The following is a 56,763-nucleotide window of genomic DNA, read 5'->3' on the forward strand; positions in this document are numbered from 1 at the left end:
TGCCTGTATCTTGCGGTTTGTTTCCTGTTCCAGTTCCAAATCAAGGTCCTTACACTGCTGTTCCATTTCGGCTGAAAGGGCTGCTTTGGTTCTGTCGGCATCTTGCATGATGCGCTGCGCTGTGATTTCGATTTCAGATAACTTTTGAAGTATCTGCTCCATATTCACCCTCCTTTTCTATGTTTTTTTGGAACTTTATCATATAATACACCTTTTGTTAAAAAAAAACCATAAAAAATTGCACAATAAAGGGTAAAAGACTTACTGTTAAATAGTTGATTTTTGATACTGTGAAAAGAACCTACAGGTATCGCTGTATAAAAACAGGAATTATGCTTGCCCGATATGAAGGAAACGTGTATGATAATAAACATATTCAACAGGACGGAGAAATAATTTATGAGATTAAGAAATATACCAGGAGCCAAAGATGCCATCACAGAAAGCCCTTATGTAGTACAGAATCCGGCAGAATGTAAGGGGAAATGGGAGCAGGTGTTTACACAGGAGCAGCCGATTCATATTGAAGTAGGAATGGGCAAGGGCCGTTTCCTTATGGATATGGCAAAACTTCATCCGGAAATCAATTATATTGGAATCGAGATGTACGACAGCGTGCTGCTCCGCGCACTTCAGAAGAGGGAAAAGCTCGAAGAAGCGGGAGAGAAGCTTGAGAATCTGAAATTTATGTGTGTGGATGCGAGACTGCTTCCGGAAATCTTTGAAAAAGGCGAGATTCAGCGTATTTATCTGAATTTCTCGGATCCATGGCCAAAGGCACGCCATGCAAAGAGAAGACTGACCTCACGTGAATTTCTTGCACGTTACAGCCAGATCCTTCCGGACGGGGCAGTTGTAGAGTTCAAGACAGACAATAAGGGCTTATTTGAATTTTCACTGGAGGAAGTAAATGAGAGTGAAGGCTGGGAGCTGCTTGCGCATACCTTTGACCTGCATCATCAGGAAGACATGATGGAAGGCAATGTCATGACGGAATATGAGGAGAAATTTTCTTCTATGGGAAACCCGATTTGTAAGCTGATCGCAGTTCTTCACGAATGATCGGTTTGTTATTGGGACATTGAAGTATATATATAACAGGAAAGCGCGAAACGTGTGGCGGACGGGAAGATATAGCTCCTGCCTGCTGCACGTTTTTTTGAATTTAACATATAATATAGGAAGATTTGCATTTCGGGATGGATTTCTATGGGACAAAAAAGATGCAACTGCCGCATACATGCTCTTATGACACAGTTCTTTTATGAACACAGGTGTCTGGATGGCTGCTTCCGCAAAGTCCGCAAAAGTGCGGATGAATTATGCAAAATACTGGATTGCATGTCGTCGCCAAAACCGAAAGATAAGGAAAAAAAGAAAGAAAAATAAAAAAACATAAAAAATTATAAAATTTTTCTTGACTTTTTGCCGGGGCTTTCATATAATAGTTTTTGCGTCAGGGAAATCCTGAACGAACAATTTCATAAACATGCGCTTTTAGCTCAGTTGGTAGAGCACCTGACTCTTAATCAGGGTGTCCAGGGTTCGAACCCCTGAAGGCGCATTAAGGACACTGTTTTTGCGGACATTGCGATTGCCGCGGGGACGGTGTTTTTTCTTTATTTATGCGGGTTTCAGGGGTGTAAGGCGAACAGGCACGGAGCACCGTTTTTCATGTCTTTTCGTTCTACCCGCGCCCTGTTTTTTGTCCATTTCCTAGACACATATCCAAGTGTGAAATATTGTTTTCTGCTGCAATGATTTCATGGGCGAAATGCTCATATTTTTTTGTTGTCTCGATGCTTTCATGTCCCATTAAGATACTCAGGTCATATACATCCGTCTTTCCGGTTTGGCGCACATGGTCGATACAGTAATTTGTTGCAAAGTTGCTTACAGATCTGCAGCATGATTTGGAGATACAAGGATTGACATAAACTTCAATTCGTTATACTATAATAATAACCAAGAAAGTGATGATACAAGCTAACACAATGAAACCCCATGGAGGACCAGTCCATGGGGTTTCGTTTTGGCTAGCTGTCTTTACGATTCCGATCTAACCATTTGCATATGTAGTAACCAGCTACACTTGCCGCAATCGAAATCAAAAAAGTTGCCGCGGAGCGGCTTCCATATTTTCTTCTCGCGATAAAATTTTGATTTCCAGATGGGTGTCTGTACTGGAATTGCCACAAGATTGTGGAGATGTACAATATCCATGTAAGGCAAAACGGAAATGCTGAATCCGTTTTCGATAAGGACTGTAATAACTTCTATTTCTTCGGCGGAGCACACCGGCTGGATGGTGATTCCCTCTGCGGCAAAAACCTGCTCCTGCACTTTGCGGAAACCGCTGGTTTTGAGAGGGTTCGGGTGAGAAAGTAAAGGTGTTCAGGACAAAGGAGCAAAAAGTATGTATGAAGAAATGATGGCATTATTGATTATTGCCTGTATTATTGTGTGGACGGCCGTTTTAATAAAATATTTGCATGAAAACAAGAAATACAAAAATTCAAGTTACGGAAAACAAAGTAGTAAAAGTTTCTGGAAGACAATTTTAAATCAGGGGACAAGAGGTGAATACCGAACTTCATTGGTTATTGATGATGCACCATTAAAAAACAAGATGATTTTCAATTGTTACATAGCGAACAGAAGCGGTGATAAAACGGAAATTGATATGATCATGTTGTGCAACAAAGGAATTTATGTTATAGAAAACAAAAACTATTCCGGATGGATTTTTGGAGATGAAAAGAGTAAGAATTGGTGTGAAACTTTGAAAGGGAAAAAATATTTCTTCTATAATCCGATAAAACAAAACAAAAGTCATATAAAAAATCTGGAAAAGATGCTGAAGGTTGGAGATGAGAAATATATTTCGCTTATTACATTTAATGCAAATGCTAATTTGAAAAAAGTTTCTGCGGAAAGTCAGAATGTGTATGTGATTGGCTATAATAAATTAAAGCAATTTATGAAAGATCAGCTGGATAAATCAGATGCATTAACGGATGAACAGATAGAAGAGATATATCAGAAACTTTTGCCGGGTACACAACTCAGTGATGCGGAGAAGCAGGAACATATTGAACGCATAAGGAAAACATATAAAAAGTGATACAAAAAGAAGGAGGGCCGGGCCTGTCGTGCCCGGCGAGTATGAAAAAGAAAAATCTATGTAAAAAAGCATTCGCTTTATTTGTTTATTACTATACCGGGAATCTGTGATGAATTTGTGATGAGAGATTGAAGAAAACGTGATAGATTTCTAAAGAACTTCTAAAGTAAAAATAACGTATTTCGAAAAATCTGTCCGGTGGAGGAAATTTGCCGTTGTAAAAGTTCTGTTACTCATTTATAATGAGAAGAAGATTCTAAGTTACCGCGAACAGAGTGCGCGGTAATGATTCTAAAGAGATTTTATAGGGAAAAAACAGGAGGAAAGCCTTGAAAAAAGAATTAGTTATTGTCATTGATTTTGGCGGTCAGTACAATCAGCTTGTTGCAAGACGTGTCAGAGAATGCAATGTATACTGCGAAATCTATTCTTACAAGACCGATCTTGCAAAGATCAAAGAGATGAATCCTAAGGGAATCATCCTTACCGGCGGTCCGAACAGCTGTTATGAGGCAGATTCACCGACATACCAGAAAGAATTATTTGAGCTTGGTATTCCGGTACTTGGACTTTGCTACGGCGCACAGCTTATGATGCACGTCCTTGGCGGCAAAGTTGAAAAAGCAGAGGTCAGTGAGTATGGTAAGACAGAACTTCTCGTTGATAAGACAGATTCCAAAATTTTCGAAAATGTATCCGATAAGACAATCGTATGGATGAGCCATACAGACTACATTTCCAAACCGGCACCGGGATTCGAGATTGCTGCACATACAGCAGACTGTCCGGTAGCTGTTGCTGAAAATGCAGATCAGAAGCTGTATGCGATCCAGTATCATCCGGAAGTACTTCACACAGTAGAAGGTAAGACGATGCTGTCCAACTTTGTACTTGGCGTATGTGGATGTGCAGGCGACTGGAAAATGGACGCATTCGTTGAGAATACTATCAAAGAAATTCGTGAAAAAGTCGGCGATGGCAAGGTGCTTCTTGCACTGTCCGGTGGAGTTGATTCCTCCGTTGCAGCAGGACTTCTTTCCAGAGCAATCGGTAAACAGCTTACATGTGTCTTTGTAGATCATGGCCTTCTTCGTAAAGACGAAGGTGATGAAGTAGAAGGTGTATTCGGACCGAACGGTCAGTTTGATCTGAATTTTATCCGTGTAAATGCACAGCAGAGATATTATGACAAACTTGCCGGAGTTACAGAGCCGGAAGCAAAACGTAAGATCATCGGCGAAGAATTTATCCGTATTTTTGAAGAAGAAGCAAAGAAGATCGGTGCAGTAGATTTCCTTGCACAGGGAACTATTTATCCGGACGTTGTAGAGAGTGGCCTTGGCGGTGAATCCGCAGTGATCAAATCCCACCACAACGTAGGCGGGCTTCCGGATTTCGTAGATTTCAAAGAAATCATCGAGCCGTTGCGTGACCTCTTCAAAGATGAGGTTCGTAAAGCCGGACTGGAACTCGGAATTCCGGAAAGACTGGTATTCCGTCAGCCATTCCCGGGACCGGGACTTGGTATCCGTATCATCGGAGAAGTTACCGAAGAAAAAGTAAGGATCGTGCAGGATGCAGATTACATCTACCGTGAAGAAGTCGACAAGGCAGCCGCCGACTACAAGAAAGAGCACGGAGAGGCTCCATCCTGGATGCCGAACCAGTACTTCGCAGCACTTACCAATATGCGAAGCGTAGGCGTTATGGGCGATTTCAGAACATACGATTATGCAGTTGCGCTTCGTGCAGTTAAGACCATCGACTTCATGACTGCAGAGTCCGCGGAGATTCCGTATGAGGTACTCAACAGAGTAATGAATCGTGTGATCAATGAGGTTAAAGGAGTTAACCGCGTATTCTACGATCTGACCAGTAAGCCACCGGGAACGATTGAGTTTGAATAGTTGGAGCAGAGCTTCAAAGCCTTTATTTTCAAGGGTTTTGAGGCTCTTTTCTTTTAGAATTGCATTTTGATTGCATTTTTTTATTCAACTGCTCTGTGATAGATTGCTGTATGCTGATTGCTGGTGTAATCGGCAACACTGGTTGTTGCCGGAGTATAAGTGAGAACGCCAGTTAATTTTTTGGCAACTTCCACGTTGGTGTTGGGATATAAATGTCCATAGGTTCCTAACGTGGTCTGTATCTTTTCATGCCCCAGACGTTCTTTAATCAATAAAGGATTTTCTCCCATACTGATGAGCAGGGAAGCATGGGAATGTCTGAGTGCATGAATTTTGATACGGTGTACGCCTGCCAATCCAGCAAGTTTTTCTAATGCCCGTGGGAGGGTGTGCTTACTGGTGGGAATCCCATTATAGCTTAGTACAAGGTCACAGTCCTTTAAAACCTTTTGCTGTACTTCCTGCCATGCTTTTAATTCTTTAATGGTATCTGTGTCAATATAGATAGTGCGAATACTGGCTTGTGTCTTTGGTTCCACAAATTTGTATTCGTCTATTGTTTTATAGTACAGCGTTTTCGTTATACTTAAAAGTCCGGTTTCAAAGTTGATATCCGACCATTGCAGGGCTGCGGCTTCTCCGATTCTCATTCCAGTCATAAACAGGAGCCAGTATGAAATGAAAAGGTAATGTTCGTAATAATCGCCCTTGTAGAGTAGGGAAATTACCTTTTGAAATTCATCCAGTGTCCAAAAATCCACTTTTGTTTTCTTGCTCTTGATGTTTCCTATCATTCGTGACGGATTTTTCTTTGCAAGACCGAGAACAACTGCTCTGTCAAAGGCAATGGAGAGCATACCCTGTACAATACGGATATAGTTTGGACTAAATTCTTTTGCGAGTTCAAGCTGCCAGTTTTGGACGTTAATGGGTTCTATCTCATCCACCGTCATTTTGTAAAAGTATGAAAAATGTTTCTGAATGGTAGAACGGCGGTTCAGATAGGTACTTTCCTTTACCTGTGTTTTATACCAAGGTAGGTAAGTCTCTTCAATGAACTGCTGAAAGGATAGCTGCTGTTTCTTTTCTGTCAATTCCTCTGTGGATGTAAGCATAAGCTTTGAATATGCTTCTCTGGCTTCCTTTTTTGTCTTGAATCCGCTTTTGTATTTCTGAATCTGTTTTCCGGTAATCGGGTGGAAACCTAAGTTTGCTCTAAAATAATAAGTTCCGTTTTCTGCTTTCTTAATAGGGTCTTTTGCCATGATTTCACTCCTTACATAAATGTGCAAGAAGTACAATCAGTTTGATTTATCAGTAAAAGTAATCCCTAACAATTCTTCCACAGCTTCTCTGGGAACCCTGTCCAGTTTGCGTGACTGATAGTAGGTATGCCCTTTTGAAATCATAAGTTTTTTTGCTTCTCTTATGATGTCTGCTGCGAATGAAGTCCCATAACCCAGTTCTATTAAGTCTTTTTTTGTTACTGTAATCATATTCCTCCTTTCCATAGACCAGATATGGAACCCTCAATATCTGTCTATATTATATCAGATTTTGTGGCAAAAGTAATATTAAGATTGTATTTCCTGCGAATAGTTATTTGATTTTGAATGAAAAATTCTAATTCAAAATAGTATATAAGCAAGCCGAGCAGCTTTCGCTAAAGCTCATGGGAATCTCACCCCTGCATGGTTCTCATCCAGCCGTACCCTTTGCCAGCGGTGCTACATCATCACACGGACTAAGGCTGTACGGAAGTATCATTATCACAATAGAAAGGTCATGGCGGCAGCTCTGCGGTAAGCTGCTTATGGAACGCTGGCAGGAATCGCTATCCGGTTTCATCCCTCCTTTGGTGGGTCACGGCGTGCCAGCCCAACGGCTCTCTTTCTATCGAAACGTATTCGGCTGCTTTATGCTGCGTTGATTAGACGCTTTCTTTTTCAAGGAACAATCCGGCTTTGTCAGCCTGTTAAAATGCACTGGTGATAATGCACTTTAATAGGCTGGCAAGCTCTGTCTGGGAAGCATGGGCTTGTCCATGCTTCCACAGGAGAGCGTTATTTTTACTTTGGTTCCCTGATTTCAAAAGATAAAATCTTTGCAATCAGACGTGTTTCCATCCGGCGGCGTAGGGTTTCATCTACAACCATGAGAGTATTGCCATATTCGTCTTTCATGGGACGCATGGAACGGCTGGCAATAAAACCGCTGTAATGGCGTACAATCTGGTTGACTGCTTCAATATCACCGTCCGCAGCCCTTACAATTACAGGAAACGGAATCATAGGGTGCTTTGCTGTCATGCTTCTTCCTCCATAAATTTTTTGATAAATTCCAGTCCGGCGTGTCTTCTTCTCTGGATGGTAGAACGGTTGACTTCCAGAATTTTTGAAATTTCCGTATCGTCAAATCCGAGGAAATAATATCTCAGGATAACGTCACGTTTCTTTCCATCCAGATTTTCTAATGCTTCTGCTAATAGGCTGTTTTCAATGCGGACAGTAAATCCATCCATTTCAAAAGTATGGAAATGGGAGGGATAGGTGTCTTCGGAAGAAAACAGATTGACGGTGTAATCGTCCATATCACAGAACAGGGTTTCCCGTTTACACTGTCTGGACAACGCTTTGAGATAGTCTTTGCGTTCATCCTCCATAGCGACTTTACAGATATAATCAAACTGGTTCTCTATGGTTGTCTGAAATTCAGATGGCTTCATCATTGCTCACCCCCTTTCCAGCCTTGAAAGGGAGCGAGTTGATAGGAATTTCTGCTTCTTTCCCCCTTTTCGCTCTTAGTCCCGACAGGACAGGGGGTGCAGTTGCGTTTTGAGAAGAAAAATTTAAAAACTTTTTCTTCCAACTAAAAAAGCACGCAAACAGACGATATTTCTGCTTGTGTGCTTCGATAGTTCTTACTATGTATTGTGAAAAACCATATTGCAGGTCAGACTTTTCTAGCGTAGGTGGATGGCTTTTTTTAACGGTTTACCGAATGTAGATATATTTAAGAAAATATTTTGCATAGCGGCTTCCTCCTGTAAGCCGCCGGAGCCTAAAAAAAGCTGACTTTAATACAACCTCCATGTGTTCTGGAAAAAAGAAAGACGGCGGCTTTTATTAAACCGTCGTCTGGAAAGGCTTATGTGATTTTGACGCAAGAAAAGTGTACTGCCAAATAACGGTTTTTTTTATTTCCGTTTCAGCAGCATAGTTTTATCTTTGGTACACATAATAGGAACTGTACAACTGTACAATACGTTTTTCTATACCTGTCACTATTATAACAGGAACAGTAAAATGTACAGAGGTGGTGTATTATGCGTAAAAAAGAAGATAAATATGATTTCAGGGCTTTGGGGCTTGCCATAAAAGAAGCCCGTAAAAAACAGGGTTTGACCCGTGAACAGGTGGGAGCAATGATTGAGATTGACCCACGTTATTTAACCAATATTGAGAACAAAGGGCAGCATCCCAGCTTACAGGTGCTTTACGACCTTGTATCTCTGCTGAATGTATCAGTGGATGAGTTTTTCTTGCCTGCCAGCAGTCAGGTGAAAAGTACCAAACGCAGGCAGTTAGAAAACAAAATAGACAATTTCACAGACGCTGACCTTGTTATTATGGAAAGCGTCGCAGATGGTATTGTCAAATCTAAGGAAGTGGGGGAAATGTAAATCCTCCACTTTTGTTTATAATTGCAGTGATATTAGAATTGATACTCTGCAATATTTTTGAAATCATTGTTCAACACATAATATACCTTATTTTTAGCAACGGAATATACAAAAGAAACTCTGGTTGCCCAAAGTCCTTCCTGACGTACTGACCTAAGTACATCAAAGGCGTTGGAAATAGAGAAGTTTTCTCCATATCCTTGCAGTAAATCCTTTGCCTTTTCATATCTGTTATCCCCAGATAAAACATATGGATTAGTCAATTCTGGTTTTAGAATGGAGTAATTTGTTATTAAGGAATATTTTTCTTTTTCCAAACGATACCCAATCCCCGGTTCAATAATGAGAACACGCCCAGTTCTATCCGAAAACATAGCCTGCATAGTAGTGTCAGGAGCATAAGTAATTTTCTTTTTTTTCACTATTTCCAATGAATCGTCAAAAGAGAGATTGCCTTTTATAAAGTTTTCTGTCAAATCAGCTATTGTATAGCATGATTCATTACCGCAAAATTGTGCATTGTCATTTCCATGTACATACAACAATGTGCCAACATTCCCATTTCTATTGATTCCATGAAAAGAGTGGTACTTATTATCGGACATTTTTATCCCTATAAAAAAACGGTCCTTTTCGGCAATTACAGTATGTTCCCATTCAGAAAGGTCAATATCAAAATTGAACCCAACAATGGTTTCTTTTCCATTATACACAAATCTTGTACACATATTTGTATTTCCTTTCGTAAACTAATTTGAATATCATAAAAACTAATTACATTAGTAATTTTAAATATTATAAGACTGTTTGTCAATACAAGAGTTCATTTTTTCTAACCAAATTATTGACTTCATTAATTTGATTACTTAAAATGAAGTAAATGATGTGTAGAAAGAGGAAAATGAATATGCGAGTTACAAAAGCCGAAGTTATAAAAACTGCTTCTGATATGGCTGATAGAAATGGACTTCATAATGTTTCTTTGAAAGCTATTGCTGAAAATTTAGGGATTCGTACCCCCTCCTTATATAATCATATAGGAAGTTTGGATGAACTTCTTAGGGAGATAGCACATAGTGGTATGCGTACTATGAATGAAAAAATGATTCGTGCAGTAATCGGTAAGACAGGGGATTCAGCATTAAAATTAGTGGCAGTTGAATATCTTAATTATATGATTGAACATCCCGGTGTTTATGAAATAATTCAATGGGCTAGTTGGAATGGAACAGAGGAAACAGCAATCATTTTTAATGATTATCTATCTTTACTTAAAACACTTATTTGCTCATGTGGCTTTAATCCAGATAAGACCACTGAAATTTTGAACATGGTAACAGGTATGCTTCATGGTTATACAACTTTACAATTAAGATATGCTTTTTCTAATCCTGATAAAGTAAGAAAAGAATTATCCGAAGCAATTGACACACTACTATTGGGAGCTAATCAAAAATATAAAGACTAATGATAAATTTTAAAAAGAAATACTTTATAAGAGAAACGTGCAAATCTCAAATGAGAAATGCACGTTTTTCTATAACTATTTCACAATCTTCCAGTTTTCCCCGTTCTTTTCCAGCACAAGGTCAAACTGCGATACCTGTGTTGTCATGGTCTGGTTATCCAGATATTTCACTGCAAGGGAAGCTGTCACCTGATTTCCGTTTCGATTGTAAACTGGATTCACCAGTTCCGAGAAAATGTATTCTTTCCCCCCAGGTTTCAGCACGCCCTCATTCACATAATAGGTCAGCTCCTTTGCGGTTGCCGTAGGGTACAGCTTGAAAAAGGTAGTGAGAAATTCGTTGATTTCCTCTGTGGTGATGGAATCCACCGTACCGTCACTTTGTACCGCTTTGGGAGTGTAACCGGATTTTACGGGAACACTGGTAATGGTTGGATTCTGGATAATCGTCAGGTTTCCAGAGCCGTCCACATAGACGGTCACCTGATAAGCGGAACGGACAGTTTTAACGGATTCTCCCTCTGTGATATGCTGTTCCACCGTATAGGTCACTTGATAATGCTGCTCCTTTTCTTCTGTGATTTCCCATATCTGAAAATCAGTCAGGGCAGACGATACGGGGATGTCCTTTCGGACAGTATCTACATTCAGGGCTTGCAGTTCTCCGGTGAGATACCCTTTTAAAGCATTTGTCCGGTTATCAATGGAAGCGGCAGACTGTTCCCATGAATAGTAGACTTCTGCGAAATTCTCCACAAAGTTTTCTATCTTGTGGGTGTCGAGGATGGTTTCTTCAATTACTTTGGTTTCATGGACAGTATGAATGTCTATCGCCGTGAAATTCTTATAGACGGCAAACAGGAAGCTCACTGCCAGCAGCACCCACAGGGCAATCACAGTTTTTTTGTGGGTATTGACTTTGTAAACTTTCAGTTTCTTTTCTTTCTGCTTTTTCTGGTTATCCTCTTTTCTAATCTGAATCATATCGGTTCATCCTTTCTTATTGTTTGATTCGTCCGGCTCCGGCAAAGTGCTGTTGCCAGTAGGAACCTGTCAGGTCTGCATAACCAATGGGATTTCCGGCATGGTACATCCGGTTATTTCCCACATACAGTCCCACATGGGTGATGTAGGTTCCGGCGTTGTAGGTGGAGTGGAAAAAGACCAAATCCCCTGCTTTTGCTTCGGACAGGGGGATGTGCTGCGTTACATTGTACTGTTCCTGTGCTGTCCGTGGCAGGGCGATTCCTGCCTTGCCATAGCACCACTGCACCAGTCCCGAACAGTCAAAGGAAGTGGAGGGAGAATCACCCCCGTACACATACGTCCATCCCTCATACTTTAAGGCTTCCTCCATGATAGCCTGCACCGTTTCATCATCAAACTGTGCCACGGTCAGGTATTGCGATACCAAGAGGACATAGAACATATTTCCGTAGGAATACCGCCAGCCTCCGTTTTTCTCTACCGCAACAGGGTTGGTGTAGGTGACTTTCTTTCCGCCGGATTTGTCCCTTGCGAAGCTCTCTGCCAGTTCAAAGGTGTATTTTTTTCCGTGTCCTGCCACATAGTCTAGGAAACCGCCGCCGTAATTATAGGATTGAATCACGCTGTTTAAGTCACAGCCCTTTGTTTCTGCCGCTGCGAGCAGTTCCGAGAAATATTTACAGCCCTGTTTGATGGATTCCTCTGTACTAAGGGAGTTCGGGGGAAGCCCCAGAGATTCCGAGGACTGCATAACGTCTTCCAGCGTGCCGCCGGATTCCACCTGAATGATGGCGAGCAGCACATTTAAGTATTCCTCTATGCCATATTCCTTTGCATACTTTTCCAGCATAGGTTTATGGGCGAGGACTTCCTGTGATACGCTCACGCCCCCATAGATAAGGTTTCCGCCGCTTCCGCCGTCTTCCTCATCCGAGAAGACAATCACCACCAAAAGGAGCAGGGAGAACATCATCACGAACACGCCGGAACAGGCAAAGAAAAGGTGTCTTAACTTCATGGTTTCTCCCCTTTCTTTTGTTTGGCAGCCGTTTTTACCGTTTTTGTCCACTCCTTTCTGGCTGTGGTACGCCGGATGGTAAAGTTCGATTCTTTTACCACAGGGGCAGCCCGTTTTACTTCCGGTATCACAGGAGCCGTATCGTTTTGGACAGGTCTTGCCGGACGGGGAGCAGCAAGGGTGATGGTTGGAGTTGTCTTTTGTCTTTCCTCTGGTTTGTCTGGGGAAATCGGAGGGAGTATCTGGCGTTCTGTCCTTACAGGCGGTGTTTGTTCATGGTGGATGGAAGCTGCTTTTACCACCGGAACCGAAGCCCGTTCCGCCACAGTTCCCCCATAAGAAACCTGTCCCCGTTCCCTGATGGATGGGGAAGCTGGCTGTATGGCTGGTTTTCCTGCATGAGTGGTATCTGCATGATGTCGAAAATCCTCTGGCTGTTTTGCAGTAACAGGGCGTTCATGGACAGGAGCTGCCCCTTTGGGTGCTTCGGAAGCTCTTTGTTGCGGTTGTTTTGCCTGTTCCAGTTCCGCCCTGCGTTCTGCAATGGTCTGTCTGCGGCTTTCTGCCTGTGCGTTTCGCTGTTCGGCTCTGGCAGTTCGGGTCTGGGTCACGTTGGAAGTAAAATCCCGTACTCCCTCTGATACCTGTGTTTTCCCGTGGTAAAGGGCGTACTTTGCATTGACGGGCAAATCCTTTGCCTGTTCCCGAAGCTGTCCGGCAGTATCGGCTATCTTATCTTTGGTATCTGCCGCCGCACCTACCGCAGAACCAGCCCGTTTCCATACGGATTCCTTTTCCAGTGCTGCCTGTCCGTCTGGTCTGCTGTGGTCTGTCTGTGTCCGTTTGGAAGAGCCGGAGTGGGAAGCATTTCTCTGGTCTGAGCCAGCCTGTTTTCCTGCGTGGTATGCAGCCGTTCTAGCCCCAAGAGCCGCCACGGAACGTCCTAACTTATGCTGTAAACGGTGCATATGGGCGTACATGAGCATACGGGGTCTTCGCATGATACGGCTTCCCATACTTTGAGAATCGCCGCTCTGTAAGGAGAACATCCCCATTAAATCTCCCAGCTTGAAATAGATTCCGGCAAAAGTCACTATCTGCAAGAACGCCGTCAGGAAGAACGGATATTCCCCAGACAGGTTGTAGAGCATGGTGGAAATGCTGAACGCTACCGTGATAATCAGAGTGATTCCGGCTCTGGTAAGGATGGTGTTGAACAGTTTCGTAATGGCACGCTTTGACATTCCCTCAAAAGAGGGAACCATGCTAAGGAGGAAGCTCACAGGCAGGAACATGGCATAGATGATAAAAAGCACCTGTGAAAAAATCATTATCCCCGTGAGCAGGAATACAAAAACGGAGATACCGATATTGAACATAAACAGGAAGAAGACGGTTCCCAAGCGGTTGATGGTCTTTGTGATGGTAAGGTTGGTATTTTCCCTGTCTTCGATTTCCACCACCACGATTTCTTCCCTGTCCTGCCCGTTGTTTTCGTTTGGGCTGGTTGAGAGCAGGCGTTCCACACGGTCAGCCCCAATACTTTCCATATCCGAGTTGCCGTATTGCAGCAGGAGCCACGGCTGCTTGACCTGAATGGAAAACAGGCTGTCCCGTATCAAATCCACGCTGTCTTTTCCTTGACTTTCCGAGTTCGGCAGCACAATCTTTGTACCAAGGGTCAGGCTGGCATTGCTGATGTCTGCGGAAAATTCATTGATTTTCCCGATATAATCAGGGGCATAGGCGATAAAGGCAGCGGACAGCACGAACACCACCACGAAATTGACAACGGCATGGATGGCTTTTGTGGTTTCCCGTTTGATAAGCCCTGTGTAGGCAACGTAAAGCCCCACCACCAGAATGAGAATCAGCAGGAACCCGATATAAAATCCCTCCGAGGACAAGCCGCCTGTGGTAACGCCTGCAAGGGTCTGCATATTTTTCCCAATGGAATCCGCCGTAGAGGAAATGAAGTCCAGCGAGTAGGCTTCCTGAATCAGATACCCCGTGGCGTTGGAAAGGTACAGGCTGATTGTCCAGATAAAATTTGTGATGGCATACAGCCCGTACATCACCTGTTTTCCGATACCGTCCAGCCAGTTCCACGGGAGCCAGTCCCATCCGCTGTCCACATAAAAATCAAGCTGGTAGTTGTCCAGAGGATATTTGCTGTATTCGTTGGCAGCGTCCACCGTATCATCCACCAGTCCGGCAGCATGGGCGGCTGTGCCGAAGACTGCAAGCAGCAGGAGGATGAGCAGGAGTGCCAGAAGTACCCTGCCAATCACTTTTCCTGCTATTTTCCAAGATAACCCCTTTTTGGCTGAATAGGGAACAGGGAGTTGCTGCCCGTTGGAAGTTCTATGTATCACCATCATTCCACCTCTTTTCTTACGGGCGGTCTGGTATCAAAGGCATGGAACAGGTCTTCAAAGATAGGATGGAACTGTATGACTCCCACACGCCCGTATAAATCACTGATAAGGCACTGTCCGTTTTCCAAGTCACGGAGCCGCTTCTGGTTGTTTTCATCTTCGGAATCCACCCCGAAAAAGGCAAGGGTCTTCTTGATTTCGTTGATGTCTGTGGAACGGAACGCAAATTTCAAGCCCAGATTGTTTTTCAGCTTTTCATCCAGCAAATCGTCCGTGTTCTGGGTGACAAAGTAAACGCCTGCGTTCATGGCACGTCCGGCACGAACCAGCTTCATGGAGAGTGTCTTGCCCTGTGCCACCTGTAAGAAGCTCCATGCTTCATCCAAATCCACAATCTTAAACACGCTGCGGTCGGTATGGATGAAGTCGAGGGCAAAGGTGCTGATTACAATGAGCATTGCCACGGAAAGTAGCTCCATTGTGGTGTATTCTTCAAACGAGGTTTCCTTATCCGGCAGCACCAAATCCGCCACTTGAATGATGTTGAGTTGCTTTTCAAGGCTGATGGACTGTGTGACATCCCCATCCGAAAAGAGCAGGTGTGCAAAGTCATAGTCCGTAAAGGATTCGATATGGTCGGCTATGCTGGTGCTGATGGTGGTTCCCTCCGCCCGAAGTTCTTCAATCACCTTGAAAAGCCCCCGTTCCTCACTGTTTGTTACCGCACGGATGGCTTTCCGAAGAACAGGGAACTTCTCTCCGTCACGGCTGGAAATGCCTGTTAAAAAAGTCAGGATGTCGATTGCCAGTGATTCGGAATCCTTTGGGTTCTCCATAATCACATACGGGTCAAGTAAGCCCCTGTTCTGTTCCTCCGAAGTCAGGTTTACGATATTGATTTCATGGGCGATTTCCGGCAGGGTTTCTTTCCACCGTCCCCGTTCTGCTTTCGGGTCAACAATGAGAGCCTGTGCCCCAAATAATACGGAATAATAGACAATCATGTTGTTGCTGAATGATTTTCCACCGCCGAGGGAGCCGACAAAAGCGGCAGCAAGGGCGTTAGTGACGGAGCCTTTTACTCCTTGACTGGCAAGGGCAGGCTTTAAGTACACGTTTCTTCCCGTATCAAGGCTGTACCCGATATAAATGCCCTCCGGTTCCCCCAACATCTGGGTTGCCCCGAAGCCAAGACCAGCGAGGAAGTCGCTGGTGACATACTGGATGTAATCGTTCAGATACCGCTTGCTGGCAGGGAGAAATTCCCCATGCAGCCCCAGCATATCTCCAAAGGGGCGAACCAGCTTCACGTTCAAATCGTCATAAAAATCTTTCACCTCATTGCAGCGGCGTTTCAGTTCTTCCAAGTCGGGAGCCGTCACACGCACCACATAGGACAGCTTATACATAGATTCCTTGCTCTGGTCTAAGGTGGATTCCAGCTCATTTACGCTGTCTAAAGCGTCCACCACGTTTGTACTGGTTTCACTGTCATTCTGCCATGCGTGGTTGTCCAAATCTTTCAGCTCTTTTTTCTTGTTCCGCACCGTGGAGAGGGCTTTCCGGTTTGTCACAATCTCCACATTCATAGAGGTATCAATGGGAAAAGTAAATTGCTGCTGCTGATAGTAAAAGATTTCCGAGGATGGGAAGTCCAGTTCCCCTACAATGCTGTTGATAGTAAAGTAGGCGGCATAAACTGTCCCGTCTTCCTGTTCGATTTTCAGATACCGCTGGTTTTCCTCTATCAGACAACGGGTGGGTTTGATGAGGTCATAGTATTTCACCAGCGTTTCCTCCTGAAACCGTTTCTTCGGAAGATAATACTCATAATCTTCGTAGGCGGTTCCGGTCTGCCCGTATAAATGCTCAATCAGATAGCCAAAATCGTCCTTGTTAAGCCGCCGGACTTTGAAGCGGCGTGAGATTTTACTTTCCAGCAGCTTTTCCATCTTCTGAAACCGCCAGATTTCTTCATTGCTCATGGAAACAAAATCTCCCATGAGTTTGTGGTTGACTTCATGGAGAAAATCGGAAACGGCGGTCTTTGCTTCCCTGCGAAACTGCTTCATGGTGACTTCCTGCTCATTGACAAGCAGCTTGAAGCCGATAAAAAAGCGGTAGTCCACCTGATTTTCCCCTATCATGGAAATCAGGGCTTCGGTCTGTGCGTCAATCTTTGCACAGGCAATATCTTTTAACTTGCCTGTTACTTCCTGTTTGGAGCGTTCCTGTGCTGCCCGTATGCTGGATTCGGTGCTGATTTGCAGGGCGTGAATCTTCCCGTCCCTGTTCTGGGCGATAAGCTGCCGGAACGAATCGTGTACCTGATATTTCTGTTCAGGGCTTAAAAAGGAATAGTTGTAGGGAAGCAGCTCATAGTAAGCGAAGCACTCCCCGTCATGGTTGAACACAAGGTTATTTTCGATATATTTAATCGGATATGCCATAAATATCACTCCTTACTGCCGTGATGGGCTGTGCTGGATATTCCTTTTCCAGCTTCACGGGCTTTCCTGCATAGGTCAGTTTCGGGCGTACCAGATATGCCAGTACGGATTTCAGGAAGCCGTAAGGCTTCTTCCCGTCAAAGGTCTTCTGGCACATGAACCAAGTGAGGGCAAAAGGTACGCCGAAATATTTTAAAAATGCCCCGTCAATGAATGAAAGGGGAGGGAGGTTCCCCAAGAGCATAACTGCAAACACCGATACCACGAACCACGCCATCTGTGTGAACGTGATGGGGAATGGCAGCTTAAAATCATTGATGGAATAGAGTACCTTTTCCACCGACCAGATACTGGTATAGCTTCGTATTTTCTTCATGTTGTCCGTCCTTTCTAAAAGATGGGGACAGCAAAAGAGCCGCCCCTGAATAAAAAATCCGCCTGTATTTCCTGAAAGAGATACAGACGGGTCTACCGTAAGATTTCATATACGCCGTGGTTCGTGACAACAAAGGTTCCCTCCAATTCCATGTCACGCCCATAGGCTGCATAGTCGATATAGTTTTGTAAGTGTGCCGGAAGTTCTCCAAGCTGTCCGCTTTCTTCCAGATAGTAGCGAGCCACATCCGCCATATCGTCACAGCCGGAATGGCAGATAATATCGTCTTCATGCTCACAGAGTTCTTCGATACTGCCAAAGTAGGATTGCAGCTCTGATAGTTCCTCCTGAATGTACTCCGGTAAGTCCTCCACCATTTCACACAGGCGGTTGACTTCCTCAATGGGGGTATATTCGTCAATCTCAAAGGGTAGTTCATAGTCATGGATGGCGTATTCCTCATATTCATCATTCAAACTGATACGTTCCTTGACTTCCTCAAAATCCACAGGCGGCGTGAACCATGCCCCTACCAGTTCGCCCTCATTGTATTTTCCTAAGTTGGCAATGTAAATCCGCATTTCTTCCAAGTTCCTCCACCTCCTTTTAGCGGTAATAAAAGATACCATTGTCCGTAAACAGATAGTTTTCGCTGGTTTCCAGCTCCCGACCAATGGAAGCGTAGTCGATATGGTTCAACAGGTCTGGATGTACTTCTCCAAATATCTGTACCTCCTGCACCAGATAACGGGCGAGGGATTCCCCGTCCTGAACCGGATAGCAGCGTATCTGGTCTTTGTGGTCGATAAATTCCGTAAAGCTGGAAAACCACCGCTTTTGTACCACATCCATTTCATAATAGAGGGGCGTTCCCTGCATTTCCTGTACCATCCGGCAAAGGGCGTTGATTTCCCAGAGCCTTGTGTTGCCCTCCAACGGAAACGGCAGCTCATAGTCTTCAATTTCGATTTCTTCCTCACTCTGAACGCCAAGACGTTCCTTGACTTCCTCAAAATCCACGGGACAGGAAAACCATGCCCCAGGGTACTCCTCAAAATCCTCATGGTAAAACCGTGTGGTGTTCAGGATGTAGATTCTCATTTTCTCAATTAGTATCACGTCCTTTCTTAGAACAAAAATGGCAACTAACTTTGTTTGTCAGTTGCCATTTTTCTAATAAAATATTCGCTTTAATTCTTCATCACTATTGATTTTTTTAATTACCCAAGGTTGTAAAAAATAATTGATTTGTGGGTCTAACATACTTACTAAATGAGTTTGTCCGGCAGGGGTTAATATTTGTAAATGTTGAAGTTCTATTACTAATCCATTGTTCATGGGTAATGGCAGGGTGTGAGTTGGTTCACGTAAAAACTCCCGAATGATTGTCACCTGTTCTGGTGTCATATTTTTCAAATATTTAATCTGAGCAGTTCCTAATCTCTTTGAAGCATACTTGTCATAAAAGAAATGAAAAATTTTAGATAGTAATAAAACTATTAGTAAGGCTGTGGAAATCACAAAAACAATGCCTATTGTAAAACCATATTTTTCTCGAAAATTTATAATATAAAACTTTTGGGCTAACTTTTGAGGCAATAATAATAATGTACCACTGGCAATAGATAAAGCTCCTAAAATGTTCGGTGGTAATTTCAAAAAATCAATAAAATCCTTCATACATTTCCTCCGCTTTCAATTACTATATAAAGAAATTATACCACCATTCTTAGTTTATCTCAATTATCATACACTATCATATTACATCTTCTTTCTTTTGGGGAGTTACGCTCCCCAAGCCCCTAGTGGACTTCCGCCATGAAGCAATCAGAGCTTGCTCCATAACGGAAGTGTAAAATGGGTTTTTCTATGCACCGATAATCTTATTGAACAGTTCCAGTAAGATGTCCTTTACACCGTCCGCATTGAAGACCAGCCCAACCGCTACAAGGGAAACTACCAGAAAACCGATAAGTTTGGAAAATTCCCTCTTAAATCCGAGGTACAGTCCAATTACCACGATTGCCAGCAGCACAAGGGACTGGGCGTTGGATAAAAACCAGTTGTAAAGATTCTGTCCGAAATTCATAAAAGCTCCTTTCTTTCCTGTAAGAGTTCTTAGGTTCCAAAATTGCCGCCGTTAAAGCACCACCTCTTTTGCAGCGGCGGCTTGCTGCTTCAGGATTTTTTCGTGCTTCTCCGTCAGCTTTGCATGGGTGATGATGTCATGGACAATCTGGGTGTGGTTCATCTTATCCAGACGGAGAGCCAGCTTTAATGTGGGTGCTACCTGATGGGAGAGCCAGTGCAGGGTGCGTTCAAAGGAATAGGGTTCCGGTTTGGTTGTCAGTTTCAGGCTTCCCCTGTGTTCCCCAATGAACCACGCCCATTCCTCACTGATACGCCAGTCAGAACGGGGTTTCGTATCGTCCTTGTCCACGAACCGGACATAGCGGTTGATGATTTGAAAGGCTGTCCGTTCTGGATTGTCATGTTCTAACAGGTCACGGATGGCGTAAAAGGCACGCTCATTTTTCAGCCGGATTTCAAAGCGGTTCTTTACCTCTGCGTCCGCAATGGGAATATCATGCTTTTTGTACTGCTCATAGTCCTTTTCGTAAATGCAGAAGTACACCTCACTTTGGAGGGAGCCGATATACAGGGTGTTCCCCATACATTCTTTTTCCTCACGCCGTACCAGTTCGCCGCTGCGGTAGCTTTTGAAGCTGCGGAAGACCGAGATACATTCCTCATTCCGGCACTTCTCTGTCAGATGGGGAATGTTCAGGATTCCCGTTTTGTCATTGATGGCGAGGTCAAGCCGCTTCATCACGCCGTCCTCCATGAGAACATCCATGAAAAACTCATACCAGCTCCGTTCCTGTGCCAGCAGATAGCTTTCAAACTGGCGGCAGCCACGCCCTTTCAGTTCCAGCAGCACCCCTTTTTCCAGTTCCGGTGATACCAGAACGAAAATATCCCCCAGATAGTAATGCTCTGTGTAAGAGTAGAAACCGTAGTCTTCATGGATAAAGTAGGGGAGCTTTAGCCGCAGCACGTCTTCCACGATATGCTTCACATCCGTAGTGGGAAAGCGAATCCGCACATAGTCAAAGAGCATTTCAAGGGGAGCGTCTGGGTTGAATCGTTCCAGAGCTTCCGTGATGGCTTCCTGTAATACTTCGGACGGGTGAGCCTTGCCTGTTTCAATGTCGCTCAGGTACGGACGGGTGATTCCGGCAGCTAGGGCAAGTTTCTGTTGTGAGATACCGTAACTTTCCCGTTTTTCTTTGATGTCCCGTACCCATGTTTCTTCATTCAGTGAAAATCCCTCCTGTCTAAAAAAGCGTATGTCAACTTTCAGAGCCTTGTTGACACACGCCGGATATGGGAAAATCCCTTGTGTACCATGGGATTCTGCCCTGTTGTTTGGTTGTTGCCTGTCGATTTGTACCCCTCTGTTAGATACGAGGGGTTTATGCTGGCGTGCCTTGCGGCACACCAGCCACAGCAGGTCAGTCCGCTTCTGCGGCTTTCGCTTCGCACGCCGCCTGCACTCCCTGCCTGCTGTCTGTCAGTTTTTTTATTTCTTTGAGGAAATCGTGTCCTTTTTGTACAAGGGGCGTGTAAAACTCCGAGATAACGCTAGTTCCCACATCCACATAGCCACGCCCCTTTATCTGCTTTAGGAAGAAGTCCTTTGTGGTTTCCCCGAACATCATCCCATAGCCCATTTCCGACATCCGCCCCAGAGCCACACGGAAATTGAACTGGTCACGGATTCCGTCCCCCAGATACTTTGCGTCCGGACGCTGGCAGGCGAGAATCAGGAAGAAGCCAGCCTGCCGCCCAAGCATAACGATTTGTTTTAACTTGTTGAGGACAGCGGCGTTTTCTTTTGTGCCGAGCATTTCCATAAATGCCACATATTCATCAAAGATAAGGAAATTTGCCGGAAGCCCCAAGTAAGCGTAGTTTTCCCCTGTCCGGTAATTCTCCATGAGCTTCATGTCTTCGCTGCGTTTCATCATTTCCTCATAGAAACGGTCAATGCAGGAAAGCATATCCTCCTTTTTGTAGTACACATCCGGCATAACCGCCTGTAAATCCGCAAGGTCGGCGTTTTTGGGGTCTAACACGAACAGGATGGCGTTGGTGCGGAGCAGGGCTTCAATAAGGGTTAGGATAAAGTAGGTCTTTCCACCGCCGGTTCCTCCGGCAATGAGCATATGGGGGAGCTTATCATACTCCCACCAGACATTTTCCATAAGCCGAAGCCTGCCGTCCTTTGCCTGTACATCCTCAATGGAAATACGGTTGGCAATGGTATCATAAAGCAGGGTGTATTCCACATAGGAATCTTTTAATTCCTTATCCGTCAGCTCACAGTACAAGCCGCTTTCCAGCTTTTTCTCCAAGTTTAAAAGCTGCTCCTGATATTTCCCCAAGGTGATTTCCACACGGATATGGAGCAAGCCCTGTTTCATCCGGTAGTAGATTTTTGGAAAGTAAGTGATGGCTTCTTTGGAACGGCTGGAAGACAAGTCCTTGAAAAAAGTGTCTTCCTTTCTCTGTTCCGATTCATACCACTTGTTTTCCAACACCATCCTTGCCAGCTTTTGGCGGTGGATGAGCTGTTTTACTTCGTCCCTGCGGTATCGCCAGAACAGAAGAACTGCTGCAAGACACACCAGCCCTGCCACGCCCATACTGAATAACAGGTAAGGGATATTTACATCCTGTATTATCTGGGAAAGGGACACTTCCTGCCAGTTGGTTCCGGCAATCTGCCGGATATGAAACAGCAGGACAACCAGCAGGAAGACAGGGAACAGGGCGGCAAGGGCAGTATGGAACACAAGGTCTTTATCCGTGGGGCGGATACGTTTTCCACGGGGGAAAAGCTGTTTCATGAGAACAATCCTCCTTTCGTTTTTTTATGTTCCTGTTATTTTACAGGGGGAGCGTCTTTCTTCGGTGGCTGCGGATTCATGGCAGCCCCTTTTTTCAGGACAATATCCTCTGCCTTGATGTACCAGTCCACCTCTGCCCCCTGAAAGGTAGCTGTTGCCACGGTATCTGCCACAGGATTGATAAGTTCTACCTCTGCGTTATAATCGAACTCTTTTAACGGCACGCTGGCAGGGACGGAAACCTGAATCATACGCCCCTGTCCTCTGGATTTTAAGTCATAGGTACGCTCCTTGATTTCTTCTGATACCGAGCCGTCTTCATTCTGGAGGTGAACCTCACGGCGGAGGGCAGAAAATTTCAATGCCCCGAATGTTGCTTCCTTGTCAATCACGATTCCGTTTGCTAATCTCATAGTCTGATGTCCTCCTTTTCCTTATGCTTTTACCATATCGTCAGCGTGTAAAATGTAGTTGGTAAAGCCCCTTGTGCCGATTTTATAGCCCTCTGCGGTAATACGGGGATTGACGAGCTTTACACGTTCCTCAAAGTCAAAATGTTTCTCTCCGGCTTCGGCAGGGAGGATAACCACAATATCATCCGCCCTCTGTACGTCTGAATAAAGGTTGAAGCTGCGAGAGAGTACCGCTATGCGTCCGTTGATTCTTCTCTGTTCTGTTTTGTCTTCTCCGGCAAACTCCAAGTTGCCGAATGTTTTTTCCATGTTGGGGATAACAAATTTTAATTCCATATAGATGTACCTGTCCTTTCTGAATGTTGTGTTTGATGGTAGGTTTCGGGTTCCGGTCTGGAAGCCGGAGGGGAACGCTCCGGCGGTGGTGATTTCTTCGTGGTATCACATCCTTTCTGGGGCTATTGAAGAAATTACAGGGTTGTGATATTATCTAGGTGTTAAAAATTAAATAGTCATGGTTAGGATTGTTAGCTTGTGTTTTCTCATGTAGCTCTGTCATGTACTCCCAACAACTTAAAAGTAGATTTCAGTGGAGATTTATAATATCAGGAGGTACGCTTATGACAATAATAACAACTGTAAAAAGCATTATGGTGGGCGACGGAATTTCTGGGAATTTTTGCTAAAATGTGCAGGGGCAATGGAAAAAATTACGGCTGGCATGACATGAAGAATCCGGGAGGGTCAAATCTCCAATTCCCATCGGGGCTGTTTTCAGCCCCATTTAATTTTGAAACAAAAAATAGACGCTCATTGTTGAACGTCTATTTTTGGATGATATTGAGGTTTGCTGGTCTATCTTATAAAATCTGAATGTACTTCGATTGCATTTTTATTGCATTTTTTATTTTTTTTCACATAGATTTTAGTGGTTGATAGTTCCTGAAAATGCCTTAAAATCAATGATTTTCACTTATATAGCATACTGTCTGTCTGGAGTTTGAATAAACAAAAATGCTTAGTAAATCCAGCGTTTATGCGGGTTTGCGGTACTTTTAAAAGTCTTTTGATAACAATTTGATAACGGTTGCATAAGAGCCAATATTCTTGTAATCCAGTGGTTTTCGGGTTAGAGAATGATTGACAGGTGGTTGTGCAACAAAGAAATCCATATTATTTAGAAAGCCCTTAGCTGTGGGTAAAAACTCATGGCTAAGGGCTTTTTGTCATGCTTATTTATTTTTTTGCTGACGCTTTATAAGAATATCCATCAACTCGATATCATTATGGGGTAATTCATCATCTTCAAATTCACCTAAATAAGTTACATCATGATATTTTTGACCATCATATTCGTAACCAGTGTAAGGATAACCCCTATCTGTTGTTCCGTGATATTCTTTGAACTCTTGTTTGGCTTCTTCGGCGGTGAAAGTGCTTGAATCGAAATAGATACCTTCTTTTTCTTTAGCCCAACCCATTTTTGTTGCCTTAAACAGATGCTTCATAGATGTTCCTCCTTTAAAGAATTTATTAGAGCGTCGCTAAGTGCCTGTGATGGGACTTTTGCCCATGTTTGCGTAGTATCAAATTCTGGGTAGTGGTAACGCCACTCATTGTATTTGTCTTTACTGATTTCCTCAGAAGATAGCTTGTCAGCCTGTTCTTTCCAGGCATACAGCATTTTCTGGAGTTCGTGAGCATCTTTGCCTTTGGAAGTATCGACTTTCAGACAGATTTCTCCGTCTGATTCACTGACAGTCAGACCGTACAAATCTTCAAGGGTAAATAAAGTGTGCATCAGTCCGATATAGCTGTCAATGTCAGGCACATCGAGGGCATGAGGGGAAACATCCAGAGCCTGTGCCAGTGCAGCAGTAAGTTCCGCCTTCGGTTTTCTTGTTCCTGTTTCGTATTGTGCTAAACGTACATCGGCACTTCGCTCAGGAAAGCCGACAATCGTACCAAGATATTTTTGTGTCATCCCACGCAGAATGCGGAAAAAATGGATTCTCTCTCCAATCGCCATAACGTGTCCACTCCTTGTATGTATTTTACAATGAGTATAGCAGATATGTTTAGGAGAAGTCAAGATAATACAAAACAAAAAAGTTTAATATTTTCCGAAAAGCCACTTGACACAAGCAAATATGCTTAGTATAATAAGTTCGAATTAAGCAAATAAGTTTAATAAAAACAAAATGACCGTCCGAACAGTATAAACCGCCAAGACCTTGCCAGACGGCAAGCGAGCGCCTGATCTATTACGGTATATCGGGACAGCACAGTGCCGAACAGGGAATACCTGCTGGAACTTCATTCGGATAGAACGGCAATCAAAAACGAAAGAAAGGACTGATTATATGAAAAACAGATTTATTTGTGCCGAAGAAGTGGCACAGGAACTAAGCGTATCAAAGCCGTATGCTTACAAGCTAATCCGTCAGTTGAATGAGGAACTGAAAGAAAAAGGCTTTATTACTATTTCAGGACGGGTAAACCGCCAGTATTTCTATGAAAGGCTCTACGGAACAGGAAATCCCCAAGGGGATACCACTATGTCCTACAAGGCAGGACAGGAATAAGGAAAGGAGGATGAATAATGCCGGTATTCAAGAACGAGAGCAATGGAACATGGTATGTGATGGCGAGATATGTCAACTGGAAAGGCGAGCGTAAGCAGAAATGCAAGCGTGGATTTTCTACCAAGAAAGAAGCACAGGAATGGGAGCGAATGTTTCAGTTGCAGAACTCCTCTGATATGGATATGAGTTTTGAAGCTTTTACCGAACTGTATATCCGGGATATGAAAAGCCGTCTGAAGGAGAATACATGGCTGACAAAGGAGCATATCATCCGCACAAAGATTTTACCTTATTTCGGCAAGTTGAAAATCAGCGAGATTTCTACAAAAGAGGTTATCGCATGGCAGAATGAGATGCTTGCCTATCGGGACGAAAAGAAAAAGCCATACTCACAGACCTATCTGAAAACGCTGCACAATCAGTTGTCCGCTATCTTCAATCATGCGGTGCGGTATTATGAGCTGCGTTCCAATCCAGCCGCTAAAGCGGGAAATATGGGAAGTGAGGAACACAAGGAAATGCTGTTCTGGACGAAAGAAGAATACAAGAAATTCTCATTTGAGATGATGGACAAGCCTGTTTCCTTTTACGCTTTTGAAATGCTCTACTGGTGCGGCATCCGTGAAGGAGAACTGCTGGCACTGACCGCCGCTGATTTCGATTTTGAGAAAGAAACGGTCAGAATCAATAAGTCCTATCAGCGATTACACGGCGAAGATGTGATTACCACACCGAAAACAAAGAAAAGTAACCGCATCATCAAAATGCCGAAGTTCCTATGTGAAGAAATGCAGGAATATTTGCAGATGCTTTACGGATTGAAGAAGAAAGACCGAATCTTTACAGTCACAAAAAGTTATCTTCATCACGAGATGGACAGAGGTGCGAAAGCCGCAGGCGTAAAACGAATCCGTATCCATGATTTACGGCACAGCCACATCAGCCTGTTGATTGATATGGGATTTTCAGCGGTGGCGATTGCAGACCGTGTAGGGCATGAAAGCATTGACATCACTTACCAGTACGCTCATCTGTTCCCGTCAAAGCAAACGGAAATGGCAGATAGATTAGACGATTTAGGGAAAGGAGAGATTGAAAATGTCAGCTAAGAACAGAGATAACAAAAACCGTTGGAGAAACATCACAGTAGGGTTTCGGGTATCGCCCGAAGAAAATGAACTCATTAACAAGGCAGTTGCCTTATCGGGACTGCCAAAGCAGGAATACTGTTACCGCCGCTGTCTGAATCAGGATGTAGTGGTACAGGGCAATCCCAGAATATTCAAGGCACTTAAAACGGAACTTGCCACTGTGCTCACAGAATTAAAGCGGATTGAAGCAGGAAACGGTGTGGATGAAGAACTGCTGAATGTCATTGAACTGATCGCTGTTATTATGGGCGGTCTGAAAGGAGAGGACGAGGATGGAAAATAAAAAAGAAAAGACTGCCCCGGATGTATCTGTTGGCGCAGATACGGAGCAGCCAATTCGTAAAAACACTACAAGTAGTATATCCGAGAATGGTGGAAATATCAAGAGTTTTGAGGAATTGCAGAGAGAAATGCAGTTGCGATCAGACCCGTCCTATCTCCAGACAATCTCCATGAATGAACTGTTTGACACACAGTATCGGAGTAAGCAGCCGTTGATTGACGGTCTGCTCTACCCCGGCACTTATATCTTTGCAGGTTCGCCCAAACTGGGGAAGAGCTTTCTGATGGCACAGCTTGCCTACCATGTCAGCACAGGTACACCGCTTTGGAATTATACCACCCGAAAAGGAACGGTGCTGTATCTGGCACTTGAGGACGATTACCGCCGCTTGCAGGAGCGTCTGTACCGGATGTTCGGGACAGAAAGTACCGATAATCTTTACTTCTCTGTTTCTGCCAGCCAGCTTGGAAATGGACTGGATGAACAGCTTGCAAGATTTGTGGCAGAGCATAAGGACACGAAGCTGATTATCATTGATACGCTTCAGAAAGTGCGTGAGGTTGGCGGCGATAATTACAGTTATGCAAATGATTATCAGATTATGGCAAGACTGAAAAGTTTTGCGGATGCTCACGGACTTTGCTTACTGCTCGTACACCACACGAGAAAGCAGAATGCGGATGATAAGTTTGACATGATTTCCGGGACAAGCGGACTGCTTGGGGCGGCAGACGGAGCGTTTCTTCTTCAGAAAGAAAAACGGACAGGCAATGCCGCAACACTGGAAGTATCGGGCAGAGATCAGCAAGACCAGAAGCTGTATCTTATCCGCAATACAGAAACATTGTTGTGGGATTTGCAAAAGGCAGAAACGGAATTATGGAAAGAACCGCCAGAGCCGTTACTGGATGAGATTGCGGAGCTTGTTATGAAAGACAATCCTTATTGGGAGGGTTCTCCAACGGCACTTGTTGCACTGATAAATGTGGACATTCAACCTCATGTTATTACAAGAAAGCTGAATGTTCTTGCAGGAAGGTTGTATGCAGAGCATGGGATTCTCTTTCGGAGTGAGCGTGTCCATGAGGGACGGAAACTAAGGCTCTGGAAAGACAATACAGAGAATGCGTGACAGTACGTGACGGTTGTGACGGTATTTTTGACAGCGGGGCGGTATCAAAATAACCGTCACGACTGTCACATACCGTCACGGAAAGGATGGATAAGATGGGAAATGTGCAAATATCACAGGAATTATTTATGCAGTTGCTCCGCTTTCACTTGGTTGAAGATGGGAGCTGTGAGAAAGAAATCAAGCAGGGATTGGAGAAAAAACTGGACAGAATGGTCATGCGTGACCTGTATGGAAAATTTAAAACTGCTCCGACAGAGGAAGAACGGGAACGGGCGAGAAAAGAGTATCTGGACAGACGTGGAGTGCCGGAGAGTTTCCGATGGTAATTCTTCCTTGGTGATAAGAACAGGAGCGTGGCACGCCCCTGTTAAGCATAGACAAGGAGAAATCTGGAAAGGAGAATCATGCAATGAGAGAAGGAAGATTAGGTTATAACTGTGAAAATGGAAGATATGGATTGCTGTCAATGGACTTATGGATTGATACGGGATTTCACTGCGGAGAGTGTATGGAAGTTCTGGTAGATGATCAGTGGGTAAAGACCAGGATGGAAATGAATCTGGCGAGGGAATGGTATCTGGTGGGAACGCCCTATTGCGGTGATCTGGAGTATGTACGGGCAAGGATACCGGAATAAATCAGACAGAAAAGTAAAGAATCGGTTTGGTGTCAGGGATAAAAAATAAGCCCGGATACGGGCAAATAAAAAGGGCGGATACGCCCAAAATAAAAAGTCCAAGCCGGAACATGACAGAGGAAGATAGCACCTTATAAAGCCCTCGGCGTTTGAGAGCGAAATACACCCATCGCACAAACTTCGTTTATGCTCTGTGTATTTCGCCCTTGCAGGGGGCAACCGCCGACAGGCGGATAGTTCGTAAACAGGTGCCTATGCACCTACTCACAGCAAAGTAGGCGAGAGCCGGAAAGGAGAATGCTTATAGGCAGACATTCATTTATCAGACAAAACAAGCTGTCTGATGTGGCAGGAAGAATTGACTATATTTCCAATCCGAAAAGACAGGAACATCTCTATGCTACCTATCAGACGGAAGGAGCAACATCAGAGTTCTGGAAAAATCTTGCCAGAGAGAATCAGTTGGATTTTAAGGCAAGCGGAACAGCAGGGAAATGTATTGAAGGACGAGAGTTTATCATTGCACTTCCAGAAAGTTTTGTTGAGTACAAGGCAGATGATGTAGTAAGGCTTTTCACGGACAGCTTTCATAAAAGGTATGGTGTAGAATGTAGTGTGGCACTTCACCATAACAAAAGAATGACCAATTACCATATCCATCTTGTATTCAGCGAACGGAAAATGCTGGAACATCCCGAAGTGAAAATTGCTATCAGAAATATGTTTTATGATGAGCAGGGAAAGCACAGACGCACGAAGAAAGAGATTTTAGATGAGCAGGGAAATCTTCGGGTAGGATGCAGCATTATTCCCAAAGGGGAAGTTTATGAGAGCCATATTTTTACGAAGAAAGATGAATGGTTTAAGAACGATGCTTTTACCAGAGAAGTGAAGGAAATGTTTACGGAAATCATCAACAGTCATGTGAAAGAAGAATCCGAAAAGCTGTCTGTATTTCAGCAGGGCGGTGTGTATCTGGCAACGAAGAAAATCGGGAAGAATAATCCGAAAGAAGCAGAAATACGGGCAGATAATGCGGCAAGGCAGGAATGGAATCGGACGGTTGATGTGGCATTAGTCGAGGGCGTTCCCGAAGAAGATATTTTAACGGTCAAGCGGGAAAAAATCACTGACAAAACGCTGCAATCAATAAGGACACATGGTTGGCTGCCGGATATGTTTCAGCAGATTATCCGTGGTGCGAAAGACTTCTTACAGGAAATGATTTTCAAATTTAAGCTGCCGCCAAAGCCAGTACCGAAGATTGATTTACAGGAATGGAATGATATGCGGAAGCTGATGGAGAAACTTCAGAAGCAGTCACAGGCGATGAAGTCCACGCAACAGGAGCTTTCCTTGTTGAAGAAACAGCTTTCCGAGACAACAGGATTTTTCAAAGGAAAAGTACGGAAATCCTTAGAGGGCAAAATTGAACAGGCAGAGAAACAGGAAAAACGTATTCATACAGATATGGAACAGATGGTAACACAGGCAGGATATCCAGATGTTCAGTCCTTTGCAAAGACGTATCAGAAATCGGAAAAACTGGTCAGGGAATATAATGAGGAGCTGCGAGCATGGGAAAATCAGACAGAGCAGAAGAAAGAGCCGTCATCAGAACCGCCGAAAAAGGCAAGCATACGGGAAAAATTGCACCGCTATCAGCAGGAAAGCAGACAGCAGCCGAAACGGTCAGTTAAAAAGAAATCTATGGATAGAGAACGATAAGAAAGGTGGAAATGATTATGAAGAAAACAATTTTTGAAGAAATGGGCGGCACTTATATCAGACACGGGGATTATTTTATCCCCTGTCTTACCTTGACGGAGGAAGAACAGAGATTTATCGGCGTATGGGGACAAAGACATTTACGCTATCTGAAAGAATATCGTAGAAGTGTATATTTGAATTTACTTACAAGTGGCAGGCTGAATAGTTATCTTGCAGATATAGAAGAACAGGCACAAGAACGCTTTGAAAGGATTATAGAGCAGATGAAACAGGAGCAGGGCATTACAGAACAGTTAAAGGCAGAAAATCAGATGGAATGGGTATCGAGAATGAACAATATACAGGCGTGTGCAAGAGAGGTTGTGAACGCCGAATTGATTTATAACTAAAAGAAAAGAGATTTTGGATAAATGCTTGACTGTAAACCTTGTTTATAGCTTATTCTTAAGATAAAATAGAGTTGCTTGAAAGGAGTGCATAACATGACAATAAAAGATGTAGAAGAACGAACAGGTTTATCCCGTTCTAATGTCCGTTTTTATGAAAAGGAAAAACTCGTTGAGCCTTCAAGAAATGAAAGTAATGGTTATAGAGATTATTCTGAAAATGATGTGGAAAATATAAAGAAGATAGCATATCTGCGTACATTGGGAATTTCTATTGAGGATATACGAAGTATTATATCTGGGAAAGTAACTTTGCAGGAAACGCTTGAGAAGCAGAATGAAGTATTAAAAAGTCAGATTACTGATTTGAATAAGGCGAAACTCATGTGCGAAAAAATGCTGGATGAAGAAAGTATTAGTTATGAAAAATTACAGGTAGAACAATATGTAACAGAGTTGCAGGATTATTGGAAAGATAATCAAACTGTTTTCAAATTGGATTCAGTCAGCTTTTTGTATATATGGGGAAGTATGCTTACTTGGATAACGATTACCGTATTATGCTTGATTATTGGGGCGTTGTCTTATTCTAAGCTGCCAGTAAAGATTCCGGTACAATGGAGTAAAGGTGTGGCAACATCTTTGGTGAATAAAAACTGGATTTTTATTTGTCCCGTTATCTGTATTATAATCCGTTATTTATTAAAACCTTTTATTTATGCCAAATTACAGATGAACAATTATTATGGAGATATTATAACAGAGTATTTGACAAATTATATGTGTTTTATTGTGTTGTCGGTAGAAATTTTCTCCATACTTTTTACTTTCGGAGTGGTAAAAAATATTGTTGTACTGTTATTTGTGGACACAGTAGTTTTTATTGGATTGTTAGTCGTTGGGCTGACGAAAATGGATTTGAGAGGAAAAGAAATTTTATGATTCAGATTTCAAATTTAAGTAAAAAATATGGTGAAACGGTTGTTTTTTCGGACTTAAACTATACATTTGAAAATGCTTGTATTTATGGACTTGTTGGAAGAAATGGAGCTGGAAAGACTACTCTTTTAAATATACTTTCGAATTATGACAAAAATTATACAGGAGTAATCTCTATCGACAGAAAAAAGATGAATAAGGTTGATTATCTTGATATGCCGGTCGCCTATGCAATGGATACCTTGCAGAAGGTAAGGGAAGTCAGTGGAGATAAATTCAGCTATGCAAGTGATTATGAGATTGTAACTAAGCTGAAAGCCTTTAGTGATGAACATAGTATCTGTCTGTTGGTAGTACACCATACAAGAAAGATGGAGTCCTCTGACAGCTTCGACATGATTTCCGGTACAAACGGATTGTTAGGAGCTGCGGACGGAGCGTTTGTTATGCAGAAGGAAAAGAGGACGGATAACAAGGCTGTTTTAGAGGTGGCAGGGCGTGACCAGCAAGACCAACGGTTGCTCCTTGATTTTGACAGGGAGCAATGCGTATGGAAGCTGACAAAGGCAGAAACAGAACTTTAGAAAGAGCCGGCTGATCCAATACTGGAAACCATTGCAAAGGTGGTATCGGAGGAGCAACCATTGTGGTGCGGAACAGCTTCGGAACTGTTACAGCTTCTGCAGGATTTGGATATACAGCCGAATGTACTTACAAGGAAGTTGAACATTGGAGCAGAGCAGTTGTTTGTGAATTATGGCATCCGTTATACTATGCAAGTGATTTCATTAAGCGAAAGAAGTAATGAAATAGTTAATTTTATAGAGGAGAATGAAGTATACATACCAGATGAAATACAGAAACAGTTATTAGAATTTATGACAAAGATTTGCAGTTACGAAGAAGAAGAGAAAAAAATATTTCCTCATTTGGTAATAGGACAAAATATAGAAACCGAGGATTTTAGAAAAATATTTTCGGTAGAAATTATTCATTTGTCTACAGAAAAAAACAAATCGCTTTTTTATAAGAGGCTAAAGCCATTATTACCATTTTGTAATAATGGCTGGAGAGTATATGTAGATATTGAAGAAGCAGAAATGCGTTTTGGCATAATGAGGAATTTTTCTGGAATTGAAGGTTTAATAGTAGATGATTTGTTGAGAAATAGTAAAGAAAATGCAGAAATGATATACAAAGATTATGGAATCAGTTGTGTATTATTAAATCCTATTAATATAAACACTGTTGAAATTATCGGAATGGATGGTAAAGAACTCAGAATTAATTTTTCGCTTAGTGAACAAGTGGAAAGTAATGAAGAACAAAAACAATGTTTTTTAGATGATTTTTTAATGCATACAAATGACGATAAAATACGTAGGAGTATAAAAAAAGTAATTGATTTATTTCCTCAAAAACTTCATGGAACTATTTGCCTAGTTGTGAATGAAAAATGTCAGTTACCAAATGAACAATTGAAGGATGGTATTTTTTTTGAACAACCAATTGACATAGTAGGGGCGGCAGAAGAAATTTTGGAAAAGGATATTGATCATACTGTCGATTACATCAGACAGCTTGATGAAAAATATTATGCCATAACTGGATTATTTATTGAAATGTTAAATTTTGATGGCATTACAATTGTAGATACAATGGGAAGGATTCGGGGATATAATGTCTTTATTACCCCTCATAATAAAGATAATATTATTACTGGGGGAGCACGAAAAAGGGCAGCACATGCTTTGTTGGATAGCCAAAATGAAGACTATGTTGGTGTATATTTTCAGTCTCAAGATGGAAATTATTTCTATGAAAGGATAAGAATATGAATGAGATAACATTATATCAAGAATCAACTGGAATATCATTACCTAATGTAACGAATATTTCAACCTTAATGAGTTATAATAGATGCTTATCACAGAAAGACGCAAATAAAGTTGTAAAGGCTTACGAAAACGGACTTTATGACATGGCGGCTGAATATATTTGGAGTAGAACTATTAATACTTTAAAGAAAAATATAATGAAATTTGGAGAAGATTTTGTCGCAGAAATGTTGGATAGACCGGACACAATGTCTGTTGAGGATATTTCGGAATATGAAATAATTACGTTGTCTTCGGACTTAGGATTTATTAATAAAACTGCAAAGATTGAATTTTTGCAATTTAGTGAGATTATTCAACATTATATGTCGAATGATGAGCCAGAAGAGGAGTTTCCGACTACAAAAGTAGGAGACATTGTACGCTCATGTGTAAAGTATGTGTTAGGATTTGAAAAAGTAGAGTATGAAATGTCATTTTCAGCTTTTAGAGATAGATTAAAAACTGAATATATAACAGAGGGTCACGAGTTATATAACCAGCTTTTGCCAGCACCATATTTTTATAAGCGAACAGTGTTTAAGACATTAATGAATTTAGCGAAAGCCACACCGGATAGTGCAGAGAGAGAAATAATATTAAACAATTTGAACACTGTCTTTGTCGAGATTTGGCAGTCATTATCATCTGAAGATAAGTGGGTAGTTGGAAGAGCTTATGCACAGTGTTTGAATGATGGTGATAATAAATTACTTATTGCATTAAAATCAGTTTTGTTAAAAGTTAAGGGCTTTGATTTTGTACCAGAAAACTTACGATCTAATTCCTATATAATGGCAGCAAAATCCCTTTTAGCTACACATCAAGGTATTAATAATTTTTATAATGAACCTAGTAAAGCAAAATATTTAGCTCAGATGGGTAATTCTATTCCTGCACCAGCATTTGGATGTTGCATGACATCGGTATTAGCTTGTAAATTAGGAAATATTTATGGAATATCGTGGGATGCACAACAATATTTGGATGAGATATTAAAAACTGTTTCAAAAGATAGGTGGATATATTATTTGGGCAGTGTTTTGCAAAATGATAGAGTGATATTATATAAGTTAACTATAGATAATATAATTGATAGGTGGATAGATGTTGTTGAAAAATATAACTTATATGAATTAGATGCAGAATTTTCTAAAGATATTAAGGATATATTGCAATATTCAAATTCAACTAACAAAAGACAGTTAAAGATGGTGGTGAATAGATTACTTTTATTTAATTAGAAAGTTATTTTTATGGCAACACTTTGGCAACAGAAAATCAGTAAGCCAAAACAAAATGTGTAAATGAAGTAAAATATCGGCAGATTATGAATAAAACTTAAACAAAATAATTTAAGAAAAATCAACGACTTGCCGAATTCGAGTAGCGGACTAAATTGCGAAAAAGCCCATAAATAAAGGTTTTGCGGGCTGTCTGGATGTTCCGGTGGAGTGCAAATGGAGTTAAAAAATCTTTTTTTTCTTTGTTTTCTTTCCGGAGTTATCTGAGATTTTCGCAAAAGTAACTATGCTCAGAAAATATAATTAGTGTGAATATGAAGAACAGTTTGTTTTGATGGAAATATTTTCCGTCAGGGCAGACTGTTTTTTTATACCCTTTTTCAATGATATTAACTCCATGGTTCAGCGATAACACATATGGAAACTGTAAAATTAAAATAATTCGCTAAATTTCGGAAAATGATGTCCGATTTTACATCTGCCAGTACAGAGTATATGAAGAGATAAATATTCAAAATACAGGAGGTACTGATTATGCAGAACAAATTATTTTTAAAGGCAGCCGATATATGTGAACTTCTGGAGGTAAAACAGACATCGGCTTATGAGATCATTGGCAATCTGAATAAGGAGCTGGAAGAACAGAGATATTTGACGCTTAGAGGAAAAGTTCCGACAAAGTATTTTGTGAAGCGTTTCTACGGAGTAGAAGATACTTGTGAGATTCCACAGGAAGAGGGAAAGGAATGGTTTCATGCGTAAGAGAAAAATGTATTTATCAGTAGAAGACATTGCAGAACTCTTTGGATTATCAGTTTCGTTTGCTTACCGGGTGGTGGAAAGAATGAATGCCGATCTGGAAAGCAAGAACTATTATGTGATTCTCGGTCGGGTGCCAACTCGCTATGTAGAGGACAAAATCTATGGTCTGGAACATGTTGAGCAGTATTTGAAGGAGGATAAAGCGGTATGAGTATGGTGCAGGAAAAAATGTATATGGATGTGGATGATGTGTGTGCAATTCTTGGAGTTTCAAAAACTTATGCATATAGTCTGATGCGAGAATACAACAAAGAATTGAAGGCAAAAGGATATATTGTAGTAGCTGGAAAAATCTCTACGAAATTCCTGGCAGAAAAGATTTATGGCATGAAAGTCGAGGATTAGTAATGGGGGTTTACAAAGAAGGAAACTGGAAGAGTTTTATATGCTGGAAAAAGAAACCGAAAAATCGGATGCTAGAAAAGTAGCTGTGCTGATGAAAGGATATCTGCAGTCGATGAAGTCAAATATTCGAGAAATCATTCGTTATATTGATGACACGACACTTGAAAAATCAAATGATAAAAAGAAAGATAAACAGGAATCTGCGAGCACCATATCCGAGGAAGTGCAGGAATTTGTGAATCTGACAATTACAGAGCATATGGGGAAAGCATATTCAGAATGGAAGTTAAAGCAGGATAAAGAGCCAGTAAGTGAGATTGATAAGAAATACCAGAAATTACTGGAAACGTTATCCCAAGAACAGGAAGAAGTGATTACGGAATACTGTAATGCAATTTTTAGCAGTGGAGCAGAAACAGAAGAATTTTTCTATCGACTGGGATTAAAAGATGGACTGAATCTGAAAAATACGGTAAAATCTGTATTAGAAATGATATCATGAAATCGGAAGTTGGAGGATACACGCATGAAAATTGTAATCATTAATGGAAGTGCCAGAAAAGGAAACACGCTGACAGCAATCAATGCATTTATAAAAGGAGCATCAGAAAAGAATGAAATTGAAATCATTGAACCTGACAAACTCAACATTGCACCATGCAAGGGATGTGGTGTCTGTCAATGCTCTAAGGGATGCGTCGATAAGGATGATACAAATCCTACAATTGATAAAATTGCTGCCGCAGATATGATTCTTTTTGCTACACCAGTTTATTGGTGGGGAATGTCAGCACAATTGAAACTTATCATTGATAAGTGCTACTGCCGTGGATTGCAGTTAAAAAATAAAAAAGTTGGCACGATTGTTGTAGGCGGTTCTCCCGTAGACAGTATCCAGTATGAACTGATTGATAAGCAGTTTGACTGTATGGCAAAATATCTTTCTTGGGATATGCTTTTCAAAAAATCATATTACGCAACAGCCAGAGATGAACTTGAAAAAAACAAGGATTCCATGAACGAACTTGAGGGGATCGGAAAAAATTTATAAAGCACGTTCCAAATTCCTGTTTGCCGAAATATCTGGCTAACTTTCCCAATTTTATAGGCATTCCGAGACTATGAAGAAAAGTCTGTAAATAATAATCTTCTATGATAATGATTGAGCTGGAAGCGCTAAATTAGAGCTTCCAGCTCTTGCTATATACGACATGATTTCGGGCATGTCAAGAGCAGACGTCAAAAACGTCCTTCTCATCATGCATATAGATTCTGTTATTCTGGGAGTCGTCCCTCATACATAATGCTGAGTTCATCGTAGACCCGTCCCCAGTTTCTAATGCTCATAGTCCATTTTTTGTGGCTTCAAAAGTTGCCAGATACAGGGCTTTCAGGAGTGCTGTATCACTTGGAAATACGCTTCTCTGACGGTTGAGCTTACGGTAGGTAGAATTCAGACTTTCAATTGCATTGGTCGTGTAAATAACCTATCCGACATCCGGTGAAAACTTGAAAATCGGCGTTATTGCATCCCAGTTATCATACCAGCGTTTCATAGAATTCGGGTATTTTGCGGTCCATTTTTCAGTAACACGACCTAGTACTTTTTAAGATAAAGTAGAAATAGTGCAATTTTCACAGGATATTATACAAGAATTACATAGAAATATATCGTATTATTGATATAGTATTCTTGAATTGTATGTGAGGAGAAAACTATGGCAGCTGAAAGAAAAACATTAACACAGTTATCTGTGCCAATATGCTTAGAAACTTTATTTTATATGCTTTCAGGTATGGTCGATACGCTTATGCTATCATCTGTAAGCGACCAGGCTGTAGGAGCAGTGGGAACAGCAAATACATATATAGGTGTTTTTATTATCATGTTCGGCGTAATATCGTCGGGTATGATAGCTGTTATGTCACAAAATATCGGAGCCGGAAGACCGGGGATAGCGTATCAGGCAAGACAACTTGGACTTATATTCAACGCATTGATAGGTATCGTAATGTCTGTCATTCTTGCTACTTTTTCTGGTGGGATACTTCGAATCGTAAGTATTGCTCCGGCTTTGCTTGAGCCGGCTGAAATATATCTTAGAATTGTTGGCGGCGCATGTTTTTTAAATGCACTGATTCCTATTTTCTCCAGTTATTTGAGAGTGTTTGGATATACAAAACATTCTTTGATAGGAACTGTTGTTGGAAATGTTCTCAATATAATACTTAATTCAGTATTCTTATTTGTATTCAACTGGGGTGTAATGGGAGTTGCTGTTGCCACGGTTATTTCAAGAGTTGTAAATCTTATTATTGTAGCAGGTATGGGGGCTGTGCTTATAAAAGCAAAACAGAGTCCTGAGCGAATTGCATCAAGAAAGATATTTGCGCAGATTGTTAAGATTGGTTTTCCTTTTGCGCTTGAAACAGCACTTTACAATATCGCAATGACCTTTATTGTGCGTTTTATGAATCAGATGGATGTGGATGGAATGAATGTTACAGCACGCTCATATGCTGTACAGATTGCAAATTTCTCATATTGTGTGGGAGCTGCCCTTGCTCAGGCAAATGCAATTATGACCGGTTGGAGAATTGGAGCAAAAGAGTTTGAGGAATGTCACAGGGGAACGAGAAAAGCTGCGATATACGGTATCATCACAGCGACCTGTTTTTCCGTGACATTTGCATTGGCAGGACATTTTATCGTGCATATATTTACTGATGATACACAGATGATAAATCTTGTGGTAAAGTTGTTAATAGTAGATGTCTTTCTTGAATTTGGAAGGGTAACAAACCTTGTATATGGTCAGGCATTAAAAACGAGTGGAGACGCACTTTTCCCGGTTATACTAGGTGCAATATTTATGTATTTGTTTGCAGTTGGCGGAACTTATTTTCTCGGAATACACATGGGACTTCTGGCTGTAGGATCATATATTGCTATGGCAGGTGACGAATGTGCGAGAGCTGTGGGAATGGTACTTAGATGGAAGAGTGGAAAATGGAAAAGTAAAGGTCTTATAGAAGTATAGGAGAGATTATGTACTTTGAATTAAAGGAAAATAAACCGCATGGTACAAAGGATGATCCGTTTAGTACATATCATATAAAAAATGAGGGACGATCATTTCAGATACCGGTACATTGGCATGATGAACTGGAAATTATATATGTAAAAAGTGGGTTTTTGACTGTAAGTATATCAGGAGAAAATTATATTGGAACCCCCGGGGATGCTTTTGTAGTGTCGCCGGGCAATCTGCATTTCATGGGTTCACAGGCTGGAGAAGTGGATTATTTTACTTTCCTTTTTCCACTTGAATATATCTCTTTTTGCACAGATGACATGTTAGATGATAAATTGCTTACTCCATTAAAAAATGGTCATTTGATGATAAGACCAAGGATCAAGGATGCAGCAAAAGAGTTGTGTGAGCAGTTGGCCGAAATATATATGGCAAAAAATGATGAAAAGAAGTTGGAAATAGCTGTTCAGATAAAGACAAAAATAATTCTTTTACAATTTATTCTTCACATGTGGGAGAATGGATTTATAATCGAAAATGATAAAAGTGGAAGAAATACTGTAGAAAAAGAGATGATTTCATACATACAGCAGAGTTTTACAGGGGAGATATCATTAAAGGAATTTGGGGAACAGTTCCATCTTCCTGAAAAATATGTATCGCAATATTTTAAAGAACATTTTCATATTACGCTTTCAAAATATGTTACATATTTGCGGTTGGAGCATGCAAAACAGTTGTTACAAAATTCGGACATTCCAGTTACAGAGGTTGCAATGCTCAGTGGCTATCAGAATGTAAGTTATTTTATCAGAAGCTTCAAAAAAACATACGGAGTGTCTCCGTTAAAATATAGAAAAAAATGAGCCGAGTACATGGATTTAGCGGAGTGTGAAAGAAACATAAACGATGTTACAAACAAAAGGTTAGGGAACACCTGAAAGGGAGTTTCCTAACCTTTTGTTGTATAGAGCTGTTATCAGTCTGCTCAATCAATAAATAATCAGGCAATTTTATGCTACAGGAACATTTCCTGTAGATTTCCTTTCAATCAGCTGTGTATGTGATGCTGATGCTGGATGATATGCCAAGCACCACTTATTATCGAAACCGTAAGAAAGCAATCCGGTTGTATGCAACAATGCTCTGGGCATTTACACGACCGGAAAAGATACAGAATAAGATGGAGGAAATAAACTGGAAGAAAAGTGGAAGTAAAGTGGCAGTGAACTGACAGAGAAGGAAAAGAAAATCGTGAGCGATTATTTTATCATAGGAAAACAGGTTAAGGAAACTGCAGAGGAACTGGGCATCAGCACACGACAGGTGAGCAGAGACAAAAACAGTGCTTTGGCAAAAATGTTAAAGAGAATGAAAGCAGCTGGATATGAATCATATGCTGAGGCGGCAGGTGTATTTCTGCAGGAAAGCGATTATATTCCAACACAGATGGAAACACAGAATTCAATTATGAAAAAAAGGACCGGAGAAGTGAGACTGCCATCGGATCATAATGGTAATAAATAAAGTTAATTGAATATCCAATCATCAAAAAGAGCACTGGAGAAAAATCCAATGCCCTACTTTAATTTCAGTATATCATTCGGTGTGCAGTCCAGAAATTCACAGAGTTTTGCAAGTATCGTGAAGTCAATCCTGGTTACTTTATTTTTGCAGTAGTTGTTAAGTTGTGTGCGCTGTAAATTACAGGCTTCACAAAGCTTGTTTTTGCTGATATTCTTTTCTTTAAGTAGATTTTCCAAATCCATATATACAATCATAACGGCACCTCGTCTTTTCTTAAAATTATAAATACAACTGTATTGAAAAATAAGCTGTGCTGTCATACGCTTGTATTATAATACAGGGGTATAAAGGAGCGAGAAGATGAGAAAAAGGTGGTTTATCAGTCTGATAATCGGTATAATAATTACAGGTGGTTGTCTGGGATATCTCCAGTTTGGAAGAGATATGGATGTGTATGGTTCCCATGCAATGACAGCGGACAATTACCATGAGGAGCGTTTGACGGTAGTGGTAAATAAACTGTATGTAGAGGATCAGAAAGTATGTGCAGAAGAAATCGTGAGACGTTGCAGGGAAAATTCATTTAAAAGTGTGCGGTTCAGCTACGATCAGTTGATTCCGAATGCGTTATATGTGACGGTATATTCATCAAAGCGACAGGCAGAAAAAGGAATACAGATGTTTTCGTTTCCTTACTTGCCGGAGGATGGTGATGGAACGTATAATATTGTTAATGATTCGGATAAATTTATGTTGAAGCTGGAGAAATAACACAGCTGATGATACAGCTTAGAAGAGTAGGAGTGAAAGAATGGTAGAAGATACTATGTTTTCCGGGGAATCGAAAAATATTGAGTACAAGGTATCCTTACCTGATAAAAGTGAAAAGTACATGAAGACAATCGTAGCTTTTGCCAATACACAAGGTGGCAAGCTGATTGTTGGAGTAGATGATAAAACACACCAGATTGTTGGTGTGGAAAATGATGTGTTGTTTCAGATGATGGACGGAATTGCCAATGCAGTTTCTGATTCCTGTGTGCCACAGATTATTCCTGATATTGAGCCACAGACAGTAGACGGGAAAACGGTCATTGTTGTATCAGTAGAAGCTGGAAAGAACAGACCGTATTATCTGAAATCAAAGGGAAAAGATAATGGTACTTATATCCGTGTTGCAGGTACATCAAGGCAGGCATTTCCAGAGAAAATAAAAGAACTGGAGATGGAAGGAGCCAGAATCTCCTGGGATGAACTTACCTGTGTAGGATATCCAGTTTCAGAAGAAGCTACAGAGAAACTTTGCCAGGATATTGAAAAGTTCCGGAAAAAAGCAGGAATGTCAGAGCATTCTGTGAAGAAAGAGCAGCTGATAAACTGGAAGATCTTAAAGCAGAGTGAGGGACAGCTTCTGGCAACGAATGCCTATGCGTTGCTGACATCAGATTATTTCTCATTTTCTAAAACCCAATGTGCGGTATTCAAGGGAATAGATCGTGCAGTATTTCTTGATAAGAGAGAATTTACAGGACCAATTTATACACAAATCGAAGAAGCAGTAGATTTTGTATTGAGAAATATTCGACTTGGAGCAACAATTGACGGATTGGTGCGAAAAGAGAAATATGAGCTACCACCGGAAGCAATCAGGGAAATGATCATTAACGCCCATTGTCACCGTAACCTGTTGGATGAATCCTGTATTCAGGTCGCAGTTTATGATGACAGACTGGAAGTGACTTCTCCAGGCGGATTATATAACGGATTGACTTATGAGGAAGTCATGAATGGTCATTCTAAGATCCGGAATAAAGGAATTGCCAATATATTCAGTCAGATGGGACTCGTAGAAGCATGGGGAAGCGGAATTAAAAGAATCCTTAATGCAGCAGAGGAGTATGGACTTCCGAAGCCGAAATTTCAGGAATTCGATAATATGTTTCGGGTAGAGCTGTTTCGTAATTCATTTCCGATAACAAATGAAAAAGAAAACATCGGAGAAGCATCGGAGAAGCATCGGAGAAGTATCGGAGAAACATCGGAAGTAGCGTGGAGAACAGACCTCAACGATACACAGCAAAAGATTATAAAATTGCTTTCAGAAGATCATCAATTATCAGCGGTTAAGTTAGCTGAAAAAATCGGTGTTGCCAGTCGAAATATAGAGAACAATATTAAGAAGTTAAAAGAGTATGGTATTCTTATAAGACATGGCTCTCCAAAGAATGGTTACTGGGAGATTGTAGATAAAGATCTACAGGAGTGAGAAGTAAATTAGTCCAAGACTAGTCCAAGAGAATATATATATAAATAACAAAAATAGATTGACATTTTGTAGTAATCAGTAGAAAACTGTACTTGCGGAAGGGAAGTGATATGTTTGGCTAGAAAAATACCAAAAGATGGCAAAGAAGAGAACATACGAGTACGGGTGACTCCGGAGCAAAAGCAGAGACTTGTTGAGTATGCGGAACGTCATTATCAGAGCATGAGTGGTGTTGTGTGTCAGGCATTGGATCTTCTTTACGCAAGAGAAGAACAACAAAATAACAAAGAGTGAAATGGAGTTATTTTGGAGTTTATCTTTTCATAGGCGGTACGGAAAACACAAAAACAGAACGAATGTTCGATAGAAAAACCGTTAATTATATCTTGTGTGTGATGTATAACGCAGTCTGCAAAGGAGTTTGAGTAATTCTGAAAAAAGTTTATAAAAAAAATAAAGGCTGCAGGAATGGAGAATTCCTGTAGCCTTTATCTATTGTCAGATGAAAATCTGTGAGTTGAAAAATATCATTATATACTTGTTTGTGTGAAAAAGGCGATTGGATTAATTTCTAATCGCTTTTTTGATTTTATATTATTATAAATTTAATTCATATAGAATTTTTGACGGATTTTATCATTTATATCATTATATATTTTAGTTGTGATTGCATGATAAAAATATATTGGCAACAAAGCGCCAGTGCAGTATAGTAAAGATGTAGTGAAAAAGCCATCTGATATTGGCGTATCAGACGGCTCATCATAGAAATGCAATCCAAATAATTTGAATAACATACTGCAAATCTATTCTAAATTATTTTGCGATTTTTGTAAAGCTTTTCTATGATATTTTCATTACACCAATGAATCTGCAGATTCTGTAAAAATATCATAAGGAGGCTTTTTATTATGAAAGCGATTAAGATCAAAATGAAACGTAACTGTGGCAATTCCGGGAATGTACAGGATATAGATTCTATCTATATAGATGGTACGAATACATACTGGAAGAAATCAGAGGTTTACGACTATCTGCAAAAATTTCCCAAAACTATTACCGTAAATATTGCACCATATCCATATCTTATTCCAGCAATGAGCATACAGGGAGAGAAATATGTTCGATCTGTAGCTAATAGTACATCGAAAGATAATTTGTTGATGTTACCACGTGAATAAAGAACAGTATCTTATTTGCAGGGTGGATATAAAAAATCGAACGTTTTTTCGATATCTGCCTTGCACTAAGGCTATGAACTTGGTAAAATATAGTAAAAATACATAAAAACTAAAAATATAATAATGAAAAACTAGACATATAGTACAAGGGGCGTTGAATGAAAAATAAAGAAACAAGTATTCTGGAAACAGAAGACTGCAAATTAGCTCATGTAGATTATGAAACGAAAAGATGTCAGTCTATGCAGGGGCACGCTGGAAATGTCGCACGTTTTTCGAGAGATGTCTGTGAACTTCCAGAACTGAGCAGCATTGTTGAACTGGCGGGAATTCTTCATGATGCAGGAAAACTTGGCACAGTAAATCAGGATGATTTTAAAAATATTCTGGAGTTAGGTGATAAGGTTCATAAGCATGGACTGGATCATTCTACTGCGGGTGGAAGGATTGTACTTGAATTGCTGGAAGGAGAGCCTGTTTCGGAATTTATCAGTACATTAATTTATTTTCATCATGGCATGGAAGATTGTATTAATCTGGAAAATGGTCAGAGCCTACAGGAACGCCGGTTGAAAAAAGAAATTGAGTATAAACATATCAAAGAGGAATTTTTTGAGCTTTATGATAGAAAAATGTTAGAGAAAGCAGGAGAGAAGGCTGTTCAGTCATATCAGGAAATTCTTAAGAAAGTAAATGGATTTGTTAAGAAGTATGATTCCTCTGGAAAAAAATATGGTAGCAGATATTTTTATCTGGGAATGTATCTGCGGACGGCATTATCTTTACTGATTGATGGCGATTGGACCGATACAGCATGCTTTTTTCAGAATATTCCATTATCCAAAAGAATGTCACAAGAGGAGACTCAGAAGATATGGGAGGAATGCATACAGAATTTTGAACAGTATTTGAGAAATGAAATCCAAAATAATCCAGATAATGGAAACCAACTGAATGCTTTCCGACAGGAGATATCTGATTCCTGCCGGAAAGCAGCAGAAACAGACCAGCAGCTGTATCGTCTGACAGTACCAACGGGTGCGGGAAAAACACTCAGTAGTCTTCGATTTGCACTTTATCATGCGAAGAAAGAACAGAAACATCGGATTATCTACATAGCGCCATTTAATTCTATTCTGGAACAGAACGCAGAAGAAATTCGCAAAGCAACGGGACTGCCAGCGGCTGTTTTGGAACATCATTGTAATGTTATCTGTGAAGAAGGAGAAGAGGAAAAATATCGAAATCTTACAGAAACCTGGGATTCACCAATTATTGTGACAACAGCAGTACAGATTTTAAATACATTATTTTCTGACCAGAAGAACTGTATCCGCAGAATGCATAATTTATGTAACAGTATCATTATATTTGATGAAGTGCAGGCATTTCCGGTTAGATGTACAGAACTTTTCAACTTGTCTGTGAATTTTTTTTCACAGTTTTGTGGAACAACCGTGGTATTATGTTCTGCTACACAGCCAACCCTGGCATCTCTTGAGGAAAACAATATCTGTAAGTGTCTGGAAATGTCGGGAGAATCCGAAAAATATGCAAAAGCTTTCAAAAGAGTTGAAATTATCGATGAAACAAAAAACGAACGTTATCCAGGAGGAATGGAAACAGAAGATTTAAAAGAGTTTGTATTGGAAAAAACGGAAGAATATCACAGTACATTGGTAATTTTAAATACTACAAAGTGTGCATTTGAAGTGTTTCAAAACCTAGAAGACTGTTGCACGGAAGAATATGAAATTTTTCATCTGAGTAATAATATGTGTCCGCAGCATAAATTGGATACATTGGCAGAGATAAAAAACGCATTAAGGAAAAGAGACAAAAAGATTATTTGTGTGAGCACACAGGTGGTAGAAGCCGGAGTGAATTTTTCTTTTGGTTGCGTGGTACGATCCAAAGCAGGACTTGATAATGTTATCCAGGCAGCGGGAAGATGTAATCGACATAAAGAACTTGGAAAAATGGGAGCAGTTTATATTGTCCAGATGGTTCATGATGCAGAACGTTTGGAACGTTTGCGGGAAATCAGAGATGCACAGGCTGCGCTACAGAAAATCTTGGACGATTTTAAGTATGATAATAAGAAGTTTAATTATTCATTAGATTCAGAAATAGCTATAAAATTTTATTATTCGGTTTATCGTTCGCAGTTAAGAAAGCTAGAAACCAAATTTCCAGTTGAAGTATGTGGCGTAACGGTAACACTGACAGATTTACTAGGGAAAAACCAAATTGGGCAGAATCAATATTGCCGGAAACATAAAGAAAAAGTTCGTATAAAGCTGCCGCAGGCTTTTCAAACAGCAGGACATGAGTTTGAAGTGATTGCTAATACCAATAAATTAAATGTTGTAGTTCCATATGGGATTGAGGCAAACCTGCTGTTAGAAGAACTGGTGCGGGTACGCACAGAGGCAGAAAAGAAAAAGATACTGAGAAGATTGCAAAGATATACCGTTGGTATTTCAGAAAGCAGGAAAAACAAAATTGGAAATGCCATATACGAAAACAGTGAGGGGATCCTGGTATTATGCAACGGCTATTATGATAAGAAAGTGGGGGTTGTGGATGAACCAAAGATGGATTTTTGTAACATATAGGGGGCAGAAACTATGAAGAAATACAGAAATACAATAGAATTTGAAGTACGTGGTCCATATGCATTGTTTTCTGATCCGGTCATGAGAGTTGGTGGAGAGAAAACAAGTTATCATATTCCGACGTATGAAGCTTTGCGAGGAATTACTGAAAGTATTTACTGGAAACCAACAATTATGTGGATCATAGATGCTGTACGTGTTATGAAGCCTATTCAAACTGAGACAAAAGGGATTCGTCCGATCGCTTATAATGGTGGAAATGAACTGGCTTATTATACTTATCTGAAAGATGTACGCTATCAAGTTCGAGCGCATTTTGAGTTTAATCTTAATCATGTAGAGCTGGAGGAAGACCGAAATGAACATAAACATCATAATATCGCAAAGCGTATGGTAGAAAGAGGAGGTCGCAGAGATATTTTTCTGGGGACAAGAGAATGCCAGGCATTTGTTGAGCCATGTGTATTTGGAGAAGGAGAAAGCCATTATGATGATATGCCAGGAGAGATAGACTATGGTTTTATGTATCATGGGATCACATATGCGGATGAAGCTGTCCTTCCGGAAGATAATGGGAAAATGACAGTTCGTTTTTGGAAACCGATTATGAAAAAAGGGGGAATTATAGAATTTATAAGACCGGAAGAATGTACACAGAAAAGACATATCAGAGAGATGGAACGAAAAGTTTTTGGAAAGGATAATTTTACTGGTCTAAAAGAATTTACCGATGAGGAGGTGGGTGAGTGAGCTGGGTAAACGGGTTGATTGATTTATATGAGATAAACAGTGACAAAATAGGTGTCATTGAATATCGGAGAGATATGCCGTATGTGCTCTTACCGCCGTTTCATACCACTGTGACTGCACAGATAACAGTAACCATTGACCAGAATGGAAACTTTATGAATGCAGAGCTGGTAGACCTCAATGATAAACTGACAATTATACCAGTTACAGAAAAATCAGGAAGTCGTACTGCTGGAAAAGAACCACATCCTTTGTGTGATAATCTGAGGTATCTTGCGGGAGATTATACGAAATATTATGAAGATGATGGAATCTGTCATGAACTATATATTTCTCAGTTGAAAGAATGGGTTGAGTCAGGGTATTGTCATGAAAAAGTCAGAGCAATTTATTTGTATTTGAAAAAAAATACACTGGTATCTGATCTCGTAAAAAAAAGAATTATAAAATTGAATGAGCAGAATCAAATTGATGATAAAGAAAATATTCAGGGGATTGTACAAACAAAAGCATTTGTGCGTTTTATCATCCGTTCGTCAAATACAGACCTTTCTGAGATAATCCCAGACGAATGCTGGAAAGACAGAACACTTCAGGATTGTTATATAAATTATGTACGTTCGCAGGAAAACGAGAAGGGATTATGTTATCTTACCGGAAATACAGAGGCTATTTCTTATCTTCATTCCAAAAAAATTCGTAATGAGGGTGACGGTGCAAAGTTGATTTCTGCAAATGACAGTCAGAATTTTACTTATCGAGGGCGTTTTGTAAGTAAAGAAGATGCTTTTGCAGTGGGAAATGAAACCTCTCAGAAAATCCATAATGCATTGAAGTGGATCATTCGAAAACAGGGAACATTTTTTGATACGCTGGCAGTTGTTACATGGGAATCTCATCGTCAGAGTATGCCAAGATGGAATGTAGATACGGACACCATTGCATCAGAGTATGCTGGGGATGATGACTGGGATGATGAAGAGTCTGAAGAAGAGAGTGCATGCGATGGGAATGCAATCACTGCTGAAAAATTTTATAGCGCACTTCGAGGATATGGAAAAAAGGTAGATAATACATCCAAAATGATTTTGCTTGGTTTTGATGCAGCTACACCGGGAAGATTATCTATGGTTGAGGAGATGACGCTGGATTCTGCAAGATATCTGGAAAATATAAAAAAATGGCATGAAAGCTGTAACTGGATTCATGAAAAATGGAAAGAGAAAGATAAAAAAAGAATACAGTTTTCAGGGATGGTTGGAGTCAAGGATGTAGCAGATATTTTGTTTGGCACAGAAAGCAAGGGGGGCCTTGCAATTGCAGATACAAATGGAAAGAAACTATATGCGGAAGTTGCGAGAAGGCTGATTCCCTGCATCTGGAACGGGAATAGAATTCCATATGATTATGTAAATAGAGCAGTATTAAAAGCTTCCATGCCATTGATTTATAAAGATCGGAAAAACTGGGAACGGGTTTTAACACTGGCATGTTCGTTGGTTAAAAAGGATAAAAGTGAAAGATACGGGGAGGAATGGAACGTGGCATTAGATAAAAAACAAAAAGACAGAAATTATCTGTATGGACGTTTGCTGGCAGTAGCAGATCGAATTGAATATCGTACTTATGACGATGGGGATAAGGCACGAGTTACAAATGCAAAAAGATATATGAGCACCTTTTCTCAGAGACCTTTTGAAACGTGGAAGGTGATTGAAGAAAGCATTCAACCATATATGAATAAGTTGGGAATTGCAGAGAGACGTTTTTATGAGAATCTGCTGAATGATATTTATGAGTTGTTTGAAGTAGAAAGTTTTAAGGATAACAAGAAACTGGATGGTTTATATCTTCTTGGTTTTCACAGCCAGGCTTATGATTTGAAACAGAAAAAAGAAGATTCTAAAGAGAAGGAAGAGGAGGAATAAACGATGAGCGCATTGAGAGGAAAAATTGATTTTACTTTATTTGTAAGTGCGGATAATGCAAATCCAAATGGAGATCCGCTGAATGGAAACCGCCCGAGAATCAATATGGATGGATATGGCGAGATATCAGATGTGTGTATTAAAAGAAAGATAAGAAACCGTCTTCAGGATCTTGGGCAGAAAATTTTTGTGCAGTCAGATGATCGTACTGATGATTGCTATACAAGTTTAAAAGATCGTGCGGATGGATGCGAAGAATTGAAAGCGCAGATAGGAAATAAAAAAAATGCAAATCGTGATACATGTGCAGCGATTGCGTGTAAAGAGTGGTTAGATGTCAGAGCTTTTGGACAGGTTTTTGCGTTTAAGGGAATTCCTGTATCGTTTGGAGTAAGAGGACCTGTTTCTATTCATCAGGCAATCAGTCTTTCTCCAATCGATATTATAAGTATGCAGATTACTAAGAGTGTGAACAGTGAATCCGGAAAAGAGAGTAAAGCTTCAGACACTATGGGTACTAAACATCGCGTAGGTTTTGCTGTATATAAAGTCATGGGAAGTGTAAATGTCCAGCTTGCCGAAAAAACGGGATTCAGTCAGGAAGATGCAGAATTGCTGAAAGAGGCATTAAAAACTTTATTCGAAAATGATGCTTCTTCTGCCAGACCGGAAGGAAGTATGGAAGTTTGCAAGATGTACTGGTGGCAGCATGATGAGAAAACGCCGGCTGTTTCCAGTGGAAAAATTCAGAGAGGATTTGATATAGAAGCCAAAACAGAGCACCCTTCAAAAATTGAAGATTATGAAATAACATGGGATGTAAAGGGATGCAAAAAACCGGAGGAGTTTGACTTTGTATAAAGAAGAGGAATTTTTACAGCTATCAGGAATACAACATTTTGCGTTTTGTCGACGGCAGTGGGCTCTGGCATATATAGAAATGCAGTGGCAGGAGAATGTCAGAACAGTGGAAGGAAAAATCCTTCATGAAAATGCACATGATCCTTTAATAAAAGAAAAAAGAGGAGATCTTCTTATCGTCAGAGCAATGCCGGTTCATTCGCGGGAAATGGGAGTGAGCGGCGAATGTGATGTGGTGGAATTCCATAAAACAAAAGAGGGGATTTCTATTGCTGGCAGGGAAGGAAATTATTCCGTGGTTCCAGTAGAATATAAAAGAGGAAAGCCTAAAACGGATGATTCTGATATACTGCAGGTAGCGGCCCAGGCATTGTGCCTTGAGGAAATGTTATGCTGTGTAATTCCGTATGGATATATTTATTATGGTGAGACGCGGCGGCGTACAAAAGTGGAATTTACGGATGAAGTAAGAGAAAAAGTGACAAGCAGTTTTCGTGAAATGCATAAATATTATGACCAGAGGTATACTCCAAAAGTAAAAACCGGAAAGAAATGTAATGCATGTTCATTGAAGGATATATGCTTGCCTGTATTAAACAAAAAGAAAACGGTATCTGGATATATAAACGAAGTGATTTTTGAAGAGGATAACGTATGAAAAGACTTCTAAATACCTTATATGTTACATCTGGAAATAAGTATTTGTCATTAGACGGAGAAAATGTAGTGGTTTTGGAAGAACAAAAAGAAATAGGACGTGTACCACTACATAACCTTCAGGCAATCATAACGTTTGGATATACTGGGGCAAGTCCTGCATTAATGGGGGCTTGCGCTCAGCGAAATATTGATCTGACTTTTATGTCCGGAAATGGAAGATTTCTGGCTCGAGTTACCGGTGAAGCAAAAGGAAACGTAACACTTCGCAAGCAACAGTATAGAATCAGTGAAGACAAAGAAAAAAGTGTGCAGATTGCAAGAAATTTTATTTTAGGAAAGGTATATAATTCCAGATGGGTTTTGGAAAGAGCAACGAGAGACTATGCGTTGCGTCTGGATATTGAAAAAATGAAAAAGAAATCGGCTTTTCTTGCACAGAGCACCACAAAGATAAGAGAATGTGAGAGCGCAGAGGAACTGTTGGGTTTGGAAGGAGAGGCGGCTTCTGTATATTTTTCGGTTTTTGATGATTTGATTTTACAGCAGAAAGCAGATTTCTATTTCCAGGGCAGAAATAAAAGACCACCGTTGGATAACGTTAATGCTATGCTATCTTTTGCATATTCGCTGTTGGCAGGAATGTGTGGATCGGCGTTGGAGGCTGTTGGATTAGATTCGTATGTAGGATTTTTCCATACAGATCGTCCGGGCAGAATATCTCTTGCGTTGGACATCATGGAAGAATTCAGAAGTGTGATGGCGGATCGTTTTGTATTGACATTAATTAATAAGAAAATCATGAAACCAGAATATTTTATGAAAAAAGAGAATGGTGCTGTTATTATGAATGATGAGGGACGTAAAGTTTTCTTATCCACATGGCAGGCGAAGAAACAGGAGACAATTAAGCACCCATTTTTAGGCGAGAAAATAGAATGGGGAATGGCACCATATGTTCAAAGTTTGCTATTGGCGCGATTTTTGAGAGGAGATCTTGATGAGTATCCGCCATTTTTCTGGAAGTAGGTGGTAAGATGTTGGTACTGATCACGTATGATGTAAATACACAGACTGCAGCAGGAAGAAAAAGATTAAGAAAAGTTGCCAAAGAATGTACGAATTATGGACAAAGAGTTCAAAATTCAGTATTTGAGTGTCAAATGGACGCAACAAAGTGCAGGCAGGTAAAAGATATTCTTGAGAAAATCATAGATAAAGAAGTCGACAGTCTGCGGTTTTATTACTTGGGAAATAATTACAAAAATAAAGTAGAACACATAGGAGCACATCCTGGATTTGATGTTACAGGGACATTGATTTTGTAGTGCGAATGTAAAGTACACATAATTTCTCTGGGAGATTCGCACCAGAAAAAGACTGCTTTTTTGCGTCTTGTAATTGTTATAAGATGCTTGAAATGAAAAAAAATAAAGATTTATTGTGCGATTTGTTATGTGATTCATGGAGGTTCTTTCTGAATTTTGTGACAAATTGCTGTCTACCTCTGTGTGAGGTAGTGAGTTGAAATTCAATTCCAGTTCCCTGTATGTAAGTGGTAGCTGTCTACCTCTGTGTGAGGTAGTGAGTTGAAATGCCAGTGTGGCAAGCTTTCCGATCACCATATTGGTCTACCTCTGTGTGAGGTAGTGAGTTGAAATCTGTAAAGATATCATCGGTTGTAGCTGGATCAAGTCTACCTCTGTGTGAGGTAGTGAGTTGAAATAGCTACATGTAAGCTTTTCCCAGAACCCGGTGTACCGTCTACCTCTGTGTGAGGTAGTGAGTTGAAATTATTAGTAGTAATGATTGCGCCGAAAAGTATGAGCAGTCTACCTCTGTGTGAGGTAGTGAGTTGAAATGTGTATGCCTCGTCCTGAGAAATGTTGTAGAACGTCTACCTCTGTGTGAGGTAGTGAGTTGAAATATGTACAATGTAAAGATAAAGAATTACGGGAACGGTCTACCTCTGTGTGAGGTAGTGAGTTGAAATGTATCTCATTCGTTAAGAGCTGCAACGCTGATCACAGTCTACCTCTGTGTGAGGTAGTGAGTTGAAATACGTTTTTCGTCTTGTAAAACCAGACGGGGACATGGTCTACCTCTGTGTGAGGTAGTGAGTTGAAATGAAAATCTCGTTCTTTTTTGTATGAGAGAAGAAAAGTCTACCTCTGTGTGAGGTAGTGAGTTGAAATATGAAAAAAGCAAACTTAATGATGTAATTGGAGAGTCTACCTCTGTGTGAGGTAGTGAGTTGAAATATAACCTTTGGGGTAAGTGAGGGTGATCCAGTAGTCTACCTCTGTGTGAGGTAGTGAGTTGAAATGTAGCCGGAAAAACATTTACAAATGGCCACGATGTCTACCTCTGTGTGAGGTAGTGAGTTGAAATGATTATGCTCATCGGAGCATTAACACATACGTTGTCTACCTCTGTGTGAGGTAGTGAGTTGAAATGATCATTGCAAACATTGCTGGGATCATCATACGGGTCTACCTCTGTGTGAGGTAGTGAGTTGAAATATAAGACTGCATGGGATAAAATCAGTGAAGTACCTGTCTACCTCTGTGTGAGGTAGTGAGTTGAAATCTTTTATTTCCATCTATCATCCCTCCTGCTATAGTCTACCTCTGTGTGAGGTAGTGAGTTGAAATACTGGCGTAAGAGGTGAAATATGAAACAGGAAAAAAGTCTACCTCAGTGTGAGGTAGTGAGTTGAAATTACACCCTGAGCAGATGTAGCTTTTCCGTCAAGTGGTCTACCTCTGTGTGAGGTAGTGAGTTGAATGTTTTTGAGGGTTCTATGTGGTATTGCCGATTTAATCCAATGATGGGAAAGTCCGGACCGCAGATATTCCGAGCCTGTTGTACATATTCCAGAAGTGTGGTGCCGGAAAGAATTACCGTACTCATATAAGTTCCTCTCAGATTCCATGAAATGCCCGGTATTCCCGGTACGTTTCAAGCATATTTTTTCTTGCATTTTTCAAATGAGAGATATCTCGCAGAATTTATAAAAAGAGATATCAGTTATAAAATTAGAAAATATTTTGAAATTTAGATTTCCAATGAATCTTCCGCAGTTACCCACATTTGCAAATTTCCATCAAGATATAATCTCGTATATTCAATCAGTTCACCATGAAAAAATAAATTAGTAAAAAACTAATCATGATAATAATGTGATGATATCACAGAAAACAAATGAATTTCAGATTATCATAAAGCCATAAAAGAAAAAACAAGGAGGACTTTAAAATGTCTGCTATTAATATCAATAAAAATAATTTTCAGAATGAAATACTGAATTCCGAGAAACCTGTCCTTTTGGATTTTTGGGCGCCTTGGTGTGCTCCTTGTCGTATGGTGGTTCCTATCATAGAGGAGATTGCAGGTGAACGCCCTGATATCAAAGTTGGTAAAATCAATGTGGATGAGCAGCCTGAACTGGCAAGTGAATTTAGTATTATGAGTATCCCAACTTTGGTGGTTATGAAGAATGGGAAGATCGTACAACAGGTTTCAGGTGCAAGACCTAAGAAAGCGATTTTAGAAATGCTTTAATGAGGAAAGGTGGAACAATAAGATGAAGGTAATAATCGTAGGCGGTGTAGCCGGAGGAGCTACAGCCGCAGCAAGAATACGCAGACTGGATGAACACGCAGAAATTACTGTGTTTGAAAGATCTGGATACATATCCTATGCGAATTGTGGGCTTCCATATTATATTGGAGACGTGATCACAGATCCGGAAGAATTAACACTACAGACACCAGAGAGTTTTTTAAAACGTTTCCATATCAATATGAAAATTCATCATGAAGTTATCTCCATACATCCGGATCGTAAAACTGTTTCAGTGAAAAATTTGGAGAATGGTGAAATATTTGAAGAAAATTACGATAAACTTATCCTCTCTCCAGGTGCAAAGCCAACACAGCCGAGACTTCCTGGAGTTGGTATTGATGAACTTTTTACACTTCGTACAGTAGAAGACACTTTTCGTATAAAGGAATATATAAATAAGAACCATCCAAAATCGGCTATATTGGCAGGTGGTGGCTTTATTGGTCTGGAACTGGCAGAAAATTTGAGGGAGCTTGGCATGGATGTTACAATTGTCCAGCGGCCCAAGCAGCTGATGAATCCTTTTGATCCGGATATGGCATCCATGATCCATAATGAAATGAGAAAACATGGAATAAAACTGGTATTGGGCTATACAGTAGAAGGATTTAAAGAAAAAGACAATGGAGTGGAGGTCCTATTGAAAGATAATCCATCCCTTCATGCTGATATGGTAGTACTGGCAATCGGCGTTATACCAGACACAGCATTAGCAAAAGAAGCTGGTCTGGAACTTGGCATCAAGGAAAGTATTGTAGTGAATGACAGAATGGAAACTTCTGTACCAGACATTTATGCTGCAGGCGATGCAGTTCAGGTAAAACATTATGTTACTGGCAATGATGCGTTAATCCCTTTAGCGGGACCTGCCAATAAACAGGGAAGGATCATTGCTGATAATATTTGTGGTGGTGATAGCCATTATTTAGGCAGTCAGGGAAGCTCCGTTATCAAAGTGTTTGATATGACAGCAGCCACTACAGGTATCAATGAAACTAATGCCAAAAAGTCAGGGTTAGATGTAGATACAGTAATTCTTTCTCCTATGAGTCATGCCGGTTACTATCCTGGTGGAAAAGTGATGACCATGAAGGTGGTTTTTGAAAAAGAGACTTATCGTTTGCTTGGTGCTCAAATTATTGGATATGAAGGTGTTGATAAACGTATTGATGTGCTGGCAACAGCAATCCATGCAGGGCTGAAGGCAACCCAGCTGAAAGATCTGGATCTTGCATATGCACCGCCTTATTCCTCTGCCAAGGATCCTGTAAATATGGCCGGATTTATGATAGATAATATAGCAAAAAGTACCTTAAAACAATGGCATCTGGAAGATATGGATAAGATTTGTAAAGATAAAAGTGTTGTGTTGCTGGATGTGAGAACGGTAAATGAATTCAGCAGGGGCCATATTGATGGATTCAAAAACATTCCTGTAGATGAACTGAGGGAACGAATTAGTGAAATTGAGAAAGGAAAGCCTGTGTATCTGATATGCCAAAGTGGGCTGCGCAGTTATATTGCCAGTCGTATCCTGGAAGGAAATGGATATGAAACATTCAACTTTTCCGGTGGATTCCGCTTCTATGATGCAGTAGTTAATGACCGTGCGCTGATTGAAAGGGCATATGCATGTGGTATGGATTATTAAAAATAATCAAAATATTTTCATGATTTTTGCAGTGTTTCCAGTCCTTTTGGATCAAGGATTGTGATTTTGCCGCGGGAGAGTTTGACGAGTCTTTCGCTTTGAAAGTATCGAAGCATTCGAGTGATAACTTCTCTGTGGGAACCAAGATGGTTTGCGATAGTTTCGTGAGTGATTTTCAGCTCATTTGTTCCTTCGATAGAGGTCTCTTCTAAAAGAAATGAAGCAACACGCTTATCCAAACTCTTCCACATGATTTGTTCAATCAGCCACATGACATCAGAAAAACGGGTAGCCATTAACTCATTGGTATAGTTTGCGACGGAAGCAGATTCTTTCATGATGTCCTTATAGATTTCAGCAGGGATGATCCAAAGATCAGTATCTTTTTCTGCTTCAATGGTTACTTCAAATTGAATGGAGCGTATGATACATGAGGCGGATAAAAGACACATATCCATATCGAACAGACGGTAAAGTGTAATTTCTCGTCCTTCATCTGAAAGTATGTAGGTTCGAAGCTGCCCGGATTTAACCAGTAATAATCCAGCACAGTCAAGGTTTCCGTTGTGAATGATCGTTCCTTTTTTTACATCCCGTGTGATTAAATTGTCTGAAATTAGTTTTTTCTGTGCTGTATTTAAGTCATTCCATAGTGGAAAATAATTTTCGAAGCTCATAAAAGTTATCTCCTTTACGAACATAGTATACTGGCTTTTTTAAGATACGTCAATTATATAATTGACATATGTCAAAAATATTATTGACATATGCCTTTTATAGGGATATTATATAAGAAAAGCGAGAAAGGAGC

At 40.7% G+C, this 56,763-nt stretch carries 64 protein-coding genes, 1 tRNA gene, 1 pseudogene and 1 CRISPR repeat array (1 of these 67 running past the window's edge); of the genes and pseudogenes, 41 read left to right on the forward strand and 25 right to left on the reverse strand.

All coding sequences use genetic code 11. The annotated features are described in order from the left end of the window. On the reverse strand, positions 1-162 hold the 5' portion of the coding sequence (locus DWW86_RS07755) for a hypothetical protein (protein ID WP_117942764.1). Its footprint begins 150 nt before the window's first position; only the first 162 of its 312 coding nucleotides appear in the window; its start codon is at positions 160-162; its stop codon lies off the left edge, out of view. A 237-nt stretch (positions 163-399) separates the two neighbouring features. Between DWW86_RS07755 and trmB the strand changes: the two genes are divergently transcribed. The 5 genes from trmB to guaA all read left to right on the forward strand — a co-directional run bounded on the left by trmB (position 400) and on the right by guaA (position 5,031). After that, entirely contained in the window at positions 400-1,062 is a 663-nt protein-coding gene (trmB, locus tag DWW86_RS07760) for a tRNA (guanosine(46)-N7)-methyltransferase TrmB (protein ID WP_072522718.1), read from the forward strand. Between the two features lie 147 nt (positions 1,063-1,209). Further along, positions 1,210-1,389, forward strand: a complete 180-nt coding sequence (locus DWW86_RS07765) for a hypothetical protein (protein ID WP_117942765.1) — start codon at positions 1,210-1,212, stop codon at positions 1,387-1,389. Between the two features lie 102 nt (positions 1,390-1,491). Continuing rightward, positions 1,492-1,564, forward strand: a tRNA-Lys gene (locus DWW86_RS07770). Between the two features lie 852 nt (positions 1,565-2,416). After that, a complete protein-coding gene (locus DWW86_RS07780; RefSeq protein ID WP_117942766.1) occupies positions 2,417-3,124 on the forward strand; it encodes a nuclease-related domain-containing protein in 708 nt (235 codons plus the stop codon). Positions 3,125-3,453: 329 nt separating this feature from the next. Next, positions 3,454-5,031, forward strand: coding sequence for a glutamine-hydrolyzing GMP synthase (guaA, locus tag DWW86_RS07785; protein ID WP_117942767.1), 1,578 nt, complete (start codon positions 3,454-3,456; stop codon positions 5,029-5,031). Positions 5,032-5,111: 80 nt separating this feature from the next. Here guaA and DWW86_RS07790 read toward each other — a convergent pair whose 3' ends face one another. The 5 genes from DWW86_RS07790 to DWW86_RS07810 form a co-directional block, all read right to left on the reverse strand. Beyond that, positions 5,112-6,296 (reverse strand): site-specific integrase, encoded by a 1,185-nt coding sequence (locus DWW86_RS07790; protein ID WP_015552515.1) that lies wholly within the window; start codon positions 6,294-6,296, stop codon positions 5,112-5,114. A 36-nt stretch (positions 6,297-6,332) separates the two neighbouring features. Further along, a complete protein-coding gene (locus DWW86_RS07795) occupies positions 6,333-6,527 on the reverse strand; it encodes a DUF3173 domain-containing protein (protein ID WP_011861908.1) in 195 nt (64 codons plus the stop codon). A 202-nt stretch (positions 6,528-6,729) separates the two neighbouring features. Next, positions 6,730-6,879 carry a hypothetical protein gene (locus DWW86_RS17115; RefSeq protein WP_172749838.1) on the reverse strand — a complete coding sequence of 50 codons (150 nt, stop codon included), beginning with the start codon at positions 6,877-6,879 and terminating at the stop codon, positions 6,730-6,732. Between the two features lie 221 nt (positions 6,880-7,100). Beyond that, positions 7,101-7,340: a helix-turn-helix domain-containing protein gene (locus DWW86_RS07805; RefSeq protein WP_015552516.1), complete on the reverse strand. Its 240-nt coding sequence runs from the start codon at positions 7,338-7,340 to the stop codon at positions 7,101-7,103. After that, the gene (locus DWW86_RS07810; protein ID WP_022615780.1) at positions 7,337-7,759 is read right to left on the reverse strand and encodes an RNA polymerase sigma factor; all 423 of its coding nucleotides are present in this window, start codon (positions 7,757-7,759) and stop codon (positions 7,337-7,339) included. Before DWW86_RS07810 ends, DWW86_RS07805 begins: the two co-directional genes overlap by 4 nt. 597 nt (positions 7,760-8,356) lie before the next feature. Between DWW86_RS07810 and DWW86_RS07815 the strand changes: the two genes are divergently transcribed. Continuing rightward, a complete protein-coding gene (locus DWW86_RS07815; RefSeq protein WP_009009558.1) occupies positions 8,357-8,713 on the forward strand; it encodes a helix-turn-helix domain-containing protein in 357 nt (118 codons plus the stop codon). A 32-nt stretch (positions 8,714-8,745) separates the two neighbouring features. On the opposite strand, the gene DWW86_RS07820 is transcribed toward DWW86_RS07815, so the two are convergent. Beyond that, entirely contained in the window at positions 8,746-9,441 is a 696-nt protein-coding gene (locus tag DWW86_RS07820; RefSeq protein WP_015552517.1) for an Ntn hydrolase family protein, read from the reverse strand. Positions 9,442-9,620: 179 nt separating this feature from the next. Between DWW86_RS07820 and DWW86_RS07825 the strand changes: the two genes are divergently transcribed. Next, positions 9,621-10,181, forward strand: coding sequence for a TetR/AcrR family transcriptional regulator (locus DWW86_RS07825; RefSeq protein ID WP_015552518.1), 561 nt, complete (start codon positions 9,621-9,623; stop codon positions 10,179-10,181). Positions 10,182-10,256: 75 nt separating this feature from the next. Here the strand turns inward: DWW86_RS07825 and DWW86_RS07830 are convergent, their stop codons facing one another. The 15 genes from DWW86_RS07830 to DWW86_RS07905 all read right to left on the reverse strand — a co-directional run bounded on the left by DWW86_RS07830 (position 10,257) and on the right by DWW86_RS07905 (position 24,745). Continuing rightward, positions 10,257-11,165 carry a conjugal transfer protein gene (locus DWW86_RS07830; protein WP_117942768.1) on the reverse strand — a complete coding sequence of 303 codons (909 nt, stop codon included), beginning with the start codon at positions 11,163-11,165 and terminating at the stop codon, positions 10,257-10,259. A 16-nt stretch (positions 11,166-11,181) separates the two neighbouring features. Continuing rightward, positions 11,182-12,186: a bifunctional lytic transglycosylase/C40 family peptidase gene (locus tag DWW86_RS07835; protein ID WP_015552520.1), complete on the reverse strand. Its 1,005-nt coding sequence runs from the start codon at positions 12,184-12,186 to the stop codon at positions 11,182-11,184. Then, complete coding sequence (locus DWW86_RS07840) at positions 12,183-14,564, reverse strand: CD3337/EF1877 family mobilome membrane protein (protein ID WP_109258196.1); 2,382 nt, start codon at positions 14,562-14,564, stop codon at positions 12,183-12,185. Before DWW86_RS07840 ends, DWW86_RS07835 begins: the two co-directional genes overlap by 4 nt. Further along, positions 14,564-17,014, reverse strand: a complete 2,451-nt coding sequence (tcpF, locus tag DWW86_RS07845) for a conjugal transfer ATPase TcpF (protein WP_015552521.1) — start codon at positions 17,012-17,014, stop codon at positions 14,564-14,566. The genes DWW86_RS07840 and tcpF overlap by 1 nt, the downstream gene beginning before the upstream one ends. Continuing rightward, positions 16,998-17,390: a conjugal transfer protein gene (locus DWW86_RS07850; RefSeq protein WP_005427021.1), complete on the reverse strand. Its 393-nt coding sequence runs from the start codon at positions 17,388-17,390 to the stop codon at positions 16,998-17,000. Before DWW86_RS07850 ends, tcpF begins: the two co-directional genes overlap by 17 nt. Positions 17,391-17,482: 92 nt before the next feature. Further along, positions 17,483-17,971, reverse strand: coding sequence for an antirestriction protein ArdA (locus DWW86_RS07855; protein ID WP_173813098.1), 489 nt, complete (start codon positions 17,969-17,971; stop codon positions 17,483-17,485). A gap of 25 nt (positions 17,972-17,996) precedes the next feature. Further along, entirely contained in the window at positions 17,997-18,491 is a 495-nt protein-coding gene (locus DWW86_RS07860; protein WP_015552522.1) for an antirestriction protein ArdA, read from the reverse strand. 72 nt (positions 18,492-18,563) lie between these two features. Further along, on the reverse strand, positions 18,564-19,070 hold the full coding sequence (locus DWW86_RS07865; protein WP_011861920.1) for a superinfection exclusion B family protein: 507 nt from the start codon (positions 19,068-19,070) through the stop codon (positions 18,564-18,566). Between the two features lie 187 nt (positions 19,071-19,257). Beyond that, positions 19,258-19,479 (reverse strand): hypothetical protein, encoded by a 222-nt coding sequence (locus tag DWW86_RS07870; RefSeq protein ID WP_002570387.1) that lies wholly within the window; start codon positions 19,477-19,479, stop codon positions 19,258-19,260. Between the two features lie 51 nt (positions 19,480-19,530). Further along, complete coding sequence (gene mobT, locus DWW86_RS07875; protein WP_118587872.1) at positions 19,531-20,712, reverse strand: MobT family relaxase; 1,182 nt, start codon at positions 20,710-20,712, stop codon at positions 19,531-19,533. A 193-nt stretch (positions 20,713-20,905) separates the two neighbouring features. After that, on the reverse strand, positions 20,906-22,303 hold the full coding sequence (locus DWW86_RS07885) for an FtsK/SpoIIIE domain-containing protein (RefSeq protein WP_015552524.1): 1,398 nt from the start codon (positions 22,301-22,303) through the stop codon (positions 20,906-20,908). A 35-nt stretch (positions 22,304-22,338) separates the two neighbouring features. Continuing rightward, positions 22,339-22,716 (reverse strand): YdcP family protein, encoded by a 378-nt coding sequence (locus DWW86_RS07890; protein WP_015552525.1) that lies wholly within the window; start codon positions 22,714-22,716, stop codon positions 22,339-22,341. 21 nt (positions 22,717-22,737) lie between these two features. Next, the gene (locus DWW86_RS07895) at positions 22,738-23,052 is read right to left on the reverse strand and encodes a YdcP family protein (protein WP_015552526.1); all 315 of its coding nucleotides are present in this window, start codon (positions 23,050-23,052) and stop codon (positions 22,738-22,740) included. Positions 23,053-23,948: 896 nt separating this feature from the next. After that, the gene (locus DWW86_RS07900) at positions 23,949-24,224 is read right to left on the reverse strand and encodes a hypothetical protein (protein WP_117942769.1); all 276 of its coding nucleotides are present in this window, start codon (positions 24,222-24,224) and stop codon (positions 23,949-23,951) included. Continuing rightward, the gene (locus DWW86_RS07905) at positions 24,221-24,745 is read right to left on the reverse strand and encodes a helix-turn-helix domain-containing protein (protein WP_117942770.1); all 525 of its coding nucleotides are present in this window, start codon (positions 24,743-24,745) and stop codon (positions 24,221-24,223) included. Before DWW86_RS07905 ends, DWW86_RS07900 begins: the two co-directional genes overlap by 4 nt. A 334-nt stretch (positions 24,746-25,079) precedes the next feature. Here DWW86_RS07905 and DWW86_RS07910 point away from each other — a divergent pair, with 334 nt between their 5' ends. From DWW86_RS07910 to DWW86_RS07985, 17 genes are all read left to right on the forward strand, one after another. After that, the gene (locus tag DWW86_RS07910; protein WP_117942771.1) at positions 25,080-25,301 is read left to right on the forward strand and encodes a helix-turn-helix domain-containing protein; all 222 of its coding nucleotides are present in this window, start codon (positions 25,080-25,082) and stop codon (positions 25,299-25,301) included. 17 nt (positions 25,302-25,318) lie between these two features. Beyond that, positions 25,319-26,410: a site-specific integrase gene (locus tag DWW86_RS07915; protein WP_117739262.1), complete on the forward strand. Its 1,092-nt coding sequence runs from the start codon at positions 25,319-25,321 to the stop codon at positions 26,408-26,410. After that, positions 26,400-26,735 (forward strand): plasmid mobilization protein, encoded by a 336-nt coding sequence (locus DWW86_RS07920; protein ID WP_015540715.1) that lies wholly within the window; start codon positions 26,400-26,402, stop codon positions 26,733-26,735. Before DWW86_RS07915 ends, DWW86_RS07920 begins: the two co-directional genes overlap by 11 nt. After that, on the forward strand, positions 26,725-27,867 hold the full coding sequence (locus DWW86_RS07925; RefSeq protein ID WP_117845757.1) for a helicase RepA family protein: 1,143 nt from the start codon (positions 26,725-26,727) through the stop codon (positions 27,865-27,867). Before DWW86_RS07920 ends, DWW86_RS07925 begins: the two co-directional genes overlap by 11 nt. Positions 27,868-27,962: 95 nt before the next feature. After that, complete coding sequence (locus DWW86_RS07930; RefSeq protein ID WP_015540717.1) at positions 27,963-28,196, forward strand: hypothetical protein; 234 nt, start codon at positions 27,963-27,965, stop codon at positions 28,194-28,196. Between the two features lie 83 nt (positions 28,197-28,279). Then, positions 28,280-28,507, forward strand: a complete 228-nt coding sequence (locus tag DWW86_RS07935; protein WP_015540718.1) for a DUF5348 domain-containing protein — start codon at positions 28,280-28,282, stop codon at positions 28,505-28,507. A 297-nt stretch (positions 28,508-28,804) separates the two neighbouring features. Next, positions 28,805-30,235, forward strand: a complete 1,431-nt coding sequence (locus DWW86_RS07940) for a MobA/MobL family protein (RefSeq protein WP_117942772.1) — start codon at positions 28,805-28,807, stop codon at positions 30,233-30,235. A gap of 17 nt (positions 30,236-30,252) precedes the next feature. Continuing rightward, positions 30,253-30,627 (forward strand): TnpV protein, encoded by a 375-nt coding sequence (locus DWW86_RS07945; RefSeq protein WP_015540720.1) that lies wholly within the window; start codon positions 30,253-30,255, stop codon positions 30,625-30,627. Positions 30,628-30,720: 93 nt separating this feature from the next. Further along, the gene (locus tag DWW86_RS07950; protein WP_015540721.1) at positions 30,721-31,566 is read left to right on the forward strand and encodes a MerR family transcriptional regulator; all 846 of its coding nucleotides are present in this window, start codon (positions 30,721-30,723) and stop codon (positions 31,564-31,566) included. Beyond that, the gene (locus tag DWW86_RS17550) at positions 31,563-32,147 is read left to right on the forward strand and encodes an ATP-binding cassette domain-containing protein (RefSeq protein ID WP_181985324.1); all 585 of its coding nucleotides are present in this window, start codon (positions 31,563-31,565) and stop codon (positions 32,145-32,147) included. The genes DWW86_RS07950 and DWW86_RS17550 overlap by 4 nt, the downstream gene beginning before the upstream one ends. Before the next feature lie 60 nt (positions 32,148-32,207). Further along, complete coding sequence (locus DWW86_RS17555) at positions 32,208-33,401, forward strand: hypothetical protein (RefSeq protein WP_181985325.1); 1,194 nt, start codon at positions 32,208-32,210, stop codon at positions 33,399-33,401. Then, on the forward strand, positions 33,398-34,684 hold the full coding sequence (locus DWW86_RS07960) for a hypothetical protein (RefSeq protein ID WP_117942773.1): 1,287 nt from the start codon (positions 33,398-33,400) through the stop codon (positions 34,682-34,684). Before DWW86_RS17555 ends, DWW86_RS07960 begins: the two co-directional genes overlap by 4 nt. A gap of 534 nt (positions 34,685-35,218) precedes the next feature. After that, complete coding sequence (locus DWW86_RS07965; protein ID WP_117942774.1) at positions 35,219-35,446, forward strand: DNA-binding protein; 228 nt, start codon at positions 35,219-35,221, stop codon at positions 35,444-35,446. Continuing rightward, a complete protein-coding gene (locus DWW86_RS07970; RefSeq protein WP_117942775.1) occupies positions 35,439-35,657 on the forward strand; it encodes a hypothetical protein in 219 nt (72 codons plus the stop codon). The genes DWW86_RS07965 and DWW86_RS07970 overlap by 8 nt, the downstream gene beginning before the upstream one ends. Continuing rightward, positions 35,654-35,851 carry a MerR family transcriptional regulator gene (locus DWW86_RS07975; RefSeq protein WP_055054342.1) on the forward strand — a complete coding sequence of 66 codons (198 nt, stop codon included), beginning with the start codon at positions 35,654-35,656 and terminating at the stop codon, positions 35,849-35,851. Before DWW86_RS07970 ends, DWW86_RS07975 begins: the two co-directional genes overlap by 4 nt. A gap of 40 nt (positions 35,852-35,891) precedes the next feature. Beyond that, positions 35,892-36,353 carry a hypothetical protein gene (locus DWW86_RS17335; protein WP_286187676.1) on the forward strand — a complete coding sequence of 154 codons (462 nt, stop codon included), beginning with the start codon at positions 35,892-35,894 and terminating at the stop codon, positions 36,351-36,353. Positions 36,354-36,377: 24 nt separating this feature from the next. Then, positions 36,378-36,902, forward strand: a complete 525-nt coding sequence (locus DWW86_RS07985) for a flavodoxin family protein (protein ID WP_008119059.1) — start codon at positions 36,378-36,380, stop codon at positions 36,900-36,902. Positions 36,903-37,126: 224 nt separating this feature from the next. On the opposite strand, the pseudogene DWW86_RS07990 reads toward DWW86_RS07985, so the two are convergent. After that, positions 37,127-37,446: pseudogene (locus DWW86_RS07990) on the reverse strand (transposase); the annotation flags it as partial. Positions 37,447-37,569: 123 nt separating this feature from the next. On the opposite strand from DWW86_RS07990, the gene DWW86_RS07995 reads away from it, so the two are divergent. The 4 genes from DWW86_RS07995 to DWW86_RS08005 all read left to right on the forward strand — a co-directional run bounded on the left by DWW86_RS07995 (position 37,570) and on the right by DWW86_RS08005 (position 40,413). Next, positions 37,570-38,892: an MATE family efflux transporter gene (locus DWW86_RS07995; RefSeq protein ID WP_117942776.1), complete on the forward strand. Its 1,323-nt coding sequence runs from the start codon at positions 37,570-37,572 to the stop codon at positions 38,890-38,892. An 8-nt stretch (positions 38,893-38,900) separates the two neighbouring features. Next, positions 38,901-39,752 carry an AraC family transcriptional regulator gene (locus tag DWW86_RS08000; RefSeq protein ID WP_117942777.1) on the forward strand — a complete coding sequence of 284 codons (852 nt, stop codon included), beginning with the start codon at positions 38,901-38,903 and terminating at the stop codon, positions 39,750-39,752. 200 nt (positions 39,753-39,952) lie between these two features. Next, the gene (locus DWW86_RS17130; RefSeq protein ID WP_181985326.1) at positions 39,953-40,120 is read left to right on the forward strand and encodes a hypothetical protein; all 168 of its coding nucleotides are present in this window, start codon (positions 39,953-39,955) and stop codon (positions 40,118-40,120) included. Positions 40,121-40,140: 20 nt separating this feature from the next. Continuing rightward, on the forward strand, positions 40,141-40,413 hold the full coding sequence (locus DWW86_RS08005) for a hypothetical protein (RefSeq protein WP_181985327.1): 273 nt from the start codon (positions 40,141-40,143) through the stop codon (positions 40,411-40,413). 53 nt (positions 40,414-40,466) lie between these two features. Here the strand turns inward: DWW86_RS08005 and DWW86_RS08010 are convergent, their stop codons facing one another. Further along, positions 40,467-40,667, reverse strand: a complete 201-nt coding sequence (locus tag DWW86_RS08010; protein WP_075669150.1) for a helix-turn-helix domain-containing protein — start codon at positions 40,665-40,667, stop codon at positions 40,467-40,469. Between the two features lie 106 nt (positions 40,668-40,773). Between DWW86_RS08010 and DWW86_RS08015 the strand changes: the two genes are divergently transcribed. The 13 genes from DWW86_RS08015 (at position 40,774) to DWW86_RS08075 (ending at position 55,952) form a co-directional block, all read left to right on the forward strand. Continuing rightward, complete coding sequence (locus DWW86_RS08015) at positions 40,774-41,184, forward strand: hypothetical protein (protein ID WP_117942779.1); 411 nt, start codon at positions 40,774-40,776, stop codon at positions 41,182-41,184. A 40-nt stretch (positions 41,185-41,224) separates the two neighbouring features. After that, entirely contained in the window at positions 41,225-42,679 is a 1,455-nt protein-coding gene (locus tag DWW86_RS08020) for an AlbA family DNA-binding domain-containing protein (RefSeq protein WP_117942780.1), read from the forward strand. Positions 42,680-42,793: 114 nt separating this feature from the next. Continuing rightward, on the forward strand, positions 42,794-42,973 hold the full coding sequence (locus DWW86_RS08025; RefSeq protein ID WP_117942781.1) for a hypothetical protein: 180 nt from the start codon (positions 42,794-42,796) through the stop codon (positions 42,971-42,973). A 617-nt stretch (positions 42,974-43,590) separates the two neighbouring features. Then, positions 43,591-43,860: a DUF3892 domain-containing protein gene (locus tag DWW86_RS08030; protein ID WP_117942782.1), complete on the forward strand. Its 270-nt coding sequence runs from the start codon at positions 43,591-43,593 to the stop codon at positions 43,858-43,860. 158 nt (positions 43,861-44,018) lie between these two features. Next, on the forward strand, positions 44,019-46,478 hold the full coding sequence (cas3, locus tag DWW86_RS08035; protein ID WP_117942783.1) for a CRISPR-associated helicase Cas3': 2,460 nt from the start codon (positions 44,019-44,021) through the stop codon (positions 46,476-46,478). Positions 46,479-46,490: 12 nt separating this feature from the next. Continuing rightward, on the forward strand, positions 46,491-47,228 hold the full coding sequence (gene cas5c / locus DWW86_RS08040) for a type I-C CRISPR-associated protein Cas5c (RefSeq protein ID WP_117942784.1): 738 nt from the start codon (positions 46,491-46,493) through the stop codon (positions 47,226-47,228). Further along, positions 47,225-49,156, forward strand: a complete 1,932-nt coding sequence (gene cas8c, locus DWW86_RS08045; RefSeq protein ID WP_117942785.1) for a type I-C CRISPR-associated protein Cas8c/Csd1 — start codon at positions 47,225-47,227, stop codon at positions 49,154-49,156. Before cas5c ends, cas8c begins: the two co-directional genes overlap by 4 nt. 3 nt (positions 49,157-49,159) lie before the next feature. After that, positions 49,160-50,017: a type I-C CRISPR-associated protein Cas7/Csd2 gene (gene cas7c / locus DWW86_RS08050; RefSeq protein WP_117942786.1), complete on the forward strand. Its 858-nt coding sequence runs from the start codon at positions 49,160-49,162 to the stop codon at positions 50,015-50,017. Further along, on the forward strand, positions 50,004-50,675 hold the full coding sequence (gene cas4 / locus DWW86_RS08055; protein ID WP_353652682.1) for a CRISPR-associated protein Cas4: 672 nt from the start codon (positions 50,004-50,006) through the stop codon (positions 50,673-50,675). The genes cas7c and cas4 overlap by 14 nt, the downstream gene beginning before the upstream one ends. Beyond that, on the forward strand, positions 50,672-51,703 hold the full coding sequence (cas1c, locus tag DWW86_RS08060) for a type I-C CRISPR-associated endonuclease Cas1c (RefSeq protein ID WP_117942788.1): 1,032 nt from the start codon (positions 50,672-50,674) through the stop codon (positions 51,701-51,703). Before cas4 ends, cas1c begins: the two co-directional genes overlap by 4 nt. A gap of 8 nt (positions 51,704-51,711) precedes the next feature. Continuing rightward, a complete protein-coding gene (gene cas2 / locus DWW86_RS08065) occupies positions 51,712-52,002 on the forward strand; it encodes a CRISPR-associated endonuclease Cas2 (RefSeq protein ID WP_117942789.1) in 291 nt (96 codons plus the stop codon). Positions 52,003-52,173: 171 nt separating this feature from the next. Next, positions 52,174-53,463: a CRISPR direct-repeat array (repeat unit 32 nt; unit sequence GTCTACCTCTGTGTGAGGTAGTGAGTTGAAAT). Positions 53,464-53,932: 469 nt separating this feature from the next. After that, entirely contained in the window at positions 53,933-54,238 is a 306-nt protein-coding gene (gene trxA, locus DWW86_RS08070; RefSeq protein ID WP_117942790.1) for a thioredoxin, read from the forward strand. A 22-nt stretch (positions 54,239-54,260) separates the two neighbouring features. Further along, entirely contained in the window at positions 54,261-55,952 is a 1,692-nt protein-coding gene (locus DWW86_RS08075) for an FAD-dependent oxidoreductase (protein ID WP_117942791.1), read from the forward strand. Between the two features lie 17 nt (positions 55,953-55,969). Here DWW86_RS08075 and DWW86_RS08080 read toward each other — a convergent pair whose 3' ends face one another. Beyond that, positions 55,970-56,629 (reverse strand): Crp/Fnr family transcriptional regulator, encoded by a 660-nt coding sequence (locus tag DWW86_RS08080; RefSeq protein ID WP_286187677.1) that lies wholly within the window; start codon positions 56,627-56,629, stop codon positions 55,970-55,972. Positions 56,630-56,763 lie beyond the last annotated feature (134 nt).

It is taken from the genome of Ruminococcus sp. AF17-22AC (assembly GCF_003460065.1).
Classification (GTDB): Bacteria; Bacillota; Clostridia; order Lachnospirales; family Lachnospiraceae; genus Blautia_A.

Bases quoted from the DNA above. Each gene is read 5' to 3' on its own strand.
- DWW86_RS07855 (WP_173813098.1), bottom strand. From the start codon at position 17,971: ATGCGGATTTACATTGCCAACTTAGGAAAATACAATGAGGGCGAACTG.
- DWW86_RS07910 (WP_117942771.1), top strand. From the start codon at position 25,080: ATGAAAAACAGATTTATTTGTGCCGAAGAAGTGGCACAGGAACTAAGC.
- DWW86_RS07885 (WP_015552524.1), bottom strand. From the start codon at position 22,303: ATGAAACAGCTTTTCCCCCGTGGAAAACGTATCCGCCCCACGGATAAA.
- DWW86_RS07790 (WP_015552515.1), bottom strand. From the start codon at position 6,296: ATGGCAAAAGACCCTATTAAGAAAGCAGAAAACGGAACTTATTATTTT.
- tcpF (WP_015552521.1), bottom strand. From the start codon at position 17,014: ATGGCATATCCGATTAAATATATCGAAAATAACCTTGTGTTCAACCAT.
- DWW86_RS07905 (WP_117942770.1), bottom strand. From the start codon at position 24,745: ATGGCGATTGGAGAGAGAATCCATTTTTTCCGCATTCTGCGTGGGATG.
- DWW86_RS07815 (WP_009009558.1), top strand. From the start codon at position 8,357: ATGCGTAAAAAAGAAGATAAATATGATTTCAGGGCTTTGGGGCTTGCC.
- DWW86_RS07805 (WP_015552516.1), bottom strand. From the start codon at position 7,340: ATGACAGCAAAGCACCCTATGATTCCGTTTCCTGTAATTGTAAGGGCT.
- DWW86_RS07930 (WP_015540717.1), top strand. From the start codon at position 27,963: ATGGGAAATGTGCAAATATCACAGGAATTATTTATGCAGTTGCTCCGC.
- DWW86_RS07840 (WP_109258196.1), bottom strand. From the start codon at position 14,564: ATGGTGATACATAGAACTTCCAACGGGCAGCAACTCCCTGTTCCCTAT.
- cas7c (WP_117942786.1), top strand. From the start codon at position 49,160: ATGAGCGCATTGAGAGGAAAAATTGATTTTACTTTATTTGTAAGTGCG.
- DWW86_RS07965 (WP_117942774.1), top strand. From the start codon at position 35,219: ATGCAGAACAAATTATTTTTAAAGGCAGCCGATATATGTGAACTTCTG.
- DWW86_RS07970 (WP_117942775.1), top strand. From the start codon at position 35,439: ATGCGTAAGAGAAAAATGTATTTATCAGTAGAAGACATTGCAGAACTC.
- DWW86_RS07995 (WP_117942776.1), top strand. From the start codon at position 37,570: ATGGCAGCTGAAAGAAAAACATTAACACAGTTATCTGTGCCAATATGC.
- DWW86_RS08075 (WP_117942791.1), top strand. From the start codon at position 54,261: ATGAAGGTAATAATCGTAGGCGGTGTAGCCGGAGGAGCTACAGCCGCA.
- DWW86_RS17335 (WP_286187676.1), top strand. From the start codon at position 35,892: ATGCTGGAAAAAGAAACCGAAAAATCGGATGCTAGAAAAGTAGCTGTG.
- DWW86_RS07870 (WP_002570387.1), bottom strand. From the start codon at position 19,479: ATGAATTTCGGACAGAATCTTTACAACTGGTTTTTATCCAACGCCCAG.
- DWW86_RS07950 (WP_015540721.1), top strand. From the start codon at position 30,721: ATGACAATAAAAGATGTAGAAGAACGAACAGGTTTATCCCGTTCTAAT.
- DWW86_RS07830 (WP_117942768.1), bottom strand. From the start codon at position 11,165: ATGATTCAGATTAGAAAAGAGGATAACCAGAAAAAGCAGAAAGAAAAG.
- DWW86_RS08010 (WP_075669150.1), bottom strand. From the start codon at position 40,667: ATGATTGTATATATGGATTTGGAAAATCTACTTAAAGAAAAGAATATC.
- DWW86_RS07960 (WP_117942773.1), top strand. From the start codon at position 33,398: ATGAATGAGATAACATTATATCAAGAATCAACTGGAATATCATTACCT.
- DWW86_RS07920 (WP_015540715.1), top strand. From the start codon at position 26,400: ATGTCAGCTAAGAACAGAGATAACAAAAACCGTTGGAGAAACATCACA.
- trmB (WP_072522718.1), top strand. From the start codon at position 400: ATGAGATTAAGAAATATACCAGGAGCCAAAGATGCCATCACAGAAAGC.
- cas5c (WP_117942784.1), top strand. From the start codon at position 46,491: ATGAAGAAATACAGAAATACAATAGAATTTGAAGTACGTGGTCCATAT.
- DWW86_RS07925 (WP_117845757.1), top strand. From the start codon at position 26,725: ATGGAAAATAAAAAAGAAAAGACTGCCCCGGATGTATCTGTTGGCGCA.
- DWW86_RS07795 (WP_011861908.1), bottom strand. From the start codon at position 6,527: ATGATTACAGTAACAAAAAAAGACTTAATAGAACTGGGTTATGGGACT.
- DWW86_RS17550 (WP_181985324.1), top strand. From the start codon at position 31,563: ATGATTCAGATTTCAAATTTAAGTAAAAAATATGGTGAAACGGTTGTT.
- DWW86_RS08000 (WP_117942777.1), top strand. From the start codon at position 38,901: ATGTACTTTGAATTAAAGGAAAATAAACCGCATGGTACAAAGGATGAT.
- DWW86_RS07865 (WP_011861920.1), bottom strand. From the start codon at position 19,070: ATGAAGGATTTTATTGATTTTTTGAAATTACCACCGAACATTTTAGGA.
- trxA (WP_117942790.1), top strand. From the start codon at position 53,933: ATGTCTGCTATTAATATCAATAAAAATAATTTTCAGAATGAAATACTG.
- DWW86_RS07825 (WP_015552518.1), top strand. From the start codon at position 9,621: ATGCGAGTTACAAAAGCCGAAGTTATAAAAACTGCTTCTGATATGGCT.
- cas1c (WP_117942788.1), top strand. From the start codon at position 50,672: ATGAAAAGACTTCTAAATACCTTATATGTTACATCTGGAAATAAGTAT.
- cas2 (WP_117942789.1), top strand. From the start codon at position 51,712: ATGTTGGTACTGATCACGTATGATGTAAATACACAGACTGCAGCAGGA.
- DWW86_RS07985 (WP_008119059.1), top strand. From the start codon at position 36,378: ATGAAAATTGTAATCATTAATGGAAGTGCCAGAAAAGGAAACACGCTG.
- DWW86_RS07940 (WP_117942772.1), top strand. From the start codon at position 28,805: ATGCTTATAGGCAGACATTCATTTATCAGACAAAACAAGCTGTCTGAT.
- DWW86_RS08020 (WP_117942780.1), top strand. From the start codon at position 41,225: ATGGTAGAAGATACTATGTTTTCCGGGGAATCGAAAAATATTGAGTAC.
- DWW86_RS08080 (WP_286187677.1), bottom strand. From the start codon at position 56,629: ATGAGCTTCGAAAATTATTTTCCACTATGGAATGACTTAAATACAGCA.
- DWW86_RS07935 (WP_015540718.1), top strand. From the start codon at position 28,280: ATGAGAGAAGGAAGATTAGGTTATAACTGTGAAAATGGAAGATATGGA.
- DWW86_RS07820 (WP_015552517.1), bottom strand. From the start codon at position 9,441: ATGTGTACAAGATTTGTGTATAATGGAAAAGAAACCATTGTTGGGTTC.
- DWW86_RS07860 (WP_015552522.1), bottom strand. From the start codon at position 18,491: ATGAGAATCTACATCCTGAACACCACACGGTTTTACCATGAGGATTTT.
- DWW86_RS07895 (WP_015552526.1), bottom strand. From the start codon at position 23,052: ATGGAATTAAAATTTGTTATCCCCAACATGGAAAAAACATTCGGCAAC.
- DWW86_RS07915 (WP_117739262.1), top strand. From the start codon at position 25,319: ATGCCGGTATTCAAGAACGAGAGCAATGGAACATGGTATGTGATGGCG.
- DWW86_RS07890 (WP_015552525.1), bottom strand. From the start codon at position 22,716: ATGAGATTAGCAAACGGAATCGTGATTGACAAGGAAGCAACATTCGGG.
- DWW86_RS07780 (WP_117942766.1), top strand. From the start codon at position 2,417: ATGTATGAAGAAATGATGGCATTATTGATTATTGCCTGTATTATTGTG.
- DWW86_RS08015 (WP_117942779.1), top strand. From the start codon at position 40,774: ATGAGAAAAAGGTGGTTTATCAGTCTGATAATCGGTATAATAATTACA.
- DWW86_RS07835 (WP_015552520.1), bottom strand. From the start codon at position 12,186: ATGAAGTTAAGACACCTTTTCTTTGCCTGTTCCGGCGTGTTCGTGATG.
- DWW86_RS17115 (WP_172749838.1), bottom strand. From the start codon at position 6,879: ATGAAACCGGATAGCGATTCCTGCCAGCGTTCCATAAGCAGCTTACCG.
- DWW86_RS07975 (WP_055054342.1), top strand. From the start codon at position 35,654: ATGAGTATGGTGCAGGAAAAAATGTATATGGATGTGGATGATGTGTGT.
- DWW86_RS07900 (WP_117942769.1), bottom strand. From the start codon at position 24,224: ATGAAGCATCTGTTTAAGGCAACAAAAATGGGTTGGGCTAAAGAAAAA.
- cas3 (WP_117942783.1), top strand. From the start codon at position 44,019: ATGAAAAATAAAGAAACAAGTATTCTGGAAACAGAAGACTGCAAATTA.
- DWW86_RS17130 (WP_181985326.1), top strand. From the start codon at position 39,953: ATGCTGATGCTGGATGATATGCCAAGCACCACTTATTATCGAAACCGT.
- DWW86_RS08030 (WP_117942782.1), top strand. From the start codon at position 43,591: ATGAAAGCGATTAAGATCAAAATGAAACGTAACTGTGGCAATTCCGGG.
- DWW86_RS07945 (WP_015540720.1), top strand. From the start codon at position 30,253: ATGAAGAAAACAATTTTTGAAGAAATGGGCGGCACTTATATCAGACAC.
- DWW86_RS07810 (WP_022615780.1), bottom strand. From the start codon at position 7,759: ATGATGAAGCCATCTGAATTTCAGACAACCATAGAGAACCAGTTTGAT.
- DWW86_RS07765 (WP_117942765.1), top strand. From the start codon at position 1,210: ATGGGACAAAAAAGATGCAACTGCCGCATACATGCTCTTATGACACAG.
- DWW86_RS07850 (WP_005427021.1), bottom strand. From the start codon at position 17,390: ATGAAGAAAATACGAAGCTATACCAGTATCTGGTCGGTGGAAAAGGTA.